The sequence below is a fragment of the Flavobacterium sp. MMLR14_040 genome, from assembly GCF_033657265.1.
GTDB lineage: Bacteria > Bacteroidota > Bacteroidia > Flavobacteriales > Flavobacteriaceae > Flavobacterium.
Genome location: NZ_JAWVWO010000008.1, coordinates 173,015 through 230,685, shown reverse-complemented (window position 1 = coordinate 230,685; position 57,671 = coordinate 173,015). Strand labels below are relative to the sequence as shown.

General features: G+C 33.7%; 50 protein-coding genes and 1 other RNA gene (2 of these 51 running past the window's edge). 19 read left to right on the top strand and 32 right to left on the bottom strand.

Annotation, left to right across the window (positions count from 1 at the left end; all coding sequences use genetic code 11):
- From SD960_RS13070 to SD960_RS13060, 3 genes are all read left to right on the top strand, one after another.
- Positions 1-372 carry the 3' portion of a TIGR00730 family Rossman fold protein gene (locus SD960_RS13070; RefSeq protein ID WP_042564981.1) on the top strand. The gene continues 357 nt to the left of window position 1, outside the view, so the window shows 372 of its 729 coding nt (coding positions 358-729); the start codon falls outside the window, past its left edge; the stop codon is at positions 370-372.
- Positions 373-651: 279 nt separating this feature from the next.
- Positions 652-3,402, top strand: coding sequence for an aminopeptidase (locus SD960_RS13065; RefSeq protein ID WP_318803770.1), 2,751 nt, complete (start codon positions 652-654; stop codon positions 3,400-3,402).
- Between the two features lie 188 nt (positions 3,403-3,590).
- Positions 3,591-6,002, top strand: a complete 2,412-nt coding sequence (locus tag SD960_RS13060; protein ID WP_318803739.1) for a thiamine pyrophosphate-dependent enzyme — start codon at positions 3,591-3,593, stop codon at positions 6,000-6,002.
- A 245-nt stretch (positions 6,003-6,247) separates the two neighbouring features.
- Here the strand turns inward: SD960_RS13060 and SD960_RS13055 are convergent, their stop codons facing one another.
- The 4 genes from SD960_RS13055 to SD960_RS13040 all read right to left on the bottom strand — a co-directional run bounded on the left by SD960_RS13055 (position 6,248) and on the right by SD960_RS13040 (position 9,929).
- On the bottom strand, positions 6,248-6,610 hold the full coding sequence (locus SD960_RS13055; RefSeq protein WP_318803738.1) for a hypothetical protein: 363 nt from the start codon (positions 6,608-6,610) through the stop codon (positions 6,248-6,250).
- 98 nt (positions 6,611-6,708) lie between these two features.
- Positions 6,709-7,443 (bottom strand): 3-deoxy-manno-octulosonate cytidylyltransferase, encoded by a 735-nt coding sequence (kdsB, locus tag SD960_RS13050; RefSeq protein WP_318803735.1) that lies wholly within the window; start codon positions 7,441-7,443, stop codon positions 6,709-6,711.
- A 160-nt stretch (positions 7,444-7,603) separates the two neighbouring features.
- Positions 7,604-8,434, bottom strand: a complete 831-nt coding sequence (gene ygiD, locus SD960_RS13045; protein ID WP_318803734.1) for a 4,5-DOPA dioxygenase extradiol — start codon at positions 8,432-8,434, stop codon at positions 7,604-7,606.
- Between the two features lie 85 nt (positions 8,435-8,519).
- On the bottom strand, positions 8,520-9,929 hold the full coding sequence (locus SD960_RS13040; RefSeq protein WP_318803733.1) for an ATP-dependent DNA helicase: 1,410 nt from the start codon (positions 9,927-9,929) through the stop codon (positions 8,520-8,522).
- Between the two features lie 396 nt (positions 9,930-10,325).
- On the opposite strand from SD960_RS13040, the gene SD960_RS13035 reads away from it, so the two are divergent.
- Positions 10,326-11,147: a DUF3822 family protein gene (locus SD960_RS13035; protein WP_318803732.1), complete on the top strand. Its 822-nt coding sequence runs from the start codon at positions 10,326-10,328 to the stop codon at positions 11,145-11,147.
- Positions 11,144-11,749, top strand: coding sequence for an RsmD family RNA methyltransferase (locus tag SD960_RS13030; protein ID WP_318803729.1), 606 nt, complete (start codon positions 11,144-11,146; stop codon positions 11,747-11,749). The genes SD960_RS13035 and SD960_RS13030 overlap by 4 nt, the downstream gene beginning before the upstream one ends.
- Positions 11,750-11,956: 207 nt before the next feature.
- Here SD960_RS13030 and SD960_RS13025 read toward each other — a convergent pair whose 3' ends face one another.
- Complete coding sequence (locus tag SD960_RS13025) at positions 11,957-14,068, bottom strand: outer membrane beta-barrel family protein (protein WP_318803727.1); 2,112 nt, start codon at positions 14,066-14,068, stop codon at positions 11,957-11,959.
- A gap of 406 nt (positions 14,069-14,474) precedes the next feature.
- Here SD960_RS13025 and SD960_RS13020 point away from each other — a divergent pair, with 406 nt between their 5' ends.
- The 3 genes from SD960_RS13020 to SD960_RS13010 all read left to right on the top strand — a co-directional run bounded on the left by SD960_RS13020 (position 14,475) and on the right by SD960_RS13010 (position 16,827).
- Positions 14,475-15,833 carry a HAMP domain-containing sensor histidine kinase gene (locus SD960_RS13020; protein ID WP_318803724.1) on the top strand — a complete coding sequence of 453 codons (1,359 nt, stop codon included), beginning with the start codon at positions 14,475-14,477 and terminating at the stop codon, positions 15,831-15,833.
- A 10-nt stretch (positions 15,834-15,843) separates the two neighbouring features.
- The gene (locus SD960_RS13015) at positions 15,844-16,533 is read left to right on the top strand and encodes a response regulator transcription factor (protein ID WP_318803722.1); all 690 of its coding nucleotides are present in this window, start codon (positions 15,844-15,846) and stop codon (positions 16,531-16,533) included.
- 99 nt (positions 16,534-16,632) lie between these two features.
- Positions 16,633-16,827 (top strand): hypothetical protein, encoded by a 195-nt coding sequence (locus SD960_RS13010; RefSeq protein WP_008467912.1) that lies wholly within the window; start codon positions 16,633-16,635, stop codon positions 16,825-16,827.
- Here the strand turns inward: SD960_RS13010 and SD960_RS13005 are convergent, their stop codons facing one another.
- The 3 genes from SD960_RS13005 to rnpB all read right to left on the bottom strand — a co-directional run bounded on the left by SD960_RS13005 (position 16,828) and on the right by rnpB (position 19,588).
- A complete protein-coding gene (locus SD960_RS13005) occupies positions 16,828-17,742 on the bottom strand; it encodes a 2-dehydropantoate 2-reductase (protein ID WP_318803720.1) in 915 nt (304 codons plus the stop codon).
- Between the two features lie 251 nt (positions 17,743-17,993).
- Positions 17,994-19,244 (bottom strand): cation:dicarboxylate symporter family transporter, encoded by a 1,251-nt coding sequence (locus tag SD960_RS13000; protein ID WP_318803719.1) that lies wholly within the window; start codon positions 19,242-19,244, stop codon positions 17,994-17,996.
- A 28-nt stretch (positions 19,245-19,272) separates the two neighbouring features.
- An RNA gene (gene rnpB, locus SD960_RS12995) (RNase P RNA component class A) lies at positions 19,273-19,588 on the bottom strand.
- 124 nt (positions 19,589-19,712) lie between these two features.
- Here rnpB and SD960_RS12990 point away from each other — a divergent pair.
- On the top strand, positions 19,713-20,012 hold the full coding sequence (locus SD960_RS12990; RefSeq protein ID WP_318803718.1) for a hypothetical protein: 300 nt from the start codon (positions 19,713-19,715) through the stop codon (positions 20,010-20,012).
- A 217-nt stretch (positions 20,013-20,229) separates the two neighbouring features.
- Here SD960_RS12990 and SD960_RS12985 read toward each other — a convergent pair whose 3' ends face one another.
- The 3 genes from SD960_RS12985 to SD960_RS12975 all read right to left on the bottom strand — a co-directional run bounded on the left by SD960_RS12985 (position 20,230) and on the right by SD960_RS12975 (position 21,615).
- Positions 20,230-20,601, bottom strand: a complete 372-nt coding sequence (locus SD960_RS12985) for a LysM peptidoglycan-binding domain-containing protein (protein WP_318803717.1) — start codon at positions 20,599-20,601, stop codon at positions 20,230-20,232.
- Positions 20,602-20,607: 6 nt separating this feature from the next.
- Positions 20,608-21,084, bottom strand: coding sequence for a BON domain-containing protein (locus SD960_RS12980; protein WP_318803715.1), 477 nt, complete (start codon positions 21,082-21,084; stop codon positions 20,608-20,610).
- A 105-nt stretch (positions 21,085-21,189) separates the two neighbouring features.
- Positions 21,190-21,615 (bottom strand): hypothetical protein, encoded by a 426-nt coding sequence (locus SD960_RS12975; protein ID WP_318803713.1) that lies wholly within the window; start codon positions 21,613-21,615, stop codon positions 21,190-21,192.
- 487 nt (positions 21,616-22,102) lie between these two features.
- On the opposite strand from SD960_RS12975, the gene SD960_RS12970 reads away from it, so the two are divergent.
- Complete coding sequence (locus SD960_RS12970; RefSeq protein ID WP_318803710.1) at positions 22,103-22,330, top strand: hypothetical protein; 228 nt, start codon at positions 22,103-22,105, stop codon at positions 22,328-22,330.
- A 24-nt stretch (positions 22,331-22,354) separates the two neighbouring features.
- Here the strand turns inward: SD960_RS12970 and SD960_RS12965 are convergent, their stop codons facing one another.
- Positions 22,355-22,912, bottom strand: a complete 558-nt coding sequence (locus SD960_RS12965) for a dihydrofolate reductase family protein (RefSeq protein ID WP_318803708.1) — start codon at positions 22,910-22,912, stop codon at positions 22,355-22,357.
- 31 nt (positions 22,913-22,943) lie between these two features.
- The gene (locus tag SD960_RS12960; protein WP_318803706.1) at positions 22,944-23,297 is read right to left on the bottom strand and encodes an NIPSNAP family protein; all 354 of its coding nucleotides are present in this window, start codon (positions 23,295-23,297) and stop codon (positions 22,944-22,946) included.
- A 357-nt stretch (positions 23,298-23,654) separates the two neighbouring features.
- Here SD960_RS12960 and dnaX point away from each other — a divergent pair, with 357 nt between their 5' ends.
- Entirely contained in the window at positions 23,655-24,740 is a 1,086-nt protein-coding gene (gene dnaX, locus SD960_RS12955) for a DNA polymerase III subunit gamma/tau (RefSeq protein ID WP_318803705.1), read from the top strand.
- Positions 24,741-25,018: 278 nt separating this feature from the next.
- Positions 25,019-25,435, top strand: coding sequence for a DNA polymerase III subunit gamma/tau (locus SD960_RS12950; RefSeq protein WP_318803704.1), 417 nt, complete (start codon positions 25,019-25,021; stop codon positions 25,433-25,435).
- Between the two features lie 129 nt (positions 25,436-25,564).
- On the opposite strand, the gene SD960_RS12945 is transcribed toward SD960_RS12950, so the two are convergent.
- The 6 genes from SD960_RS12945 to SD960_RS12920 form a co-directional block, all read right to left on the bottom strand.
- On the bottom strand, positions 25,565-26,143 hold the full coding sequence (locus SD960_RS12945) for an NAD(P)H-dependent oxidoreductase (protein ID WP_318803702.1): 579 nt from the start codon (positions 26,141-26,143) through the stop codon (positions 25,565-25,567).
- A gap of 56 nt (positions 26,144-26,199) precedes the next feature.
- The gene (locus SD960_RS12940) at positions 26,200-26,760 is read right to left on the bottom strand and encodes a Crp/Fnr family transcriptional regulator (protein WP_318803701.1); all 561 of its coding nucleotides are present in this window, start codon (positions 26,758-26,760) and stop codon (positions 26,200-26,202) included.
- 2 nt (positions 26,761-26,762) lie between these two features.
- Positions 26,763-27,344, bottom strand: a complete 582-nt coding sequence (locus tag SD960_RS12935) for a TMEM175 family protein (protein WP_318803700.1) — start codon at positions 27,342-27,344, stop codon at positions 26,763-26,765.
- Positions 27,345-27,454: 110 nt separating this feature from the next.
- The gene (locus SD960_RS12930; RefSeq protein ID WP_042565004.1) at positions 27,455-28,345 is read right to left on the bottom strand and encodes a Ppx/GppA phosphatase family protein; all 891 of its coding nucleotides are present in this window, start codon (positions 28,343-28,345) and stop codon (positions 27,455-27,457) included.
- Positions 28,346-28,373: 28 nt separating this feature from the next.
- Positions 28,374-30,452, bottom strand: coding sequence for a polyphosphate kinase 1 (gene ppk1 / locus SD960_RS12925; RefSeq protein WP_318803699.1), 2,079 nt, complete (start codon positions 30,450-30,452; stop codon positions 28,374-28,376).
- A 5-nt stretch (positions 30,453-30,457) separates the two neighbouring features.
- Positions 30,458-30,943: a SixA phosphatase family protein gene (locus SD960_RS12920; protein WP_318803697.1), complete on the bottom strand. Its 486-nt coding sequence runs from the start codon at positions 30,941-30,943 to the stop codon at positions 30,458-30,460.
- Positions 30,944-31,442: 499 nt separating this feature from the next.
- On the opposite strand from SD960_RS12920, the gene SD960_RS12915 reads away from it, so the two are divergent.
- From SD960_RS12915 to SD960_RS12900, 4 genes are all read left to right on the top strand, one after another.
- A complete protein-coding gene (locus tag SD960_RS12915) occupies positions 31,443-31,700 on the top strand; it encodes a hypothetical protein (RefSeq protein WP_318803695.1) in 258 nt (85 codons plus the stop codon).
- 223 nt (positions 31,701-31,923) lie between these two features.
- The gene (locus SD960_RS12910; RefSeq protein WP_318803693.1) at positions 31,924-37,716 is read left to right on the top strand and encodes a gliding motility-associated C-terminal domain-containing protein; all 5,793 of its coding nucleotides are present in this window, start codon (positions 31,924-31,926) and stop codon (positions 37,714-37,716) included.
- A gap of 146 nt (positions 37,717-37,862) precedes the next feature.
- Positions 37,863-38,780 (top strand): type IX secretion system membrane protein PorP/SprF, encoded by a 918-nt coding sequence (locus SD960_RS12905; protein WP_318803692.1) that lies wholly within the window; start codon positions 37,863-37,865, stop codon positions 38,778-38,780.
- 11 nt (positions 38,781-38,791) lie between these two features.
- Positions 38,792-40,717, top strand: a complete 1,926-nt coding sequence (locus tag SD960_RS12900; RefSeq protein ID WP_318803690.1) for an OmpA family protein — start codon at positions 38,792-38,794, stop codon at positions 40,715-40,717.
- Positions 40,718-40,851: 134 nt separating this feature from the next.
- On the opposite strand, the gene SD960_RS12895 is transcribed toward SD960_RS12900, so the two are convergent.
- From SD960_RS12895 to SD960_RS12840, 12 genes are all read right to left on the bottom strand, one after another.
- Positions 40,852-41,355: a CAP domain-containing protein gene (locus SD960_RS12895; protein ID WP_318803688.1), complete on the bottom strand. Its 504-nt coding sequence runs from the start codon at positions 41,353-41,355 to the stop codon at positions 40,852-40,854.
- Between the two features lie 168 nt (positions 41,356-41,523).
- Entirely contained in the window at positions 41,524-42,168 is a 645-nt protein-coding gene (gene pdxH, locus SD960_RS12890) for a pyridoxamine 5'-phosphate oxidase (RefSeq protein ID WP_042565012.1), read from the bottom strand.
- A 128-nt stretch (positions 42,169-42,296) separates the two neighbouring features.
- The gene (locus SD960_RS12885) at positions 42,297-43,202 is read right to left on the bottom strand and encodes a ribonuclease Z (RefSeq protein ID WP_318803685.1); all 906 of its coding nucleotides are present in this window, start codon (positions 43,200-43,202) and stop codon (positions 42,297-42,299) included.
- 138 nt (positions 43,203-43,340) lie between these two features.
- Complete coding sequence (locus SD960_RS12880) at positions 43,341-43,673, bottom strand: ribonuclease Z (RefSeq protein ID WP_318803684.1); 333 nt, start codon at positions 43,671-43,673, stop codon at positions 43,341-43,343.
- 237 nt (positions 43,674-43,910) lie between these two features.
- Complete coding sequence (locus tag SD960_RS12875; RefSeq protein ID WP_029273654.1) at positions 43,911-44,837, bottom strand: aspartate carbamoyltransferase catalytic subunit; 927 nt, start codon at positions 44,835-44,837, stop codon at positions 43,911-43,913.
- A gap of 51 nt (positions 44,838-44,888) precedes the next feature.
- On the bottom strand, positions 44,889-45,530 hold the full coding sequence (locus SD960_RS12870; protein ID WP_318803665.1) for a DUF6891 domain-containing protein: 642 nt from the start codon (positions 45,528-45,530) through the stop codon (positions 44,889-44,891).
- A gap of 102 nt (positions 45,531-45,632) precedes the next feature.
- The gene (gene pyrR, locus SD960_RS12865; protein WP_042565016.1) at positions 45,633-46,172 is read right to left on the bottom strand and encodes a bifunctional pyr operon transcriptional regulator/uracil phosphoribosyltransferase PyrR; all 540 of its coding nucleotides are present in this window, start codon (positions 46,170-46,172) and stop codon (positions 45,633-45,635) included.
- 188 nt (positions 46,173-46,360) lie between these two features.
- Complete coding sequence (locus tag SD960_RS12860; RefSeq protein WP_318803662.1) at positions 46,361-47,194, bottom strand: hypothetical protein; 834 nt, start codon at positions 47,192-47,194, stop codon at positions 46,361-46,363.
- 2 nt (positions 47,195-47,196) lie between these two features.
- On the bottom strand, positions 47,197-48,018 hold the full coding sequence (locus SD960_RS12855) for a HipA family kinase (RefSeq protein ID WP_318803661.1): 822 nt from the start codon (positions 48,016-48,018) through the stop codon (positions 47,197-47,199).
- Positions 48,019-48,598: 580 nt separating this feature from the next.
- On the bottom strand, positions 48,599-49,873 hold the full coding sequence (locus tag SD960_RS12850; RefSeq protein ID WP_318803660.1) for a peroxiredoxin family protein: 1,275 nt from the start codon (positions 49,871-49,873) through the stop codon (positions 48,599-48,601).
- Between the two features lie 170 nt (positions 49,874-50,043).
- Positions 50,044-53,268 (bottom strand): hypothetical protein, encoded by a 3,225-nt coding sequence (locus SD960_RS12845; protein WP_318803658.1) that lies wholly within the window; start codon positions 53,266-53,268, stop codon positions 50,044-50,046.
- An 832-nt stretch (positions 53,269-54,100) separates the two neighbouring features.
- On the bottom strand, positions 54,101-54,319 hold the full coding sequence (locus SD960_RS12840) for a hypothetical protein (protein ID WP_318803656.1): 219 nt from the start codon (positions 54,317-54,319) through the stop codon (positions 54,101-54,103).
- A gap of 83 nt (positions 54,320-54,402) precedes the next feature.
- Here SD960_RS12840 and SD960_RS12835 point away from each other — a divergent pair, with 83 nt between their 5' ends.
- From SD960_RS12835 to SD960_RS12825, 3 genes are all read left to right on the top strand, one after another.
- Positions 54,403-54,783: a hypothetical protein gene (locus SD960_RS12835; RefSeq protein ID WP_318803653.1), complete on the top strand. Its 381-nt coding sequence runs from the start codon at positions 54,403-54,405 to the stop codon at positions 54,781-54,783.
- Positions 54,784-56,082: 1,299 nt separating this feature from the next.
- A complete protein-coding gene (gene tnpA / locus SD960_RS12830; RefSeq protein ID WP_318803650.1) occupies positions 56,083-56,541 on the top strand; it encodes an IS200/IS605 family transposase in 459 nt (152 codons plus the stop codon).
- Between the two features lie 265 nt (positions 56,542-56,806).
- Entirely contained in the window at positions 56,807-56,977 is a 171-nt protein-coding gene (locus tag SD960_RS12825; RefSeq protein ID WP_318803647.1) for a hypothetical protein, read from the top strand.
- A 63-nt stretch (positions 56,978-57,040) separates the two neighbouring features.
- Here SD960_RS12825 and SD960_RS12820 read toward each other — a convergent pair whose 3' ends face one another.
- A protein-coding gene (locus SD960_RS12820) for an ABC-F family ATP-binding cassette domain-containing protein (RefSeq protein WP_318803644.1) crosses the window boundary here: on the bottom strand, positions 57,041-57,671 show its 3' portion. Its footprint extends 989 nt past the window's final position; 631 of the gene's 1,620 nt are visible here — the last part of the coding sequence; its start codon lies beyond the right edge, outside the window; the stop codon is at positions 57,041-57,043.

The window sequence follows — 57,671 nt, the reverse complement described above, 5'->3', positions numbered from 1 at the left end:
GAACAACACTTTAACCCTTATATCGACCACGACAAAAACCTTAATTTCGATTATTTCTTTGTGAGGAAAGTTATGTTCGTAAAATATTCACAAGGTTTTGTGGTGATGCCGGGAGGTTTTGGAACTCTTGACGAAATGTTTGAGGCGATAACTTTAATTCAGACCAAAAAAATTGGAAAATTCCCAATTATATTAGTTGGTGTTGAATTCTGGTCTGGTTTGATTGATTGGGTAAAAACAGTTTTGGTTGAAAAAATGCAAACGGTTAGTCCTGACGATTTAAACTTATTTAAAATCGTAGACACTGAAGATGAAGTAGTTGATGTTCTGGATAAATTCTACAAGAAATACGATTTAAGTCCGAACTTCTAATTTTTAAGTTATATAGTAATTTAAGTTAATCTAACTTTAATAAACGGAGAAAAAATTGCTTAAATGATCAAATAACGTTAAGTCTTACAAAAAATGAAAGCTGTTTTTTAAAACAGCTTTTTTTATGCTATTTTTACAAAAAACCAAAACGAGTTTATGCACGTAACTTAAGTGATATCCTTTAATACCAAGTCATCATTGAAGCCATTTTATAGAAACATTTTAGTTATTTTAGTTTTATTCAGCTCGACAAAACACTACGCACAGCATCAATCTAAGATGGAAGTGGCTGTAAATCTTGAGCTTAAAACACTGAATGTAAAACAAGATATCACCTATTATAATACTTCAAATGATTCTTTGAGTACGATCGTTTTGAATGACTGGAATAATGCTTTCTCTGATAAAAATACGCCTTTGGCTAAACGTTTTTCGGATGAATTTTACAGAGGTTTTCATTTGGCGAAGGCCGCTGAAAGAGGAAATACTACAATTTTGAATCTTTCTGATTCTGATAACTTGGCTTTTGAATGGGAAAGAACCGATAAAAACCCGGATTTTATTATCGTAAAACTGAAGCAAAAGTTACTTCCCGGCGAAAAAATTGAACTTCATCTTACTTACATATCTAAAATTCCGAGTGATAAATTTACGCACTATGGTTTCGATCAAAATGGTGGAATGAGTTTAAAAAACTGGTTTTTAAGTCCGGCACGTTTTGAAAATCATAGTTTTGTGAAAAACAATAATTTTAATCTTGATGATATTGCAAATGCCAGTACAGATTATGAGATTGAAATAAAAATTCCGAGTCAATATTCGATTACGACTGATTTGAATTCGGTTTCAAAAGACAATGCGAACTCTTCTTATACTAGTTATCTTTTTTCAGGATCGAACAGAACTGATTTTAATTTCTTTATTGAAAGACAAAATACTTTTAGAAGTTACACCAATGGCTCTTTAGAAATTCTTTCAGACTTAAGAAGTAAAAAAATCAGCGACATTCAAAAAGCAATTATCATCAACAGGGTCGTGACTTTTGCGAGTGCGTTTATTGGAGAATATCCACATCAAAAAATTACGGTTTCTCAGGCAGATTATGATCGAAATCCATTTTATGGGCTCAATCAATTACCATCATTTATTAGTCCGTTTCCGGATGATTTTATCTTCGAAATTACTTTCTTAAAAACGTATCTGAATAATTATTTGAAAAACAGTCTGCGACTGGATCCGCGAAAAGACAATTGGGTTTATGACGGAATTCAGATCTATGCCATGATGAAATTTATGGAAGAACAGCATCTGGATCAAAAGATGTTAGGTAAACTTTCGGACATGAAGCTTTTTAAAAGTTATAATATTACCAACTTATCTTTTAATGAGCAATACAGCTATTATTATATGCTGATGGCCAGAAAAAATCTTGATCAGCCTCTTGGTGATCCAAAAAACACGCTGATTAAATTTAATGAGCAAATTGCCAGTAAATACCGCGCAGGTTTAAGTTTAAGCTATCTGGATGATTATTTAAATAATGGTGTTGTTCCTGAAAGTGTTCAGGAATTTTATAATTTGAATAAAACGGAACAGACAAATCGATATGATTTTGAAGAAATACTAACCAAAAAGAGCCCTAAAAATATCGATTGGTTTTTTAAAACTATAATTGATTCCCGTGATATTATCGACTACAAATTCACGAATGTTTCGAGAACAAAAGATAGTGTACAATTTTCTATAAAAAACAAAACCGGTATTTATGCCCCAATTCCGGTATACGGAATTAAGAAAAATGAAGTCGTTTTTAAAGAATGGATTGAACCCAAAAATAATGATACAACTTATACGTTTGGACGAAAAAATGCGGATAAAATTGTAATTAATTATGATAATGAAGTCCCAGAGTACAACCAAAGAAACAATTGGAAATCATTAAAAAATCTGGTGATTACAAACCGTCCGATAAAATTTAACTTTGCCAAAGATTTAGAAGATCCGTATTATAATCAGATTTTATACATTCCAACGCTGACTTATAATTTATATGATGGCTTTATGCCGGGAATACGTTTTCATAATAAAACAATACTCGACAAGCCTTTTAATTTTGATATTAATCCAACGTATTCGATTAATACGGAAACTTTAACGGGTTCATCTGCTTTTTCATACAGTCAATATTATAGAAACAGCACACTTTATAATGTACGTTACTCTATCAGTCAGAATTATTTTCATTATGCTCCTGATGCTACTTATCTTAGATTGAATCCGATGGTTCAGTTTCGAATTCGGGAAGAAAATTTCAGGGACAACCGAAAACAATTGATTTTGTTGCGTCAGGTTATTGTAAATAGAGAAGCAAGTACTTATATAACAGATAACTCGAAACCAAACTACTCTATTTTCAATGCCCGGTATTCGAACACAAAGACCGAATTAATCAATCATTTTAATTTTATGACTGATGTGCAGTTTTCTGGTGATTTTGGAAAATTGGCCGCAGAAGTAGAATACAGAAGATTATTTGACGATAATCGAAAATTGAATTTGAGATTATACGCCGGAAGTTTTTTATACAACACAACCAATTCAGATTATTTTAGTTTCGGTTTGGATCGTCCAACTGATTATTTATTTGATTATAATTTTTACGGAAGATCAGAAAGCACGGGATTTTTCAGTCAGCAATATGTAATGGCAGAAGGTGGTTTTAAGTCAAAAATAGAACCTCGATATGCCGATAAATGGATGACCACTTTAAATGCCAGTTACTCGATCTGGAACTGGATCGAAGTTTACGGAGATCTTGGTTTTATGAAAAACACACATGAAAATGAGCGTTTTATATATGATAGCGGTATCAGATTGAATTTGGTAACCGATTATTTTGAAGTTTATTTTCCGGTGTACTCGAATAACGGCTGGGAGATCTCTCAGAACAAATACAACGAAAAAATTAGATTTGTGGTTACACTCTCTCCAAAAACATTAGTTACACTTTTTACCCGAAAATGGTTTTAATTCAATAAATTTTACACAAAAACATAAATTATTGTTATTAGAAACAGAAAAAACTTAAATATTACACAAAAAATATACGTAGTTTTAGCAATTTAATTATAAATAATTAAATTATATTTATTTTAATGAATTATGATTATTGATACTTTTTAATTAATTTTGCTGCGTAACATGACCCATTTGAGATTATGATTAAAGAACACAACAATACTACACTTACTTTCGAAGATTTCAAAACAGAAGTAATGAAAGATTACAGAATAGCCGTAACAAGCCGTGAATGTAGCCTTTTAGGTCGTAAAGAAGTATTGACGGGAAAAGCCAAGTTTGGAATATTTGGTGATGGAAAAGAAGTGCCGCAGCTTGCTATGGCAAAAGCTTTTAAAAACGGAGATTTCCGTTCTGGATACTATCGCGACCAAACTTTTATGATGGCTATTGGCGAATTGACTCCAAAGCAATTTTTCGCTGGTTTATACGGTCACACCGATTTAGAATATGATCCAATGTCTGCCGGAAGACAAATGGGCGGACACTTTGTAACGCACAGTTTGAACGAAGACGGTTCATGGAAAGACTTAACACAACAAAAAAATTCAAGCGCAGATATATCTCCTACAGCCGGACAAATGCCAAGATTATTGGGATTGGCCCAGGCTTCAAAAATTTACAGAAATGTTGATGGTATTACTATTAAAGACAAATTTTCTGTAAACGGAAACGAAGTTGCCTGGGGAACTATTGGTAACGCAAGTACATCTGAAGGTTTGTTTTTTGAAACCATAAATGCTGCCGGAGTTTTACAAGTTCCGATGGTAATGAGCGTTTGGGATGATGAATACGGAATTTCTGTTCACGCCAAACATCAAACTACAAAAGAAAATATCTCTGAAATTTTAAAAGGATACCAACGCGACGAAGACTCAAAAGGGTATGAAATTTTTAGAGTTAAAGGATGGGATTATGCTGAACTGGTTTCAACTTATGAAAGAGCCGCAGCAGTTGCAAGAGAAGAACATGTTCCGGTTTTAATTCACGTTAACGAATTAACACAACCACAAGGTCACTCTACTTCTGGCTCTCACGAACGTTATAAAAACGGAGAAAGACTGGCTTGGGAGAGAGATTTTGACTGTATTCGCCAAATGCGTTTATGGATGATTGCCATTAATATTGCATCGCCGGAAGAATTAGCGGAAATTGATTTTGAAATCAAAAAAGAAGTTCTAGAGGCTAAAAAAGAAGCGTGGAATTCTTTCATCAACCCAATTATTGAGGATCAGAAAAATCTTTTGGCTTTATTGGAACAAATTGCAGCAGCAAGTATCAACCATAAAGAAAGAATTCAAAAATATATCTCAGAATTAAGCGCCATAAAATCGCCTTTGAAAAAAGAAATGCTTGCGATTGCAAGAAAGATTTTACGCTTTATTGAAGTTCCGAACAGTAAAGTACTGTTATCGAACTGGATTACGAACTATATTGAAATAACACAAGGAAGATTCAGCAGTAATTTATATTCTGAATCAGACAAAAATGTATTTTCTGTAGAAAAAGTGCTTCCTAAATATGCAGATGATGCAAAAGCAGATCTGGACGGAAGAATGATTTTGCGTGATAACTTTGACGCTTTGTTTACCAAATATCCTGAAACTTTGATTTTTGGTGAAGATGTTGGAAACATTGGAGACGTAAATCAGGGTCTTGAAGGTATGCAGGAAAAATACGGAGAACTTCGTGTTGCCGATGTTGGTATTCGTGAAGCTACTATTATTGGTCAGGGTATTGGAATGGCTTTGAGAGGTTTACGTCCAATTGCCGAAATTCAGTATTTAGATTATTTACTGTATGCCATTCAAATCATGAGTGATGATTTGGCTACACTTCAATACAGAACTGTTGGAAAACAAAAAGCACCATTAATTATCAGAACCCGCGGACACCGTCTTGAAGGTATCTGGCATTCTGGTTCTCCAATGGGAATGATCATTAATGCTATTCGCGGAATTCATGTTTTGGTTCCAAGAAATATGACGCAGGCTGCAGGGTTTTATAATGCTCTTTTAGAATGCGATGAGCCTGCTTTGGTTATTGAATGCTTGAATGGTTATCGTTTAAAAGAAAAAACGCCTTTGAATTTTGGTGAATTTAAAACGCCAATTGGTGTTATTGAAACATTAAAAGAAGGTTCAGATATTACTTTGGTTTCTTACGGATCAACTTTAAGATTGGTAGAACAAGCTGCAACTGAATTACTAGATTTAGGAATTGATTGCGAAGTGATTGATATTCAGTCTTTACTTCCGTTTGATATTAATAAGGATATTGTAAAAAGTATTGCCAAAACAAACCGTTTGTTAGTAATCGACGAGGATGTTCCTGGCGGAGCTTCAGCTTATATCCTACAACAAATTCTGGAAGAGCAAGACGCTTATAAATATCTGGACAGCAAACCACAAACACTTGCTGCAAAAGCCCACAGACCTGCATACGGAACTGATGGTGATTATTTCTCTAAACCTTCTGCCGAAGATATTTTTGAGAAAGTATACAGCATGATGAATGAAGCAAATCCTTCTAAATTTCCTGTTTTATACTAGGGATTTTGATTTGGTTTTCGATATAAAAAAAGCTTCTAGACAATTGTTTAGAAGCTTTTTTGGTTTTGTGTGTCTTTGCCAGTTCGTCGCGGCGAAAGCAATCTTACTACTATTTGTGAATTTAATATTGTAATTTTCAGGAGCTAATCCCGCTATCCGTTTCAATCTTTTGTGGCGAACCCCGCCACAAAAGGATTTCCACTTCTATCGGGGCTATGCACTCGTTTTTATAAGATATCTTAAATTTATTTATCTAAAAGACTTACACTATAAATTAATGTCTTCTTTCTAAATACAAGCATATCAGTTGATTTTTTTCTCTTTACTAAACTATCCCCTACAATTAATTCTATATTGCTTTTTGGGAAAAAGTTTACCATATTTTCTCCGTTCGAAAGTTTAACTATAGGATTTCTATGTTCGCTATAATCAACATACGTTTCAATAACAGTAGTTCTAAACTCATTATTTAAAATTTCATCTCTTTCTACATCTTCAAAATATCCAAAAAAATTTAATACTATTATTAAACTAAAGACGAAAATGAGCATTCCGCCAATGACAATCTTATCTTTTTTCCTAAATATTTCATTTACATCTTGAGCCATAATAAAATTTTATTTCCAAAAAGTAGCTTTACTAAAATCCGTCAAAATCCGCGTCTTCGCGTTAGCGAATCAGCGTCATCCGCGTGCCATCCCGCAATCTATTTAGATGCCAAAATACCTCTAGCCTTCTCCAAATCCTCAGCCGTATCAATCCCGATTCCAACATGCGTTGTCTCCACCATTTTGATTCGTTTTCCGAATTCTAAATAACGAAGTTGTTCTAGTTTTTCAGAAGCTTCTAAAGACTTCATCGGTAAACTATAAAAATCTAACAAAGCTTGTTTTCTAAAAGCATAAATCCCAATATGTTGAAAATAACGTACTCCAACGTCTTTGTCTCTCGGATACGGAATTACAGAACGTGAAAAATACAACGCAAACTGTGATTGATCGACCACCACTTTTACATTGTTAGGATTATTGATTTCGTCTTCATTAGTGATTTCTCTCATTAACGAAGCCAAATCAATTTTGCGTTCTTCATCATTTTTAAAAACTGATAAAACCTGTTCCAGAGGTCCGGCTTCTGTAAAAGGTTCGTCACCTTGCACATTTACCACAATATCTACATCAAGATTGGCTACGGCTTCTGCTATTCGGTCGCTTCCAGATTCGTGTTCTTTGATGCTCATAATAGCTTTTCCGCCATTCGAAACGATTTCATTATAGATTAAATCTGAATCGGTTACAACAAATACATCATCGAACAAATTTGTAGCTACAGAAGCTTCGTAAGTTCTTAGAATTACCGTTTTACCTCCTAAATCCTGCATTAATTTTGCAGGAAAACGTGTTGATGCATATCGCGCCGGAATTACAGCTATTATTTTCATTTTTATGTCATTGCGAGGAACGAAGTAATCGCATCCTCATAGTTATTTTTATTTTTTTTTATAAATCTTTGTGAATCTCTGTGAAAACTTGGCGGATCTCTGTGGTAAAATTATAACACAAAGTTACACGAAGATTTTCACAGAGTTTCGCAGAGTTTTTTTACATGATTTTTACTGATGTCATACTCAAGGAACCAGCTAGTAATTTATCATTGAACAAACTTAATTCTTCTGATTTTTCTTTTAAACCTAAAGTATATAACAAAGGTAAATAATGATCAGGTGTTGGAATCGCAACCTGAACAGCTTTGCTCATTTTTTCGAAATCTATTAAAGGCTGAAAGTTCCCATCTAACAAATAATTATTCACAGTTTCACGGGCTTCAATTGCCCAATCGTAACCATAGTTATCTTTATCAAAATTCCTAAAATCTACTAAACGAAGATTATGCACGATATTTCCGCTTCCGATTATTAAAACTCCTTTATGACGTAAAGATTGTAATTTCTGAGCCAACTCAAAATGATATTGCCCCGATTTGGTATAATCAATACTCAACTGAATTACAGGAACATTTGCTTCAGGATATAAATGTTTGATAACACTCCACGCGCCGTGATCTAAGCCCCAATGCTCGTCTAAATCGACATTGGCCGGTTCTAGTATTTTTTTAGTTTCTACGGCTAGTTCAGGGCTTCCTTTTGCTGGATATTGCACATCAAAAAGTGCCTGCGGAAATCCTCCAAAATCATGAATTGTTCTTGGCATTTGCATTGAAGTCACTTTGGTTCCGTTGGTAAACCAATGCGCTGAAACACATAAAATAGCGTTTGGCTGTGGCAATGTTTTTGCGAGATTACGAAAACCCGCCACAAACTGATTTTCTTCAATCGCATTCATCGGACTGCCATGTCCTAAAAACAAAACCGGCATTTTATCTGTATTCGAAAACGTCGATGAAATCGAATGTAAGTCGTTTAGTGTTGTCATTATAGTATATTAGTAAACACGAATTTCACAGATTTTCACTAATCTAGATCGAAAGAATTCGTGCTAATTCGTGAAATTAGTGTTTTTATTCCTCAAAACTCTCATCCTTAAACCCTATCAAATATAATTTGTTTTTGGCACGCGTCATTGCCGTATAAAGCCATCTTATATAATCTCGATCAATTCCGTTTGGCAGATACGGCTGCTCGATAAAAACCGTATCCCACTGCCCTCCTTGCGATTTATGACACGTTATGGCGTACGAAAATTTCACCTGCAAACCATTAAAATATTCGTTTTCTTTTACTTTCTGGAATTTCTTGTATTTCGTACTTTCATCTTCATAATCTTTCATCACTTCTTCATACAAACGATTTGATTCTTCGTAAGTTAAAGACGGAGATTCACTTTTTATGGTATCCAAAAGCAAAACTGTTTCAAAAGGTTTTTGATCCGGATAATCGACCATTCTGATTTTTACTCTGGCAAAATTAAATCCGTATAATTCTTTGATTCCGAAGAGTTCAAGAACTTCAATAATATCACCGTTGGCAATAAATCCAGCTTCGTCGGTTTCTTTTAACCAGAAATAATTATTTTTCACCACCATCAAAAAATCGCCTACCGAAAGTTCACTTTCCTTAAACAAAATTCGGGTTCTGATTTGTTCATTATACTGATTGGCTCGTTTATTTGAGCGAACGATAAAAGCGGTATCTTCAATACTATAATTGCTGTAAGCGGTATTTATCGCATCCTGAATATCATATCCATCGGTTAAACGAACAATGTCTTTGAATTTTTTTACGTTGAATTTAAACTCTGTAATAAAACTTTCTTTCAGCAATTCGCGCAGTTCCGTCGCATTAAATAAAATTCCTGAACTTTCTTCCTGACGCATTACTTCGTCGAGTTCGATGTGTTCAATTTCTTTATCATAATGAACACCCAAAGTCTGAATATCTAATGCCGGACTAATATCTAAATTTACAGGAGGTAACTGAGCTGTATCTCCCAAAAGAATCATTTTGCAATTGGTTCCTGAATAAACATAGTTAATCAAATCATCCAGAAGTGAACCGCTGTCTAAAGTACTGTCTGAAATCATCGAGGCCTCATCGACGATAAAAATCGTGTTTTTATGTTTGTTGACTTGCTTGGTAAAAGCCACGCCTCCACCCGATGATTTTTTAGGAAAATATATTTTTTTATGAATCGTAAAAGCTGGCGTATTCGAATAATTGGCAATTACTTTTGCCGCGCGGCCGGTTGGTGCCAGCAAAACAAACTTTTTATTAATATCACCAAGATTATTTACAATAGTCGAAATTACAGTTGTTTTTCCCGTTCCGGCATATCCTTTTAATACAAAAATGGTATCGTTGTGCGTATCAGTTAAAAAAATAGCTATTTTTTGAAAAAAAATATCCTGCTTGTAAGTTGGTGCAAACGGAAATCTTTTTTGCAAAATGCCGTAAAACAATGATGAATTCATAGGGAAAAATTGAAATACAAAGTACGGGCTTTTAAATGGCAATGTCAATTTCAAAAATCAATATTTTTCCACCATATAAGTTATAAAAGTTCATTTAAATTCTGCGTTTAGTATGTTCTTACCAAAATAATAAGAAGTTCATTTAATTCCAGCATTTCATCATCTTAAATTTCTTTTTAATATGCCCTTTATTGAGATCTTAATACTTAATTGAACGTATATAACTTATATGGTGAAAAAAAATACGTGTTACTGCTAAATTGAACTTATATAACTTATATGGTGAAAAACAATTTTGAAATTGCAATTATTATTGTTGCTTTTTAATTTGTAAGTTTGTCTTCGAATTAAATTCTTTCTTGACTCTATAGCAGGTAACGAATTATAAATCAAGTTATGTCTTTACAAAATACTAATATTACATCAAAAAAATACAAAAAACTTTCGATTCAGGTATCCCTGACCGGATTTTCATTTTGTTGTTTTGACACACTCAATAATACTATTACATCTTTTAATGAAGTTAGTTTCGATTCTTCACATAAAACAACTAAAATAGAAGATTTATATCACGATAACTTTAAAAAATTTGCTGAATTAAAGGATTCTTACGACGAAATTATAGTTATTCACAATAACAATCTTTCAACTTTTGTGCCTTCAGCTCTTTTTGACGAACATTATCTGGGAAGTTATTTACAATATACAACCAAAGTTTTTGAAACTGATTTTTTTACCTACGATCAAATTTCAAAATACGAAATGAATTCTGTTTACATTCCGTATGTAAACATCAATAATTTCCTGATTGATCAGGTTGGTTCGTTTGATTACAAACATGCCAATAGTATTTTGATTGAGAAAATTTTAGAAGCATCAAAAAATAATGATGATAAAAAAATGATTGTCAATTTTAATGTTGGTCATTTTGAAATTATCGTGGTTCAAAATCAAAAGCTATTATTATTTAATTCGTTTGAATATCAAGCCCCAACCGATTTTATTTATTATTTGCTTTTTACTGCCGAACAGTTGGGTTTAAACCCGGAAATTTTTCCGCTTGAATTATTGGGAACAATTGAAAAAAATGACGCTTATTACGCCATCGCATACAAATATATTCGTAACGTTTCATTCTTGGATGTAAGCACTTTACAAGAAAAAAACAACTTTTCAACTGCTCAGAATCAAAAACATTATATCTTATTTCAATCATGAGAATCATTTCAGGAAAATACAAAGGGCGTCGCATTTTCCCACCAAAAAATCTTCCTGTAAGACCTACGACTGACATGAGTAAAGAAGCATTATTTAATGTTTTAAATAATCATTTTAGTTTTGACGGCTTAAAGGTTTTGGATTTATTTTCGGGTACCGGCAATATTAGTTTTGAATTCGCTTCACGCGGAAGCGCACCCATTACCTCTGTTGATGGCGATTTTGGATGCGTAAAATTCATCAAGCAGGTTGCATCAGAATATGATTTTGATATTGCAGCAACCAAAAGTGATGTTTATAAATTTCTGGAAAACTGCAAAACATCGTATGATATTATTTTTGCCGATCCGCCTTATGGCTTAGATCAGGCCGCTTTTGAAAAAATTGTTTTAACCGTTTTCGAAAGGGATTTGCTTCACGATGATGGAATGATGATTATCGAGCATTCAAAATACACCAAAATGGAGCATTTAAGTAATTTTTCTTTTCAGAAAAGTTACGGTGGTTCGTTTTTTAGTTTCTTCGAATTAAATTCTACAGATGATGATGAAGAACTTCCGGATGATTCGCCTCTAAAAATAACCGAAGAAGACGAAGGTTAATTTCGTTTTTTTTACTAGGTGTTTTTTTACCGCAAAGAACGCAAAGACGCAAAATTTAAACACAATATTGTCATTTCGACGGAGGAGAAATCTTCGCTAGTAACTCCGCAACAAGAATCTAATCTTTGTCGAGCTTCTCGCGAAGATTTCTCCTCCGTCGAAATGACAAAAGCTTGGTGATTTTGTGTTCTTTGCGGTAAATTAGTCCTAATTAACTCTGCTTTGATTTTCATCGCCTTTCTCTTTAAATTCAGTTTCTTTTACTTTTCCAAAAGAATATTTTATGGCAAATGAAATCAAATGATTATCAACGACATATCGTGCTTTCGAATTAATATCATTGATCGTGAATTCTTCCGTTTCGATATTATTTTTAAAAATATTATTACAGCTTAAAGTACAATTCCATTTTTTATAGAATGTTTTTGAAACCGCCATATCTGCTATAAATCGGGGATTTGTGATAAAAACACCTGTATATTGTTTTGTTAATCCCCAGAAATTTAAAGCTAAAGAATAATCTTTTGGAAGTTTAAAATCGTTATTTGAGGTATAATAAAAATAAGGTTTTGAAGCCATAAATGCCGCCGAATGATCTTCAATCTTTTCTAAAATAAAAATTAAAGAATTGGTTGTTGTCCAGAATTTGTACGTGAATGGCAACGTAAAATCAGTTGTAAATCCGGAACTTTTATCAAAATTAATATCCTTAAAAGTCATTACATTATTTTGATCATCGAATGAAAAAGTATTATGAACAGGATCTTTAGCGCTGGTATAACTTAATTTAACCGACTTATCGTGATATTGAAAAGTGGTTGAAATTTCGTTAATAATTGTTGGTCCTAAATTAATATTTCTGGCATATAAAAAATAAGGATTTATATAAGTTGATCCCTGACTCAGAGATGAATAATTGGGTCTTGAAATGCTTCTGGCATAGTTTACAGAAATGCTTTTAACACTGTCAATCGGAAAAGTAAACTGTGCTTTGGGAAAAAAATTAGTGTATTTTTTATCTAATAATGGCAATTCATCTGTTCTGAATTTTCCTTTTACATTGGAGTTTTCAATCCTAAAACCAAGAGAGAAGTCGACTTTTTTAATTTTTCCTGACAATTGTGTGTATCCGGATACATTGTCTTCTTTAAAATCATAATAGCTTAATTCATTTTGATTGTTTTCGGTATAAAAAACAGCAACATCAGATTTTGAATCTGCGGATGAATACAATTCTCCAAATTCAAATTTCATTTCATTTTTAATTTTTTTCTCGATATCAATTCTTCCTGAAAAATAATTAATTTGAAATTTTTGATCTCTGATTTGGTCTAATTCAAATTGGGTATCATTAAAATTATTATTTACTTCGGTAAATAATCCCTGATCGAAATTAGAATATTGCAAACCTGTAAAAACCTGTGCGTCAATTGATTTTATTTTCTTATGATAATTTAAAAAGGAATTTACAAAATTCTTTTTGCTATCATTATCTGTAAAAGTAACCACGCTATTTACAGCCTCTTTATTTTTATTATCGGTTATGGTATTAATTGGAAAAGTATCCGATTGCAGCTTACTATTGACACTAAACGATAAATAATCGTCTTCATTTATTTTGTAAAACAAACCGGCGCCAAAAATGTATTGGTTTCTTTTTGTATCAGCCGTTACCTCATATTTCGAAGCAATTTCTACAGTTGGAATTTGATAATCAATACTATGTCCTTCCCACGGATTCAATCGATTGTAATTAAAATTGGCTTTCAGCTCCAGTTTATTCTTTTTGAAATTAGAATTAAATCCGAGGTAATTATTGTAGTTTTTTTTGAACGACGCAACTTCAGAAATCTCTGTTCTAAAACTGTCTTTTTTACTAAATTTCCTTGTAATCAAAATTACCGCACGTCCTTCTGCTTCGTATTTAGAAGATGGATTCTGAATAATTTCGATCGTTTTTATATCGGCTACAGCCAAAGCATTCAAATCATTTATTCCCACTTTTTGATTGTCAATATAAATTAATGGATTTCCTTTTCCAATAACGCTAATACTTTCTTTATCTGAACTAATTTGAACGGTTGGTAATTTCGCCAGTAAATCAACTGCATTAGGAATTGAATTGTAAATAGAATTGGCAACATCTACTTTTATATTTCCGTTTTGATTAGAAAATGTTTTTTTATTTTGAGTGATAATAACTTCATTTAATTTGTTAGAAATACTGTCTTTTGGAGTTTCTGTTTGAGCATTTCCAATAATAGAAAAACAAAATAGAAGTACAATCAGAATAAGTTTTAGAGGCAAATAAATATTCATTTTAGAAATTTTTGGTTTGATTTGATGCAAAAGTGCTTCTAAAAAAAGGTTGCGGACGTTAATTGAAGGTTAATGCGGAGTTAACGCATTTTTCGAACTATAAAAACATTATTTTTGAATTGCAAAATGAGCCACAGATTTTACGGATTAAACGGATTTGCACAGATTCAATTATTATAGAAATCTGTTTAAATCTTTTTTAAATCTGCGTGAAAAAAAAATCAGTGCAAACCCGTTTAATCCGCGTCATCCGCGTGCCATAAAGTAGCCCACTGGTTTTGCGGATTAAACAGATTTACACAGATTCAATTATATAGAAATCTGCTTAAATCTTTTTTAAATCTGCGTGAAAAAAAAATCAGTGCAAACCAGTTTAATCCGCGTCATCCGCGTGCCATAAAAACTAATGAAACAAAGAATCAATTTATTAATCGCTTTCTCTGTAATAGCTTTAATCGTTTTATCGACGGTGCAATGCTATTTGGTAAAAACAACTTATGATTATAAAGTAGCTCAGTTTCATACCGAAATTAAAAACGAAATTGGTCAAATTTCTAATAATTACAGTGATATCGATTCGGTTATTGTTTCAAAAAAAGAAGCGCTTTACAAACAATTATCAGAAAATTATATTCAGGGCAAAAAGAGCAAAAGTGACTTAAAAAATAGTGTCCTCGAAAATGAATTTCGCGATGCATTAACACTAAAAATTCAGCGTAAGTTTGAAAGGGATATGCCTAATATAAAAATAGATTTTGCGATTGTGCTCAATAAATTTATTCTGTATCGAAACACAAAAAAAGCCGATACTATTTTCTCAGAAAAGCCTTTTATCGAGAACAAACTATATGGAAATCTGGCCTCTTTAAATCATGCTTTTTTAGTTCGAAGTTATGTTGGAACAACAAATGGAACTTTTGAAAATCAGGATTATAAATTATTGACCGAAGATTCGATGTATGTTTCTGTTGTCGATTGGGAAATGATTATTTTAAAACGGATGACTTTCATTCTCATTTTATCTTTATTTTCGATTTTAACGCTTATCACGCTTTTTGTAATTGCCTTAAAAGCTTTAATCAAACAGAAAAAAGTAAGCGATGTAAAAACTGATTTCATCAATAATATCACGCACGAACTTAAAACACCTTTGGCAACTTTAGGCATTTCTACTAAAATTTTAGAACAGAAAAACATCCGTGAAAACGATGAAAATTTCAATGCTATTGTCAATACAATTTCACGCCAAAATAATCGCTTGCAAAGTCTGATTGACCAGGTTATGGCAAATTCACTGGCTGAAAATGAAATCGAATTGCAAAAAGAAAAAATAAATACCGAAGCTTTTCTACTTTCTATTATTGAAGATTTTAAAATTGGAAACCCGAAAATTAATCTGGAAACTGATTTTCAAACCGAAAAAACAATTCTGGTTTTGGATAAGTTTCATCTGACAACGGCTTTTTTAAATGTTTTGGAAAATGCTGTAAAATATGGCTCAAACACGATTACGATAAAAACAAGAATAGTTCAAGATCAATTTTCTGTTAGTATTCAGGATGACGGAATTGGGATTGAAAAGAACAAACAATCCCTTCTTTTTGAAAAATTTTATCGCGTAGAGCAAGGAAATCTTCATAATACAAAAGGTCTGGGTTTAGGATTGTATTATGTGGATCAAATTATAAAAGCGCATCAGGGCACTGTTAATGTTGTGAGTGATTTAGGAAAAGGCACTCAGTTTACTATTTTATTAAAAGTTTAATTACCTTATTTTGAAAAAATTACTTTTAGCCGAAGACGATTTTGATTTTGCTGCAATTTTAAAACAATATTTAGAATTGCATCAATTTGAAGTAATCTGGGCAGAAAATGGAGAAATAGCTTTAGACTACTTTAAAAATCAAGCTTTTGACATTTGTATTTTTGATGTCATGATGCCAAAATTGGACGGATTTTCATTGGCCGAAAAAATAATTACAATCAATCCCGAAATTCCCTTTATTTTTCTAACGGCAAGAAAGTTAAAAGAAGACAAAATCATTGGATTAAAACTAGGTGCAGACGACTATATTGTAAAGCCTTTTGAGGTCGACGAACTGATTTTGCGTTTGCAGAATATTTTAAAGAGAATCGAACAAAAAAGAAGCCTGGACGGAAATAATATTATTGAAATTGGTTCTTATATTTTTGATACTGAAAGATTAACCCTTAATAACAAAAATCATGTCCAGCAGCTTACAGAAATGGAAGCTTCTCTTATTGAATATTTATATCTGAATCATAATCAATTATTAAAAAGAGATCAAATTTTAATGTCTGTCTGGAAAAAAGATGATTATTTTTCCGGGCGAAGTATGGATGTTTTTATCAGCAGGCTCAGAAAATATTTCAATTCAGATCCAAAAATCAAGATTGAAAGTGTTCGGAATATTGGATTGGAATTTAAAATCGAAAAATCTTAAAATCTTTTACTGCAAATCATATAAGTTTCCTAAACAATTGTATAACAGCTTTGAGTTAATTATAAAATACATTTGTTATGAAACTTAAAAACACAAATCATGAACCTTAAAAGATTTTTTGGAGGATTGCTTACTATTCTGGGAATAGTTGGTCTTATTTATACTGCAGTTATTTTTGCAGGAACTTCCGGCGAAACAAGAGATATCAAATCACTAATTATTTACGGAATACTTGGAATCGTTTTTTTTATGTCCGGCATCAGTTTAGTTCGTACTACAAAAGACGAATCGTAGTTAAACCAAATCATTTGCAATCTTTTCGTAAAGCGGCGTTTTTACGCCATATTTCAAACCTTCGTTTACAACAAATTGCGTTAGTGAAATAACTTCGGTTTTATTACCGGCAGTTAAATCCCTATGCATCGATGAAGTCGCTTCTTTAGGCGATTTTTCGAGTTTTAAAATTGTCTGATCTACTATATCATTTGACAATTGCAAACCTTTTGCTTTTGCAACAGCTTCAATTTCATTCAATAATTCTACATACACGGCTTTAGACTTTTTATTATTCAAAATCTCACCTATGTTTTGATTTAAATAAGAAGTCGAAGAAGCAAGTGCTGAAATAAAAATGAATTTTTCCCAAACTGTTTCTTCTATATTATCAACTAAATAACTTTCTATTTTAGCCTTTTCAAAAATACTTTGCAATTGATCTAATTTATCTTTTGAAACTGTTTTTGAACCAAAAAATAGTTTTTCATAAAAGCCAATTTTTCTAATAGTTCCTGGCGAAAAAATCATCGAAATAATATATACACAGCCTTGCAAAATATCATTTTCCGGGAATATTTTCTGAATACGTTCCGGTGCGTCTACACCATTGTACAAAGGAAGAATGACAGTTTTTGAAACAATACATTTTTTTATTGAAAGTAAACTTTCTTTAATATCATAGGTTTTTGTAGCACAAATTAAATAATCTAAAACTCCAATTTCATCCGGATTATTCGAAACTAGCTTTGGATGCACAATCGTTTCCGTATTATCTGTTATAATTTTCAACCCGTTTTCGGCAATTGCTTTTTGAGTTTCGCCACGAGCAATAAAAACAATCTCAACTTCATCAGATTTAAAATAAGCTTTCGCCAAAAGTCCGCCAAAATAACCACCTACACCGCCGAGTCCTAAAATTCCTATTCTTATCATAAATTCCAAATTTTAAATTCCAAATTCCAAACTATAAAGTAACCACGTAGTTTGTCCTTTCGACCGGAGGGAGAAATCTCCGCAAGTAACTCCGCAACGAGATCCCAATCTTTGTAGAGCTTCTCACTAAGATTTCTCGTTCCTCGAAATGACAAAAATGCGGTTACTGCTTATCAAAATAAACACAACCATTAAAAAATCGGTCTAAATCCGCGTTTCGCTTTAGCGAATCCGTGTCATCCGCGTGCCATTTATTCCTCCAAAACAGGCTCCAGATTCAACTCTGTAAAATCATGTTCTGTTTTCGAAATTATAATCGTTGCCACCGTATTTCCAATCAAATTTGTTATCGCTCTTGCTTCGCTCATAAATTTATCAACTCCTAATAAAAAAGCCAAACCTTCTACGGGAATTTTATGCAGAGCAGTTAAAGTCGAAGCCAGAACAATAAAACCGCTTCCGGTAACGCCGGCTGCGCCTTTTGAAGTAATCATCAGAATTCCGATTACGGTTAAAATCTCAAAAAAACTCAAATGCACATCATACAATTGTGCAAGAAATATAACCGACATCGACAAATAAATTGAAGTTCCGTCGAGATTAAACGAATATCCTGTCGGAATTACTAAACCTACAACAGATTTACTGCAGCCCATTTGTTCTAATTTTATCATAATACTTGGCAGTGCAGCTTCTGAAGATGATGTTCCCAGGACTAATAAAAGTTCTTCTTTAATGTATTTTAAAATCGAAAGAATATTGATTTTATAATATCTCAGAATACTTCCTAAAACAAAAAACACAAATAAAGCCATTGTCAGGTAAACGCAAAGCATCAATTTACCAAGCGGAATCAAAGTTTCTAATCCAAATTTTCCAATTGTATAGGCCATTCCGCCAAAAGCACCAAGCGGAGCGAGATACATAACATATTTTAATCCTGTAAAAACAACTTTTGAAAAACGCTCTAAAACCAAAATCGTTTGTTCTCTTTTTTGATAAAAATTCAATGCAATACCACAAACGATGGCAGCCAAAAGAACCTGTAAAGTAAAATTCGACAGAAAAAATTGCAGCCATGAAAAATTCTCGGCAGCATGGCTGGTATATTTACTCGGATCTTGTAAAGTTAATCCTGATTTATCAATTTTCCCAGGTTGAAAAAAATAGGCAACGCTTACTCCAATTGCCAGAGCAACTGTCGAAACGACTTCAAAATATGCCAAAGCTTTTACGCCAATTCGGCCCACTTTTTTAAGATTTCCCATTCCGGAAATTCCCAAAACAATGGTTAAAAATATAATTGGACCAATAAATAATTTGATAATGTCAACAAACGTTTTCCCGACAATTTCCATTTTCACCCCATTTTCAGGCGAAAAATGTCCCAGCAAAATACCTGCAATTATGGCGATTAAAACCCAAAAAGTAAGATTGGTAATTACTGCCCTGAAAGTACTTTTCTTTGGTTTACCGACAGCGTTTTGTGTAGTTATATTCATGAAGATAAGTTAGTATTCACAAATATATAAAAAATGCAGACCTATAAGCCGGATTCTGTCCCTGATAAATCAGGGCCTTATCATTTATCTAGATTCCGCATTACTACGGAACTCAAGCTACCTACCCTTCAACAACGGACGAGAAGCCCTTAAATGCTGATATACTTGGTATTTCACCGCATAGAGTTTACCTGGTTTCACTACAGCATTACCTGTACATACTTTCTGTTGCACTTGTCCTTGCGCCATTTCTAACGCCGACGGGTGTTACCCGCTATGCTTCTCTGTGGTGTCCGGACTTTCCTCCCTCCGCAAAAGCGAACGACGATAAGGCGGTCTGCGGCGCAAAAGTAGCGATTTATAAGCGAAGAAACAGGGTTCTAAATTTAAGATTTTTATAAAATTTTGATAACGTTTTAATTTTAAATTAGTTATCTTTAAAATCCTTAATTTTTAAATTCATTTATTATGGCTAAAATGTATCATTACGCAACTGTCTCAAAGGCTTTAGATCAATTGAATGAAAAAGGATTTACATGTGATTTTAATCTGAACTCAAACTCAGACATGATTAAAAAAAATCCCGAAAAATTTGAAATTGTTCATGTGTATCGATACGAAGGGGAGTCTGACCCGGGCGATGAGGCAGTTGTATACGGAATTAAATCAACATCTGGCAAAAAAGGTGTTTATGTAGCGGGTTTCTCCGCCGACTCGGATCTGGAAACTGCAAGGTTTTTATCTGATTTGAGTATTAAGGGCAGGTGATTTTTTAAATTATTAATGAAGTTTGTCTTTTCGACGAAGGAGAAATCGCATTTGCCGAAGCAACACAGTACGTTGTTTTTTGGATGTGATTTCTTCTTCGTCGAAATGATAAAAAAAAGAAAAATCTACCTAAATCAGCGTCATCCGCGTTCCATTTTTAAGCAAAAAAAGTCCATCATAAAAATGACAGACTTTTAAACACAACACACAAGGTAAATTATGCAGTTGGTATTTTTAATTTCCAACCCGGCTGAATAACATCAGGGTTTTTAATAATATCTTTATTGGCTTCGTAAATGGTTTGCCAGGAAACGCCGTGAGCTTTTCCTATTTTTGAAAGAGAATCTCCGTTTACAACAGTATAATCTGTTGTTGTTCCTTCAGCAACTTCAATATTCATAACCACATCGCCCGCTCTAAAATCAGGATCAATTTTTCCGTAAGCATTCCAAAGTTTCTCTTTGTCATCTGCAGATTTTGCTGTACCATCAATGTACAAAACATTATCCTGATCTCTTACCTGCAAATTTGAAACTCCTAAATTAGTCGCCAAATCTGTTAACTCTTTGTATTTATCTTGTAAACTCATGGCTTCTTATTTAATAATTAACTTGTTATCTACTTTTTTAGGTTTCAATTCCTGTACACTTTTGATTAGGTTGGGCAATTGACTTCTCTTAATTTCTCCCGTAAGTGTTACTACGCCACCAACAACAGTAGCACTAACACCATCGTAAGATTCGATAACTTTATGCAATGATTTGTCCAGTTCAGTATCCGGACTAATGATTACAGCCGCAGGAGCAGTTTCTTCAGGAGCTACGATCTGGCAGTTGTTTACTACAGATTTTACCCCTTTAATTTCTTTTATAGAATTTGCAACGTCTTGTTTGAAAGCGTCATCTTTACAAATACCAGAAATTGTAGCCACGCCATCTTGTACAGTAACCTGCACTTCTGGTCTATCGCTCAATTTCGCAGTGATTTCTTTTTGAATGTCTGCATCTTTTGGTCCGCAAGCTACTAACGAAACAGCAAGACCCATTCCTAATAAAACTGATTTAATCTTCATAATCGATATTTTTTTAATTACTAACTAATAAAGTTAAACGAATTAAAACATCAAATATTACATAATAATCTTACAATTTTATATTTTTTCTATGACAATGATTCATCATTTTTTAACTTTCAGCATGTCATTAAAATAGATAATTAATTGATTCGGAATTTTATCTAAATCATTTCTGCCATAATCAGTCAGGTAAACTTCATTTTCCAGCATTCCGCTTGCAATTCCTTTTTTCTTTGCTTTAATATCTCCGGTTCGTACTACAATAATTTCATAATATTGATTGTCATCTTTTAAAGTCAATGTATTGAAATCAGATACTTTCGGATCATTATTTATATTTTGCTGCCCAATGTCTGAGGCCAGATAAGTGGCAAATTTCTTAAAATAGTAGTATGGATTATTGTTATCAAAATTCCGATAAGTCTTTTGGTTTCCTTCTTTTAAAATAAAATTTTTAATCTGTTCAAAATCTTGCACGGAAAATTGATTTGAAATTTTCAGGAAATGAATATGAGTTTTTGAATTCATTTTTTGGGCACTCATGCTTGAAAAACTTATTAGTAAAAGAGAAAGAAAAATGTGTTTAATTGACATGGTTTAATTTTTTGATTGCGTTCACGAGCGGGACGCTCGCGCAAGCTAAAAATAATTGTTTACTCAAAATTAAAACTAAATATATTCAAAAAATAAAATATAATCAATTCGATAAAAAGCAGAAAAATGCCAAGAACAATTGCTGCGGTAATTAATGTTTTTTTCACTTTACTTAATAGTTAATTCATTATTGCAGGTTCTAAATCTATTAAATCCTTCAAATTCTGTTTATGTCAGATTAAAAATAAAGTATTTTCTAAAATGATTAATCTGAAATTTATAAATAACTAGATAATCAATATTTTATAAAAGTAGAAATATTCCTGATGTTATTTTATTTGCCTTTAATTCTGTAAAGCATTCCAATAAAGATATAACACACTTATTTGTAAGTGAATGTACTTTTACAAAAAAATAAATCATGATACATCAATTAAAACCTTCTATATTAGTCGAAACACCATTAGGAAGTGGTCAGGCTATTTTTCTTATTGATTACGGAATGCATCAAAACACTTGTTGGGTTGTTGCTTTACAAGAGAATGGCGTTATAAAACATTTTGACTGCAACGATGTCATTCTTTCTACAAATTACACGTATGGAATGAATATGAGAAAAAATAATTTTAAAGATAAAAAGAACCCTTAATTCTGGCTAAATTATGCCTTTAGTTTAAATTTTATACTCATGCAAAACAATCCCATTACTATAACTCTCCGATTTTACTAATTCAAATTTAGATTTCTTACCAAAAATGGGTAAACCATTTACAATTGCCACAGGATGAACAAATAAATGCAATTCGTCAATTAAATTTTGTTCTATTAAAGACGAAACAAATCTTGCGCCTCCATATGCCATTATATCTTTTCCGGGTTCAGATTTTAATTGTGTGATGGCTTTTTTTAAATTGCCTTTTTCAATTGAAGTATTTTCGCCTTCAAAATTTTTTAGTGTTTTACTAAAAATGACTTTTGGAGTTTTTACGAAAAAATTGGCGTACGCTACTTCTTCGTTTTTGCTTTTACTTTTGGCAACACTTTCCCAATACGGAATTCCTTCTGTTGCCATTACACGTCCCAGAATTATAGTGCCAATACTGTTTGTAAGCTCATGCAAATATTGTATTTGTTTTTCATCGACTTCGGGCAGCATCCAATTTAATTGGCCTTTGCTATCTCCCACAAATCCGTCGAGTGTCATGTTCATTTGTAATTTTAACTTTCTCATAAAAAATCTTTTAAAAAAGAAACTCTTATCATTAATTAGGCGAATAATCAACTTTTGTCAAAATCCGATCTTCAATATTTCCTACCACATCCCCATATTTTTCAGTAAACTCTTTTTTAATTTCGATCCATTCTTTATCGGATTTAAATCCTGCCCAGGCTTGCTTCATGGTATTTTCATCTGGCCATTCTAAAAAATAAACAAACTCTGTTTTCTTATCTGATTTTGATTCCCAAATCGATTTAATATTGAAATTATATTTTTTCATAATACGCATGGCATGATCGCGAAATCGCATATGAAAATCTTTTTTGTTAGTTTCAAAAATTTCATAAATACGCAATTGACAAACAGGATTTGACTTTTCTACGTTTTGAGACTTCATAAAAAAGGTGGTCAGTAATAACATGCTCAATAAAAACAGTTTCATATTGTATTATTTATTGGTTAATATTTTAAGGTGCATTTTTCTAAAACTCAGTTCTATTTAAATATTAAATTTTAAACCTCCTAATTCAAATAATTAGGACTTCAGGATAAAACTAAAATTAGCTATCTTTAAAAATACCATTTTTCAGAGAAAAAAATGCCTAAATTTTCTTAATTTCTTGTGAGTTCAATTTTAAAATTAACTGTTACTTTCTCATATTCAAAACACTTTAAAATCGCTTTCAGAATTGTTGATTTCAGATTTGTGATTTGGCAATTTTCAGACTATATTTGCTATCGAATAAAATAGAATATGGAACAATTTGTAGTATCGGCTCGTAAATATCGCCCGCAAACCTTTAAGGATGTTGTGGGTCAGAAAGCCATTACCAACACCTTGCTGAACGCCATAGAAAGCAATCACCTTGCTTCTGCCCTTTTATTCACCGGACCCCGTGGTGTTGGAAAAACAACCTGCGCGCGTATTTTGGCTAGAAAAATAAATCAGCCGGGATATGATGATCCAAATGAAGATTTTGCTTTTAACGTTTTTGAGTTAGATGCCGCTTCAAATAACTCGGTTGATGATATTCGTAGCCTGATCGATCAGGTTCGAATTCCGCCACAAACCGGGCAATACAAAGTATATATTATTGACGAGGTTCATATGTTGTCTTCGGCCGCTTTTAATGCTTTTTTGAAAACATTAGAAGAACCGCCAAAACATGCTATTTTCATTTTAGCTACAACGGAGAAACACAAAATTATTCCAACGATTTTATCTCGCTGCCAGATATTTGATTTCAAAAGAATTACGGTAAAAGACGCTAAAGAACATTTGGCTGAAGTTGCTGCAAGTCAGGGAATCAATTTTGAAGACGATGCCTTGCACATTATCGCTCAAAAAGCTGATGGTGCCATGCGTGATGCTTTATCGATATTTGACCGTGTTGTTTCGTATTGCGGAACCAACTTAACACGTCAGGCCGTAACCGAAAACCTAAACGTTTTAGATTACGAAACTTATATTAGCATTACCGATTTACTTTTAGAAAATAAAATTCCGGATCTTTTGATGGCGTACAATGAAATTCTTTCAAAAGGTTTCGACGGACATCATTTTATTGCCGGATTGGCTTCGCATTTCAGAGATTTATTAGTTAGCAAAACACCTGCTACTTTAAGTTTGCTTGAAGTGGGTGAACAAGCACAGCAAATGTACGGCGTACAAGCTCAAAAATGTTCGCAAGAGTTTTTATTAAAAGGAATTGATATTGCAAACGACTGCGATTTAAAATACAAATTAAGTCAGAATCAGCGCCTTTTAGTCGAATTATGTTTGATGCAATTGGCCTCTATCAACTTTGATGGAGAAAAAAAAAAGTTGAGCAATTCATAATTCCGCCTACTTATTTTAAAAATGGTGGATACTCTATAACTGAAGTTAAAAGTCAAAAGTCAGAAGTTAGAAGTCAGTCTGAAACTGAAATCCCAAATAATAAAAACCAAATTCCAAGTGCTGTAGAAAATAGCAATGTCAATCAAAATGACAATGCTACTATTGAAGTAAAAACGGAAACTCCAAAAGTTGAAACTCCTGAAACTCCAAGAGCCGAAGTAAATGGCACCTCTAAGGTTTCTGCTTTTTCTCTGGCCAGTATTCGCGCGAAAAAAGCGATGGAAGAAAGCAGTAGGTCGTATGTAAAACCTTCCTCTGTTTTACCAACTGAAGAATTTACGGAAACCGAAATGTTATTGCATTGGAACAAATATGCACAGCGTTTGGGTGAAAAAGGTTTAAAAATCATGGAATCGTTATTATTGATTAACGACCCAACCTTGAACGGAACGGTGATTACGCTTGAATTGCCAAACGAAGGTTCTAAATTAGATTTTGAAAGTCAGATTAACGGGCTTTTAGGGCATTTAAAAGGACATTTACACAATCATGATATTACGATTGAAATTGTTGTAAATGAAGCTGTTCAAACCAAAAGAACTTTTAGCGATCAGGACAGATACAATCGATTATTGGAAATCAATCCAAACATTGAACTTTTACGTTCTACTTTTGGATTGGATTTACATACTTAAGATTTTTTTTTCTGCCACGAATTACACAAATTTTCACGAATTATTTTTAAAATTTTACGCAAGTAATTAGTGAAAATTTGTGTAATTGCTTCGCCTGTTCGCTATTGCTCGGGTCATGGCAAACTATTTCTATTTATTTCGTAATCCTAAATTATAGACTTCTTGCAGCCATTTTTCTCTTTGAAAATCATTGGCAGTTTTTATGATTCCGATGTAGGTTACTTTTACGGGTTTTATTCCGCAGAATTCTAAGGTCGATTTCTTTAATTGATTTACACTCGGTCTTCCAAAAAATAACCTGTAATACCAGCCTGGCTGATCTAAAGTTGTAATAATATGCGCTGTTTTTCCTCTTAAAAGTTTATCCCACCAAACTGAATTTTCGCGATATTGAAACGCCATTCCGGGTAAAAATAATCGATCTATAAATCCTTTTGTAATTGCCGGAAGTCCGCCCCACCAAACAGGATGAATCCAAACCAAATGATCGGCATTTTGAATCTTTTGCCATGCATCTAATAAATCCGGTTCTAATTCGGTTCGTTTTTGATAGCCAAATTTTAAATTGGGATTGAATTGTAATTCGGCAATTGTAATTGTTTCTACATGTGCGCCCGAAGTTATGGCGCCTTTTTGGTAAGAATCGGCTATGCCAAAGTTAAAACTTGCGGGATTTGGATGTCCGTTTATAATCAGTATTTTTTTCATGTTTTACGTTTTTACAAAAATACTATTAGCATGAAAAAAGTTACCGGACAAATGTCCTATAAAATTGCTTTTCGAATACGACTTAAATGTCTTGGCGTAACGCCCAAATAAGAAGCCAGATATTGAAGCGGAATTAACTGAATGTATTTTTGATGGTTTTGATATAATTCTTGATAACGCTGTTTTCCGGATAACTTCTGAAAAGAAATCATTCTTTTTTGAAGCGTTACATATTCTATTTCAGTTAATTTTCTTCCAATTTCCTGCCAATGAATTCCTGATTTATAAAGCTTTTCTAAACTTTCGCGACTGATAATCTGTAATTCTGTATCGGCGAGAGCCTGAATACTTTCTTCGGCTACTTCCTGTGTTATAAAACTGGAAAACGAAGCCATAAATTCATTTTCAAAAGCAAAACAATTGGTAATTTCATCGCCTTGATGATTGAAAAAATACGAACGTAAAATTCCTTTTTTGATAAAAACAATTTCCTTACAAACCTGATTTTCTGTCAATAAAAGTTCGCCTTTTTTAAGTTTCCTAAAAGTAATTAAATCATCTAACTGATCTAATTCATTTTGTGGCAAAACATTAATGGATTGAAAAACAGATTTCATTTTTAATTTTTTGATATAAAAGCTCTCTCAATTCTTTTATCGGGAATAAGCCACGACATTGCCACAATAAAATACGCTGCGCCGGAAATCCATTCGTTGTAAAACGAAGCTATAATTCCAACACTATATAAAACCGCAGAAGCTTTTCCTTTTAAATCTTTCCCCAAGGCTTTTGCTAATGCAGAATTTTTTCCTTCGACATCTAAAACTGTTTTTTGAAGAATTACATATGCAATTGCAGAAAGTAATAAAATGATTCCGTAAAATGCCATTGCTGCTTTCGCAAAATTATGTTCACCCATCCAGCCTGTAGCTACGGGAATTAGCGACAGCCAAAATAATAAATGAAGGTTTGCCCACATTATTTTTGCATTTACTCTGGATAAACCGTGAAGTAAATAATGATGGTTATTCCAGTAAATTCCAACGTAAATAAAACTCAAAATATAACTTAAAAACTTCGGGATAAGTGGTTTTAAATCAGCAAACTCATGTCCGTGAGGTACTTTGATTTCTAAAATCATAATGGTAATAATAATTGCTAAAACACCATCACTAAAGGCTTCGAGTCTGGTTTTATTCATTTTATTAAGTTAAAAAGGTTGCCACGAATTACACGAATTTTCACTAATTTTTACTCTAAATCTTAAAAAAATAATTAGTGAAAATTCGTGTAATTCGTGGCTGAAAAAAATTATATTTTACCGTAGTACATTGCTTTTACGATTCCATCTGAAAGTCCGATTTTAGGAACAAAAATTTGGCGTGCTCCGCTCCATTTCATTGCATTAAGATAAATACGTGTGGCGTGGATAATTACGTCAGCACGGTCAGAGTTTAATCCTAATTCGGCGATTCTTTGTTCGTATGTTAAAGAGTTTAAAAACGCATATTGTGAATTGATATAAATGTATGAAAGCGGTTTTTCCTGCTGTTTTCCAGACATTTTAAACAATTTATTAATATTTCCGCCAGAACCAATCAGCGTTACTTCTTCATAATCTGCAGTATTGGTTTTAATCCATTTTTCAATTTCATCCCAAACTACATCATGTACCATATTGTTTAATAAACGAACTGTTCCTGCTTTAAACGATCTTGAAGTAATCATTTTTCCGTCAGAGAATAACGTAAATTCCGTACTTCCACCGCCCACATCTACAAATAAATAAGTTTCATCTGTTTTAAGTAAATGATGCAAATCTGTAGAAGCAATTATAGCGGCTTCTTTTTTACCGTCAATAATTTCGATTTTAATGTCGGCTTTTTTCTTGATTAATGCCACAACTTCTTTGGCGTTGTAAGCTTCACGCATTGCCGAGGTTGCAAACGCCATATAACGTTCGACTTTATGTACTTTCATCAAAAGATTGAATGCTTTCATGGCATCAACCATTCGATCTATATTTTCTTCTGAAATTTCTCCAACTGTAAAGGCATCTTGTCCCAAACGAATTGGCACACGAACAAGTGAACTTTTATTAAATTGCGGTTCTTTGCCATCCTGTTCTACAACATTCGATATCAGAAGCCTCATGGCATTTGAACCAATATCTATTGCTGCATATTTCTTTATATTAATCATGCTCACTTATGATTTGAATTTGGTTTTATTAATTTATTTTTTGTGCAACCGCTTCTAGTACCGAGATTTTATTCTGATAATATTTATAGGTTTCCAATTGAGCTCTAAATGGTGCATGGTGATTTCTGGCTTTGTATTTATTATCTAATTTATAGGAATGATATCTCACTTTAACATTTCCTTTCCATGCAATATTAAAATTATCAATTAGTTCTTTTTTGATTTCCAAATCATAAATTGGGCAGGTTACCTCAACTCTTCCATCCAGATTTCTGGTCATGAAATCGGCAGAAGAAATATAAACTTCGGTTAAACCGGCGTTTCCAAAAATATAAACTCTTGAATGTTCCAGATAATTGTCGACAATACTTATAGCTTCAATGTTTTCGCTCATTCCCGGAATTCCCGGAATCAGAGAGCAAATTCCTCTTACCTGAAGCTGGATTTTTACGCCTGCATTACTTGCTTCATATAATTTATCGATCATTTTAAAATCCGATAAACTATTCATTTTCAGCTTTATATGTGTTTTTCTACCTGCGAGAGCGTGCAAAATTTCACGATCTATCAATTTTACAAATTTGGTTCTTGTGTAATGCGGAGAAACTATTAAATGCTTATATCTGTGAACTCTGTAATTGATATCGAAAAATTCGAAGATCTTTGAAATGTCTTTCAAAATTCCCTGATGACAGGTTAAAAGCGTTACGTCGGTATAAATTTTGGCTGTCGATTCGTTGAAATTTCCTGTTGAAATAAATCCGTAACGACGACTTTTACCTTCCTCTGCTCTTTCGATAACACATATTTTACTGTGTACTTTCAGGCCTTTTATTCCAAATATCAATTCGATTCCTTCGGTTTGCATTTGTTCTGCATACGAAATATTTGAAGCTTCATCAAAACGCGCCTGAAGCTCGATTTGAACGGTAACTTTTTTTCCGTTTTTTGCTGCATTTATCAACGAACTGATAATTTGCGAATTCTTAGCCAAACGATACAATGTAATTTTAATACTGGTAACTTTTGGATCTAATGCTGCTTCACGTAAAAATTTTGTCAAATAAGAAAACGACTGATATGGCGCATGAAGTAAATAATCTTTTTTATTAATTTTCTCTAAAATACTTCCGTCAAGACTTAATCCCGGAACCGGCAAAGGCTCATTTGGTTTATAAAGTAAATCGTAACGTCCTAAATTTGGAAAATCCATATAATCACGGCGATTGTGATACCTTCCTCCCGGAATTATACTATCTGTTTCGACGATTTTCATTTTATCTAAGAAAAAACGCAACGTATCTTCTTCAATTAGACTATCATAAATAAAACGAACGGGCTCTCCTATTCGTCTGTCTTTTACAGAAGTAGCAATTTTTTCGAGCATACTTTTACTCAAATCGCTGTCGATATCCAACTGCGCATCACGCGTAATTTTGATCATGTGTGCCGAAACAGTTTTATAATCGAAAATATTGAAGATGTTTTTCAGTTTAAGACGAATTACATCATCAATTAAAATTACGTATTGTTTATCATCTTCTGACGGAAGAACAACAAATCTGTTGATTGTTTTGGGAATTTCAATAACAGCATAACGAACTTTATCGTTATTGAGTTCCAAACGCACTGCCAAATATCCTAAAGTATCTTTTAAAATAGGAAATTCTGCAAGGTCATTCAAAATAATGGTCACTAATTCAGGACTCAATTTCTGCATGTAGAAATCCTTTAAAAAACATTCCTGTTTTTCTGTAACCTGACTTTCGTTGATAATAAAAATATTTTCGGCTTCGAGTTCAGATTCGATATTTCCTAAAATACGTAAACTTTCAGATTGCTGCTGAATTACTATTTCTGTAATATCCTTAATTAATTGGTGTGCAGAAACACCTCCCAAATATTTTTCACCTGAAATTCCAGAAAGACTCAATCTCCGGATTGCGGCATAGCGAACTCTAAAAAATTCATCTAAATTGTTTGAAAAAATTCCAACAAAACGCAACCTGTCTAAAAGTGGAACTGTGTTATCTGCTGCTTCCTGAAGCACTCTTGCATTAAACGCTAACCAACTTTTTTCTCTATCGATATATTTCTGCTCGTACACTTTATTTATTTTAAATCTTTGGGGAAAATTGTTTTTTGGGTTGTGCCTTTATGAATTGCATCCCAGGCTTCGGTATCAAATTTAAGTGATACAAATCCGGAAGTAGGTACATTTTCAATAAAAACATCCCCAAATTTATTAACAAAATTTGTAATAGCCTCGTTATGTCCGAAAAGAATAACGCTTTCGAAACTATTATCACATGATTTGATAACTTTTTCGAGCTGTTTATCGTCAAAAGTATAAAGATCGTCTTTATAAACGATACTTTCTATAGGATAAGATATATTTTGAGCAAAGATAAGAGCAGTTTCAGACGCGCGGGCTGCAGTACTACTCCAGATTATATAGGTTCTAGGCAGATATTTTGCAATATTAGTTGATACTTCATGAGCATCTAAAATTCCTCTTTTCATTAAAGGTCTGTCAAAATCCTTTAAAGGAGCTTCCCAGCTTGATTTTGCATGTCGTATCAATATTAAATTTTTCATAAGTCGAAGGATTTAGAAACATCAAAACTGAAGTTGCTTTTTTTATTAAGTTCTAATTTACAAAAGAAATTGTAATAGTGATCTATTTTTTAATTCTGTTAACATTTAAGTAAAATTTTAACAAGAATATGAAATACATAATATTTAATATTTTACAAAATAGCATAATTCATTTTTTATCATTTTATGTACTTCATCCATTAAATCTATCATTTGGTCGATTATCACGATATTGGTAAAAAATTAACTAAACACCTGATTAATAGCTATTTACAATATTATATTTTTCTGAAATTTTAGGCAAAAAAGTAAAAATTCGTGCTTTTTAAATTGTTATAAATGGCATAAAAAAATCGTTTTTTCATCGATATTTAACAAAAAAAGAACCTTTCAACGAGTTTTTAGGTTAGTTACGGATAAAAAAAACCAAAAATAAAATGAGCATATACCTTTGATTATGTTAATTTTTTATAAATAATGCAAAACAAAATCTTAAGTTATGAGAACAAAAACTACTATTAGAACCGCGGTAAAATTTGTAAAAAATTGTAAGTCTATTTTTTCTTTCGAAAAAGTGATTTATCAAAAAAACATTTTTTCACTCTTGTATATTTCATTTTCACCAACAGTTTCTTTTGATGCTATTTTGATTGAAAATAAGGGAAACATCAGAAGCATTCCATCTTATAAAAATGCTCATTTCCTGACTTCAGACAATACCGGTTTTCGACTGGCAATCAAAACTTTGAGGACATAAGTTTTAGTTTAAGAACAAGTAGTTAAAAAACCTTGTTATTAATCAAATCCCAAATATTTGATTAAAACAATAATATAATTTGATATCAAAGTTACTGTATACGCCTTTTAATAACGAAAAATATTTGATATCAAATTATTTATCGCCGGATAATTTTAATCAAAAACCTATTGATTAAAAAGATAAAATCTCATAAAATAATAATGTTTAAAAAATAGAGATTATGAAAAACATTACTTCTTTTTTTAAAAATATTAATGTTAAGAACGTTTTCATAACGTTGCTTTTAATATTTAATATCCACTTTTCGTTTTCACAAGTAGATTTGAGAACATGCGGTTTTGACTGCACCTCCAACAATTACACTTTGACAGATGTATATTTAAGTCTTTCTAATGTAAATGGAGATCCAATAACAAATACTACCTGTACTATCGGGCAAGTGCAACAGGTATATATTTACCTTAATTATTCTTCGAATTCCAATTCAAGTATACATTTTGCGCGGTTAAATTCTGATTTGACTATAAACGGAGTTACAACTTTTTTGAATGTATTGCTTGGCACTATTGTTCCGGGAAGTAACAAAAAGTTATTGTACGGGCCATTTAACTGGACTTGCGGTGAAGAATTAAGCCTGACCAATACCATAATAGCCTGGAAAACGAACAGCAATAATGATCCTGGTCCCAATTATCAATGCAGCAGTTTTACAAACTCGCAATGTGATTTTACAAATTCCTTTATTATTTCAAAACCTTTAGCCGTTCAATTTACCTATAAAGCGTGTAAAGTTGGAGCAAACACAACAGTTACTTTTACCTCTACAACCAATGGAGGTAAAACACCTTATACTTATGCCTGGGATTTCCAAAACAATGGTGGCTTACCAGATTCCACTTTACCAAATCCCACGTATACATATACGACTTCGAATAACCCGGCAAAATTAACTGTTACGGACTCACAAAATATATCAAATTCCTATATACTTCCGATAATTGAACCAACAGAATTGATGTTAAGTGAATCTCATACTAATGTAGGCTGCAGCGGAGGTACATCGACTATAACCTTGACTGCAACAGGTGGAACTCCTGCCTACAGTTACCTATGGAATACAGGCGCAACAACTAAAGATTTGCAAGATGTACCACCCGGTACTTATACTGTTACGGTGACAGATAGCAACAGTTGTACAAAACAGCTTTCTGTAACTATAACAAGCGGAGATCTAATTAAGCCAATAATTGATCCGCTGCCGGTTACTTCTACAATTAATTGTCCGGACTTACCTGTATTTACACAAGCTACGGCCAGTGATAACAGTGGAACAGTAACCTCGTTAACCTTTGAAGATGTAAATACACCCGGAACTTGTACCGGCACATACTCTATTACCAGAACCTGGACAGCAAAAGATGCCTGCAATAATATATCGCTTCCGGTAAGTCAAACTATAAATGTTGTAGATACGACAGCCCCAATCTGGACAACTCTTGCTGCTTCTCTCAATGTAACACTTGAGTGCAGTGACATAGCTGGATTGGCTACAGCGCAAAACCAAGCGCCAATAGCAACTGATATTTGTTCTACAGTAACTTATACTAAAACTAGCGGAAATTTTATTGCAGGCTCTTGTGCTAATTACGGATCTTATACCAATACATGGATTGCCAAAGATGCCTGTTTGAATAGCTCGAGTACTTTCACTCAAACAATTACAATTCAGGACACTTCTGCTCCAATTTGGACAACAGCTTCAACTGCGCTAAATGTAACTTTGCAATGTAGTGATACTGCAGGGTTAACAACTGCGCAAAACCAAGCTCCGGTTGCCACCGATAATTGTGGAGGAACTGTAACATATACAAAAACCAGCGGAAACTTTGTTGCCGGTTCTTGTGTCAATTCAGGAACTTACACCAATACATGGATTGCAAATGATGTTTGTTTGAATGCTTCTGCTACTTTCACTCAAACAATTACAATTCAGGACACTTCTGCTCCAACTTGGGCAGCAGCTTCAACTGCGCTAAATGTAACTTTGCAATGTAGTGATACTGCAGGGTTAACAACTGCGCAAAACCAAGCTCCGGTTGCGACTGATAATTGTGGAGGAACTGTAACGTATACAAAAACCAGCGGGAATTTTGTTGCCGGTTCTTGTGTCAATTCAGGAACTTACACCAATACATGGATTGCCAATGATATTTGTTTGAATGCTTCTGCCATTTTCACACAAGTGATAACAATTATTGATAATACGGCTCCAATTTGGGCAACAGCTTCAACTGCGCTAAATGTAATTTTGCAATGCAGTAATACTGCAGGATTAACAGCTGCTCAAAACCAAGCTCCGGTTGCTACCGATAATTGCGGAGGAACTGTAACATATACAAAAACCAGCGGAAACTTTGTTGCCGGTTCTTGTGTCAATTCAGGAACTTACACGAATACGTGGATTGTCAATGATGTTTGTTTGAATGCTTCTGCCACTTTCACGCAAGTGATAACAATTGAAGATACTACAAAACCAACCTGGACAACACAAACGGCTTCTTTAGATGCAACTTTAGAATGCAGCGATTTAACTGCTTTGGCTTCCGCGCAAGCGTTATTTCCAACAGCTTCTGATTTATGCGATGCCGATGTTTTGAATGTTGTAAAAACCAGCGGACAATTTGTAGCTTCGGGTTCTTGCTCAAATGCTGGAACGTATACCAATACATGGACGGTTACGGATGATTGCGGAAATATCTCGGATACTTTTACTCAGGTAATTACAATTCAGGATACTACAAAACCAACCTGGACAAGTCAGGTAAACTCTTTGGATGCAACCTTAGAATGCAGCGATTTAACCGCTTTGGCTTCCGCGCAAGCGTTATTCCCAACAGCTTCGGATTTATGCGATGCTGATGTTTTGAATGTTGTAAAAACAAGCGGACAGTTTATAGCTTCAGGTTCTTGTTCGAATGCAGGAACTTACACCAATACATGGACGGTTTCTGACGATTGCGGAAATGTTTCTGATATTTTTTTCCAAGTGATTACAATTCAAGACACTACAAAACCAACATGGACTACGCAACCTGCTTCTTTAGATGCAACTTTGGAATGCAGTGATTTAACAGCTTTGGCTTCCGCGCAAGCGTTATTCCCAACAGCTTCTGACTTATGTGATACTGATGTTTTGAATATTGTAAAAACCAGCGGACAGTTTATAGTTTCAGGTTCTTGTTCGAATGCGGGAACGTATACCAATACATGGACGGTTTCTGACGATTGCGGAAATGTTTCTGATATTTTTTTCCAAGTGATTACAATTCAGGACACTACAAAACCAACATGGACTACGCAACCTACTTCTTTAGATGCAACTTTAGAATGCAGCGACTTAACTGCTTTGGCTTCCGCGCAAGCGTTATTCCCAACAGCTTCTGATTTGTGTGATGCCGATGTTTTGAATGTTGTAAAAACCAGCGGACAGTTTGTAGCTTCAAGTTCTTGTTCGAATGCGGGAACGTATACCAATACTTGGACGGTTACGGATGATTGCGGAAATATCTCGGATACTTTTACCCAGATAATTACAATTCAAGATACTACAAAACCAACATGGACAAGTCAAGTAAACTCTTTGGATGCAACTTTAGAATGCAGTGATTTAACCGCTTTGGTTTCCGCGCAAGCGTTATTTCCAACAGCTTCAGATTTATGCGATGCCGATGTTTTGAATATCGTAAAAACCAGTGGACAGTTTGTAGCTTCAGGTTCTTGTTCGAATGCGGGAACGTACACCAATACATGGACGGTTTCTGACGATTGCGGAAATGTTTCTGATACTTTTACTCAGGTAATTACGATTCAGGATACTACAAAACCAACATGGACAACAACCGCTAATGAATTAGACTTAACGTTAGAATGCAGTGATTTAACAGCTTTGGCTTCCGCGCAAGCGTTATTTCCAACAGCTTCAGATTTATGTGATGCAGATGTTTTGAATGTTGTAAAAACCAGCGGACAGTTTGTAGCTTCCGATTCTTGTTCGAATGCGGGAACGTATACTAATACTTGGACGGTTTCTGACGATTGTGGAAATATCTCTGATACTTTTACTCAGGTAATTACGATTCAGGATACTACAAAACCAACCTGGACAACAACCGCTAATGAATTAGACTTAACTCTAGAATGCAGCGACTTAACTGCTTTGGCTTCTGCGCAAGCGTTATTTCCAACAGCTTCTGATTTGTGTGATGTCGATGTTTTGAATGTTGTAAAAACCAGTGGACAGTTTGTAGCTTCAGGTTCTTGTTCGAATGCGGGAACGTACACCAATACATGGACGGTTTCTGACGATTGCGGAAATGTTTCTGATACTTTTACTCAGGTAATTACGATTCAGGATACTACAAAACCAACATGGACAAGTCAAGTAAACTCTTTGGATACAACTCTAGAATGCAGCGATTTAACCGCTTTGGCTTCTGCGCAAGCGCTATTCCCAACAGCTTCAGATTTATGTGATGCTGATGTTTTGAATGTTGTGAAAACAAGCGGACAGTTTGTAGCTTCAGGTTCTTGTTCGAATGCGGGAACTTACACCAATACATGGACGGTTTCTGATGATTGCGGAAATGTTTCTGATATTTTTACTCAGGTAATTACGATTCAGGATACTACAAAACCAATATTTAGCGGAGATCTTCCAACTGATATTACAGTTTCTTGCGATGCCGTTCCTGAACCAGCTGATATGAATGTTGCAGATAATTGCAATTTAGGTTTACCAGTTGTATTTTCTGAAATTAAAAGTGATATTCAAAATGAATGTGCTTCTAATTATACTTTGACACGTCAATGGACAACAAGTGATTGTGCGGGAAACACGACTTCGTTTACTCAAATTATTACAGTAAGAGATACGACTCCGCCAACAGGAAGTGCTCCGGCAGATGTTGCAGGTTTACAAAGCATTACAGATATTCCGGTAGCAAATTCACAAAACATAAGTGATGCTGCTGATAATTGCAGCGAAAACGTAACTATTACGATTAATGATACTAATAATGGAGCTTCTGGCTGCGAAGGAAATGCTTATATCCTGACCAGAACTTATACTTTGATGGATTGTGCAGGTAACAAAACCGATTTAGTACAAACGTTTACTGTAGAAAATAAAATTTCAGTTTCAGGAATTGCTTCTGCTGTTAGTTGTTTTGGCGGGGACAATGGCTCAATTTTGGTTACTAATACAACAGGCTCAACTGTTGTTATTACAAACAAGGAAAATGAAATTGTTGGAAATTCTAATTTACCAGCCGGAACATATACCCTGACAGCTTCATTTCCGGTTAATGAAAACCAAACTTGTTCTGCAACAGCAACCGTTATTATTACACAGCCCAATTCTCCAAATGAAGTAACAACAATATCCAGTCAGGCTTGCGCCGATGATTCCAGTCTTATTAATTTATTATCATTATTACCTGTAAACACAACTGCAACCGGAAACTGGATTGATAAAAATAACAGTAATGCATTGCAAGGCAACATCTTCAATCCGTTTGGTCTGGCATTGGGCAACTATTTGTTAGAATATCAAATTACCGATGAAATTTGCCCACGAAGCATTCTTCTCAATATGGAGATTAATAATGATTGCCAGGTTTTGGCTTGTGGAAATGTCATAATACACAACGCATTTTCTCCTAACGGTGACGGAATAAATGACGCTTTTAAAATTGACAATATTGATGACCTGACATGTTATCCTGAAAATACAGTTGAAATTTATAATCGCTGGGGAATATTAGTATTCGACACTGTTAACTACAATAACACTACGAATGCATTCGACGGAACTTCCAGAGGCAGAACAACTTTTAAACAATCAGAAGGACTGCCAACCGGAACTTATTTTTATATCATTAATTATAAATCTCTAGACGGGAATAATATAATTCAATCAAATAAAAAAGATGGATTTTTATATTTATCGAAGTAAAACATAATCGACTGTATAACAAACTTTTATAGGGATTCCAAGCATATTTAATAAAAAAAATCCGTATTTTTGAGTATGTAATCTGCAGTATCCTTAGGTTTTTACTTCCAAAAAAAAGTCAATAGTAATATTAATAAACATCTACTATGAGAGCAAAATTACCATCCTTAGTCATAATGTTTGTATCCTTTGTAAGTTTTGCACAGCAAGATGCGCAGTTTACGCAATACATGTATAATACCATAAATATTAACCCTGCGTATGCAGGTTCCCGAGGCGCATTAAGCATTTTCGGGTTGTATCGTACGCAATGGGTTGGACTAGACGGGGCACCGGAAACCAGTAGTTTTTCTGCCAATACACCAATAAATAACTCTAATTTAGGAATTGGACTTTCTTTGGTTAATGATAAAATTGGACCTACAAATGAAAATACTTTCTCTGTAGATCTCTCTTACACGGTCCAGACATCTGCTGATTTTAAACTTTCTTTTGGTATCAAGGGATCAGCTAATTTATTCAATCTGGATATAACCAAATTAAATCCCGAAGATCAGGGAGATCCACAATTTCAGGATCTTGACAATAAATTTTCTCCCAATGTTGGAGCCGGAGTTTATTGGCATTCTGACAAAGCTTATATTGGATTGTCTGTTCCTAACTTCATCGAAACCAATCGTTATGATGATAATGATATAGCCATTTACAAAGATAAAATCAATTACTATTTAATGGGAGGTTATGTATTTGATCTTGATAAGTATCAGTACATTAAATTTAAACCGGCAGTTTTGGCCAAAATGGTAGAAGGTGCACCCCTCCAAGTTGATGTATCTGCCAATTTTATGTTTGTAGATAAATTTGTCCTTGGCGTTGCCTATAGATGGAGCGCTTCTGTAAGTGCTATGGCTGGATTTCAGATCACAGACGGTCTTTATATAGGGTATGGTTATGATCGTGAAACTACGAACCTGAACAATTATAACTCAGGATCGCATGAGATATTTATTAGATATGAGTTTATCAAAAAGAACAACAAGATAACCAGCCCACGTTTCTTCTAAAAATATTTATTATGAAAAATTTTATACTCTTTTACATAACCATTTTTAGTTTTGTTGCATTAGAGGGCAATGCCCAGCAGGCAAAAATAAAGGCAGCCAATAAAGATTACGACACCTTTGCTTATATTGATGTGATAAAAACTTATGAGAAAGTAGCACTGAAAGGATACAAATCTGAGGACATGTTTAGAAAACTGGGAGATTCCTATTATTTTAATTCAGAATTTGAAGGCGCGGCAAAATGGTATGGCGAATTATTTGCCATGAATACAAATATCGAATCTGAATATTATTACAGATATGCCCAATCTTTAAGAGCAACAGGGCAAGTTGATAAAGCGGATAAAATGATGGCTGAATTTAATGCTAAATTTGAAAATGATACCCGCGGAAAACTCTACAAAGAGAATCCAAATTATCTGGATCTGATAAAAGCCAATTCGGGTCGTTATAATATTGAAGATGCCGGTATCAATTCCAAATATTCAGATTATGGCACCTTTGTTTACAATAAGAAATTATATTTTACCTCGGCAAGAGATACGGGAAATTTTTCTAAACGAAAACATACCTGGACTGGTGAACATTTTACTAATTTATATATAGCTGATGTTGATTCTGCTAAAGTAAAAAAATTCAAAACTTCATTAAATTCTAAATTTCATGATGCGACTCCTATTTTTACAAAAGATGGCAAAACAGTTTATTTTACAAGAAATAATTACTTAAACGGAAAAAAAGGAAAGAACGAAAATAAAACAACATTAGTAAAACTTTATAAAGCTACTCTTGAAAACGACAAGTGGACCAATATTACTGCCTTACCTTTTACCAGTGACAATTATAGTACGGCACATCCTGCACTTAGTCCAGATGAAAAAACACTATATTTTTCCTCTGATATGCCCGGAACTTTAGGACAGTCCGATATTTTCAGGGTAGCCATAAATGATAATGGCGGCGGTTATGGTACTCCCCAAAATTTGGGCCCAACCATTAATACTGAAGGAAAGGAAACATTTCCGTTTGTAACCAATGAAAAGGAAATTTACTTCTCCTCTGATGGCCGACCGGGACTTGGTGGATTGGATGTTTATGTGGGTGAAATCGAAGATGACGGGACCATAAGTGAAATACAAAATATTGGTGCAGATGTCAATTCTCCAAAAGATGATTTTGCTTATATGATTGATCCGGTTTCCCGAAAAGGTTATTTTAGTTCCAACAAAGCGGGCGGACAAGGTTCTGATGATATCTATAAATTTCTCGAAACCCGAAAACTTCAATGTATTCAGGAATTAAACGGAATTATTACAGATGCAGAATCAGGAATAATATTACCGCGTACAAAAGTTACTTTATACGAAAATCAAGTAGTAAAAAACACTATCCTTTCTGATGCCGCAGGCTTTTATATTTTTCCTGTAGAATGTGGAAAAACTTATAATGTAAGAGCCGAAAAAGTTGATTACGCTACAAAAGAAGTTAGTATTACTATTGAAAAATTAAGCGGAAAAACAAGTTTGCCAATTGCCTTAGATAAATCAAAATGTAAGGTCACAATTGGGGATGATTTAGGCAAATGTTTTGGAATAAAAATGATTTATTTTGATTTGGACAAATCCAATATTCGCACAGAAGCCGCTATTGATTTAGAGAAAATACTCGATGTATTGGATAGCCATCCAACAATGAAACTGGATATTCGCTCGCATACAGATAGCCGACAAACATATAAATACAATGAAGCTTTGTCTAACCGAAGAGCAAAATCGACAATTGACTGGTTAGTTAAAAATGGAATTGATCCTGGCAGACTTACCGGAAAAGGATTTGGAGAAAAGCAACTTGTTAACGAATGTTCTGACAATGTAAAATGTACCGAAGAACAGCATCAGGCCAATAGACGAAGTGAATTTATTATTACTGCATTATAACAAAAAACAATTGTAAAAATAATTATAAAAATTAAAAAGCTGTCTTTGGCCAAGACAGCTTTTTCTACAAAAAAAATCGTTGTAACTCAACAAAGAGCTACAACGACTAACTAAAAAACCAGTCCAATAAATCTTTATATTTTTGCGAATATATTTGTATAATATTTTTTACCCGAAGCGTCTGTGGTTACCGCCAAACCAAAATGAGTATAATCTCCTTCGATGTTTTCTTTGTGCCCTGCGCTTTCTAACCAGCCTTTTAAAACAGCAGCCGATGTTTGGTAGCCATAAGCAACATTTTCACCTACTTTTTTTGCGCCTAATAATTCCATGATATTCTCAGAACGTGCCACAAAATCATTATGATTCATGACATTATTTGCGATCATATATTTATTATGTTCTTCACATTTATAAGAAAGATGATTGATTCTTTCCAATGGATTTAAACCAATGCTTACTCTGTAATCGTTTATTAATTTCATGGTTTCTAACTCCGAATCATTATAACTATAGCTAGTTACCAGAGTTTCTGTTGTCGTGCTACTATCTTGAGTTGCCTCGGCGGTGTCTGCAGTACATGAGTTCATTGTAATAAAAATTACAACGAACGTCATGATGCACATAATCTTTTTCATAATCAAAATGGTAGTTTAATTCTAAAGTAAATGTTGGGGCAAATGCTTTATATTTATTATGTGATAAATTCCTAATTCTGATTCAAACCTATTTAATTTATCGGTAAACTACAAAAATAATCGATGAAATACATGTTTTAAATTAAAAATACTATATTTTTCTTACAACTAAGAGGATAAGCGTTCGATTTTCCATGAAAAATCAGACTGGCTTTGATAACGAATTCTGTCATGCAGTCTGTTTGGTCTTCCCTGCCAAAATTCAACTTCTAAAGGAGTAACTAAAAAGCCTCCCCAATTATCCGGTCGCGGAATTGGTTTTCCGGCAAATTCCGTTTCTAGTTTCTTTAGATTTTCTTCTAAAAAAGTTCTGGACGGAATTACTTCACTCTGGTTGGAAACTATTGCGCCCAATTTACTTCCGTCAGGACGAGAATCAAAATAACCATCGGATATATTTTCAGATGTTCTCTGCGCAATTCCTTTAATAATTACCTGACGCTCCATTTCCTGCCAAAAAAACGACAAACAAACGTGCGGGTTCGCTGCAATTGCTTTTCCTTTTTCTGAATTATAATTGGTGTAAAAAATAAAACCTTCTTCTGAGAATTTCTTTAACAGAACCACTCTCGATTTCGGAAATCCATCTAAACCAATTGTAGAAACGGTCATGGCATTTACTTCTCCATTTGAACCAAAATCTTCTACTTCATGAAACCATCTGTTGAAAAGATTAATTGGGTCTTCGGGTATATTCGTTTCTAATAATTCACTCTTTTCGTATGATTTTCTATAATTGCTTAAATCGTTCATGATTTATTATTTTAGATTGTTGACTTTAGATTTTAGATTTCTTTAGATTGTCTAAAATACTAAAGGTTATATTTTTATTTTAGATTTTTTAAAAACTTAGTCCCTTAGCATCTCAGAACCTTAGTGCCTTAGAATTCAAAACTTCTTCCGTCATCGCCTAAAAGTACATTTGGGAAAATAGTTTGCGCTTCTTCTTTAAAACGTTCAATTCCGTCATATCTTGTAGAATAATGTCCTAAAATAAGTTGTTTTGCATTTGCTTTAAGCGCAATTGTTGCAGCTTCTTTTGCGGTTGAATGCAATGTTTTTAGTGCCAAAGGAGTTTCTGATTCTAAAAAAGTAGATTCGTGATACAAAACATCTACATTTTGTATAATCGGAATAACATCTTCATTGTAAACCGTATCTGAGCAAAATGCATAACTCATTGGCGCAATTGGATCAAACGATAATTTTTCGTTTTCTATAACAGTTCCGTCATCAAGGGTAACATTTCCTCCGTTTTTTATTTTTTGATAATAAGCAGTGTGAATATCGTATTGCTGAACGGCATCGACATTCAGTTTTCTTTCAGCAGGTTTTTCCTGAAATAAAAATCCGTTGGTATAAACGCGATGTTTAAGCGGAATCGTTTTTACAATCACTCTGTTATCTTCAAAAATCACTTCACTTTTATCTGATTCCAGTTCATGAAAAAACAAATCATAAGTCGTCCAGGAATTTGATAATCGCAGCTGCAAAGTAATAATTTCCTTAACACCTTTGGGTCCGTAAATATGAAGATCTGTAGTTCGCCCTAAAAGTGCAAAAGTTGAAATGGTTCCTATTAATCCAAAAAAATGATCACCATGCAAATGCGAAATAAAAATGTGATTAATTTTTGAGAATTTAATCTTGTTTTTACGCAATTGTACCTGAGTTCCTTCGCCACAATCAATCAAAAACAATCTGTTTTTAATTTCTAAAACCTGCGAAGTCGGATTGGTAATTGTTCTGGGAGTTGCGGCATAACAGCCAAGTATGGTTAATTTCATTTTAGATTTTAGATTGATGATTTTAGATTACAGACTGTAGATTTTTAGATTGGAAAAAATTTTAGCATTAAAATCTACGATCTAAATCAGAAATCTATATTCCAATATTAAAAAAATCTAAAATCTGAACTCTAAAATCTAAAATCCTAAGTCTCTCTCAATTTCTTCCATTTCAATAATGTCGTGCGCTTCTAAAAGTGAAGGAACCACGGCCAATTTATCAGAAATAGCATTAAAATCAAGATCGGAAACTACAATAACAAAGGATTTTTTTGCTTTTTTTTGTTGCTTTGAAAGTGGTAAAAAAAGTTTCACATCACTTTCAGTCAATTTATCATCGGCTGATAAATCAATTATAACATTTTGTTTTTCAAAGGTTTTAAATTGCTGCGTTACTTTTTCCAGAAAGGCTTTAAAATCTCCCTGAGTATCTTTTATCGTAACGGTATGTCCTTTTTGATCTACTTTCATTTTATAATTTTGAGGCTAGTATAAAAATTGATTTCTTAAGCTAAGGTACGAAGTTTTTTTAGTTTTTGTTTTTTGTTCTCTTTGTTTCAGGTTTCAAGTTTCAAGTTTAGGCTGAGCGTCCCAAGACTTCGGGAAAAGCCCTTTTTTACTTACAAGCCTTCAACTTCGCTCAGGATGACACATGTAGTACAAGATCTCGTTAAAAACTTGAAACCTGAAACTTGAAACAAATAAATCTTACTGAATTTTCGACGCCAAAAGGTAAATTACTGCCATTCTAATGGCTACGCCGTTTTCTACCTGATTTAGAATTACAGAATGATCAGAATCAGCCACTTCAGAAGTAATCTCTACTCCCCTGTTGATTGGTCCCGGGTGCATGATTACGATTTCTTTTCCAAGAGAATCCAAAAGTGGTTTGTCTACTCCGTATTGCTGAGCATATTCACGTGTTGAAGGAAAGAAATTCACATCCATACGTTCGTTTTGTACACGAAGCATATTGGCAACGTCGCACCATTCTAATGCTTTTCTCAAATTTGGTTCAACCGTAACTCCAAGTGATTCAATATATCTCGGAATCAGTGTTTTTGGTCCGCAAACTTTAACTTCGGCGCCTTGCATTTGCAAAGCGTATATGTTTGAAAGCGCTACACGCGAGTGCAGAATATCGCCTACAATAACTACTTTTTTTCCGGCAACATCGCCTAATTTTTCTCTTATTGAATAACTGTCTAACAAAGCCTGAGTTGGATGTTCGTGCGCTCCGTCTCCGGCATTTACGATACTGGCTTTGACATTTTTAGATAAAAAATAAGCCGCTCCGGGATTGGAGTGGCGCATTACAACCATGTCTACTTTCATGGAAAGAATATTGTTAACAGTATCAATTAAAGTTTCTCCTTTTTTAACCGACGATTGTGCGGCAGAAAAACTAATAACATCTGCAGATAATCGTTTCTGCGCTAACTCAAACGAAAGTTTGGTTCTGGTACTGTTTTCAAAAAATATATTGGCAATGGTAATATCTCGTAATGAAGGAACTTTTTTAATAGGTCTGTTAATGACTTCTTTAAAATGATCTGCCGTTTCAAAAATTAGGTTAATATCATTCTCGTTGATGTATTTAATTCCTAATAAATGATTTACGCTTAATTCTTTCATTTTTATTTCTTTAATATTATTTGTCAAATGCTTCCTTAAAGAGAAGCTGTTTTATTGAATCATTCTGTCTACAACTTCACTGTAATCCTGCAGATCTCTCGCATCTTCATCAAAAATCTTCTGCCATCTGAAACCCGGAATCTCGATTTTAGTTCTTGCAGAGCCATCCCATTTTATTCTAAAATCGTTATTGATTAAAACTTCGGCAACTCTTTTTCCAACTTCTATTGTAACGGCATCATCAGTATTATCCACTTTTTGAAAAGCGATATATAAACCTGGATTTTCAATAGCAATTGCTCTCGCTAAATCTTGTTCGTGGTAAAAACAATAACCATCAGACTCTACTTCATTTTCCTGCAAATCTCTTTCAACCTCAACTATTTCATATTCTCCGTCGGTTGTCGTATATCCTGCATTGTGAAGCGCAATGATATTTTCATCACATAATTCATCAAACGCGTTTATAAGTCTTTCAGTATCTGTTGGACTTTTCCATTGTTTACTTTCCGAAAGTAACTTTTGGTATTCCTCTCTTATTTTATCAAAAGCCCATTCTTCTGAGATTTCGTCTGCAAATTCGTTGTCTTCAATTTCTTCTATGATGTTTTCTTTAATCTCATCAACAGAAAGAAATCCCATTCTTACCTGATTAAAAATTGATTCATAAATAAACGTTTCGTTCTCTGTCATTTTATTGTTTAATCGTTGATTTGTTTAATCTTTTAATCGTTTTATTTGCTAAACCGGTTAATCGTTCTTCCGATTAAACAAATAAACAAATAAACGGTTAAACTAATTCGTTATTAAGTAAACGGCATCTTCGCCTTCATTTTCTTTCCAGCTTACTTTTACTTTTTCATTATTTATGGCATCTACCTGACGGCCGCGATAATCGGGCTGAATAGGTAAATTACGGCTAAAACGTCTGTCGATTAACACTAATAATTCAATTTCTGAAGGTCGCCCAAAAGACTGAATTGCGGTCAAGGCCGAGCGAATGCTTCTTCCGGTAAACAAAACGTCATCGATAAAAATGACTTTTTTGTTTTCGACTATAAAATTGATTTGTGTTTTATTGGCTTCAAGCGGTTTATCAGTACGACGAAAATCATCTCTAAAAAAAGTGATGTCTAAATATCCCAAAGGAACTTCAGGAGTTTGGTATTCGTTTTCTAAAATTTGTTTTAAACGTTCAGCTAAAAAAACGCCTCTTGGCTGAATGCCGACTAAAATAGTGTCGGAGAAATCAAGATGTTTTTCGATTAACTGACAAGCCAAACGATGGAGTATGATAGTAACTTCTTTTGAATTAAGTAATACTTTTTGGCTCATAATTAAGTGTAATGTTTGGTTGGGCAAATATACGAAATCAGAATTTATTTGTTGGGGTGTAGAGTGGGGAAATATTTTTTTGAGTTAGAGACTTAAATTTAATCTTTGCAATTTTATAAAAAACAAAGTAAAACTCAGAATACTCTATAAAAAAAAGAACCATCTTTATGATAGTTCTTCAATATTTATTATTCAAAAAAAGGCTTTACGTTATGTTCTTCGATATATTCTTGTACAACTCCAACTTCATCAATATCAACGAATTCAAGAAAATCTGAATCTCTAATATGTTCCCATAATTGATGATTTTTATCAATATTTTTTTGTGGCTCTCTCCCTAAAATATAATACTTCCCTTTACTATTTCCTGCTAATTCAATTGCTTTTGTTAAAGATACAAATCGAGTAATATCATTTTCCAAATTATAATGCTTCTTTTCAAAATCAATAGTTTGTCCAGCTAAAGGAATTTCATTTATACCTATAAAATCAATTTCAATTGGAGCAAACAAATTTTCAAATTCATTAGAAGTTAATGTCAATTCTAAATTTACTCTGTTTTCAATTTTAGGAAATAGATTTTCCTTAACTTTTGAATACACATTGAATTCTATAATTTCATCTATTTCTTCTGTATATCTAAAAATATATTTTTCAAAAACTCTTTTAAAATTATCAGTATTTAAATCAATATCAATAGTCTTTGGAGCAGAAAACTGAATTATATTATTTGAATATTTTGAAAGATAACTTATATATCCCTCATTAATCCAATCATTTTTAAGTTCTTTTTCTTCAAAAAGCTGATGTGGTTTGAAACAAATCTCTTTTTCTACTGATTTAAGATAATTTTTTACAATATTAAATCTTTCATTATTTAAAATGCCTTTAAAAGCACTAAGTTTTTCAGATGAAAATTTAAAATAATGTTCCAAACCATTAGACATAAGCATTCCCACACTAACTCTTTCATTAAGAGTAGTATTTAATGTTACATATAATATTGAATAAATTGTTTTCATTTTTAATTTTTGATAAAAGATTGGACAAATCCTCTAAAGTTAGCCTCGCATTGTGCTTTCCATTCATCTGAAAATAGACTCTGAATAATTCTATCTCTAATTTGTTCCTTATTTATATTCCAGGATTCTGGAACTAAATCTAATATTTCATCTAATTTATCTTGACATTTTTCGGTGCAAAGGTAGAACTTTTGAATCAAGTTATTCACAATTTCTGTCAATTTCTTATTTTTACCAAATAGTATTTTTGCTAAATCCGTCTTAATTATTGAGTCATCTTCAGTTAATTCCGCAATTCCATAATCAAGAAAACTGGTATTAAAAATATTTACATGATCAATGGCGTAGAAAAAATTCAACTTTTCAGAAGACACATATAAGAGCAAATTAAAGTTATTGTAATTCCTATCTTCATTCGCCATCCATATATCGAATAGAGCAATCTTTAAAAAATCTGTTTTATCAGATAATTTACTTCTAAATGATTTATCTTCAAACATCGAAATAATAGAATGATCAATTTCTTTTGAATTTTCCAGATACAAAGAGCCAAAACATTCTTTCTCAAACCACATTGATTGAAGTTGTGGAAATTTATCAATTGGCACATGCTCTGATTTTACTTTAATAAAACTTGTTTCAGGAGTTTTAATATCCCACAATTTTGCAAATTCAGAAGCAATTAGTTCATTAAACAAATATTTAGGAAATCTATCATATTTGCAAACCCAATCCCTAAGGTCTTCACAGGTGACTAACAAGGGACTACTTCCTTGTGTATCAAAAACTTTATGAACTTCTTCAATTGTTTGAAGTACTTGCATTTAATATTTAATATAATGATATTTAAACAAATATATAAAATAAATATTTTAAAAATATTTTATTTTAACAAGTAAAGTTTTAATTAAATGATTTTTTTTTTTAATACCATTAAAAGATTTATTTATTTAAGTATTAACAAAAAAACTGCCCGAAAAAATATTCCGGACAATCTTTTTATTGAATTAATGTCAAAACCTTATTTCTAAATTAAAATTTATTTGCTTTTATTATATAGGTAAAGCGCCCAATAATAATAAATTACAATCTGTAAAAATCGTTTAATCTGTAGCAAAATTTCCACGCAGATTTAGCAGATCAAAATGGATTTTTTTGAAGATTTTGTCAAACAAATAAATCTGCTTAAATCTTTTTAAAATCTACATGAAAGAACAATTCGTGCAATTTCTGGCAGACCAGACAAAGATTAAACTCTCTTTACGGAGTTTCTTGCGAAGATTTCTCTCTTCGTTCGAAATGACAACTTTTTGGTTATTTTAACCTCATACTGATTAAATTACGCACCAACCTTTACACAAACCATTCGTGAAAATTCGTGCAATTCGTGGCAAACAAAAAAAATTAATTCAAAATACGGGCATCTGCCAGTCGCGCATAACGTCCGGTGATGGTTCCGTTTTCATCGATTACAAAAATAGTCGGGGTGCCAATTACACCAAAACTGATAAAATTATAACCGCCTTGTCCTCTAAAATCGCAGAATTTTTTAGTCCACGGAAATCTGGCTGCATTTTTTTCAAATTCGGAAGGATCAACGTCTGAGGCTGCTGTTACCACTTCGTAGCCCTTTTTTTGCAGTTCCTGATAGTTGCCTATTAAAAGATTGATTTCGTTATCGCAGTTGTTGCATCCTGTTTCGTAAAAGATTAGGAGTGTTTTTTGCTTTTTATCAAAGCTGTAATTCCCGTCTTTCCATACTAAATCCGGTGCTTTCATGCCGGTTTGAGGACCTCCCATGGCGGCTAGTAAATTATGTCCCGGATTTTCAATTTTTCCCGATGCTGCCATATAGGTTCCTAAAGGACCTATCAAATCATCCTTGCCTTTTGCTGACAACCATACCACAAGCTTATCTGCAAACGCAGTATAGACTTCTTTTGACGAAATGCGGTCTAGGATTACTTTTGCATCTTCCAGCAAAAGGGCATCATTTTTCACCATACTCTCGTGCATACTGAGCCAGCTCGAAATCACGGAACTCCATAAATTACTGTTGTAAAGCTCCTGCATATTGATTTTGCTGCGCATAAACTCCCTGAATTCAAGGCTTTTCTCTGCTTCAGTCTGATCTAGGCGGCTTGCTGTGCCCATCAAAAAATCATTCATTTCCCTAAAACGGGCTGCGTAGAGCCTGCTTTGTGCCGTTTCTAACTGAACGGCAGCATAACGCTGTTTCAATTTTATTAATTCTTTTTGAAAAGCCGGATAGATACTATCGTTTTTACCGTATAGCTGCAAACCTCCGTTGATAATACCCACTTTATTTAATACTTGCTGCTGTTTTTGGTATAGTCTGGCCAAAAATTCATTTTCCGGCGAGCCGGTAAATTTTATATTCTCCATTGTTGGCTGTGCTTCGGTGCAGCTTATGGTAAAATTTTCATTGTTAAGCACAATGTCAAGTCCTCCGCCTTCTCTAAGCCGAAAAGACGACATACCCACATATCCTTTTTGCGAAGGCGGCAATTGCAGTACCGTTTTTCCTTTACTGTCGAGTTTGCCTTTAGCGGTGATCGTGTCATTTTTATCGCCTTTGACGATTACATACGTATATTCTTTTCCTGCAAAATGCGGGAATGACAGCTGTATTGTTTGCGCTGCTATACTGTTTGTCAAAAATATGCTGGTTAAAATGATAAAAATCTTTTTCATCTTATAACATGATTGTTGTTGTTAATTTAGTTACATGATTGAAATAATGCAATCTCAAACAGGTTATTAAAAAAACTATTCCTGCCTGCAAAAAAAAGCAGGCAGGAAATAGTATTCATTATTTTAATATTCCTTTATTGTTCTATGCAACGTATTGACATAGCATGTGTTCCATCCGTGGTTGACAACCATATAGAACTACCCGGTCTAGCATTTAATACTCCTCCTTGTGTCTGACTTGGAAAGTAACCATATGAAGACCAATAGTTTATTGCATAATTATGTGAACTTAGACTACCATTCGACCCCGAACGCATACCAGCTGCCGGCAGGTACAATAAATTCCCTATTGCCATACCAGAGTCATATGTGGTATTACTATTGGTCCATGATCCTTTCATAGTAGTCGTATTATATCCATACAAGCCTTTCATTTCTGTACTTGTAGGCATACGATAACCTGCAGGACATGGATCATTTGCTGTTTTAACGAGTTCAGATAAGGCATCTATTGGTGGAAATGTAGCATTCCAGCCAGCAATAGCACCTGTCGGAGTATAAGCTGTAGCTACCGGGTTAGGGCGCCCCCATTGGTAATAGTTTCCATTTATACCTTTTGAAGCTGTAAATGGGTTAAGAGTTTCATCAGCACCAAGATTGTGGCACATAAAGTTTTTCCAAACACCCGCTGCTACATAAGCACCACAGCAGGCGCAATCCTGAATTTTTACATTCAGCAATACTGCAACATCTTTACTGCCATCATTATAAATTGCGTAAATTGTTACATTTACTGCCTGAGCAGCGGTTTTGCCATACGCAATACTTCCGGCATCACCCAGGGTGCTTTTATAAGTAACGTTAAGGGTTACCACCTGGCTGTTGCCAATGGTTCCCGGAACAGCCACTTGATCAGCAGTACTGCTTTCCACAGCGCCCAGAGGGTCTACAATTACAAAACGAAGATTGCTCTTTGTACCTGATGTACTTGCAGTAAACACATAAGGCTGCACGTTTTGCGTTTTAAAATTTACCGAAGAAGCACTACGCACATCTTTTGTACCGCATCCTGAACCATAATTTGACATGTTGATATCAAAACATGTTTTTCCTGTAAACATACCAGAACCCGGTGTTAGTGTACTTGGATCTTGGGTTACATTGACTGTAAATACCGGAGAAGTTCCTGTAGGGTTACCCTGGCATCCATTGGTTACTATACAATACAAGTATTTTGTACCTGAACTTGTTGGAGTATAACTTACAGTGGCACTTGTACCACCGCTAATAGCAGTTCCTCCAGTTGTAGAATTTGTTGTATTGCTGTACCATTGGTAAGTCTGCTGGTTACCGTTGGCTACCGAAACTTTTGCCTGTACCGCTGTACCAATAGAAGTAGACAGCGTGATAGCAGAAGCTGCTGATACCACAGGTGTTGGGCATGCAGCGCTTAATTGTACCGCTTTTGTAATTTCTGCAGAAGCACCACAGGCATTTGTTGCCTTTACTTTAACGTTTACCGTAGTACCACTTGAAGGGTATGTAACAGTAATACTTGCACCTGTACCTATATAAGTTGCCCCTCCGTCTACTGACCATGCATAAGTTGCAGGTCCGTTTTCGATTGCGGTCTGATATGTAATTTTATCACCAAAATTGGCTGTAGTACTCTGAGTTACCCAGCTTAATACCGGTAAACTCGAAACTTCAGCGGCAATTGTTTTGCTTGCTGCTTCACTCACACAACCCGAGGCACTGGTTACCGTTGCCGTATAGGTTACTCCCGGTTCTGTTACCGAAATGGTTTGTGAAGTGTTGCTTAATAAAGTTCCGTTTTTGTACCATTGGTAGGTATAAGTACCGGTTTCTTTTGGTACTATCGTTAAATCTGCTGTACCATCGCAAATCACGCCATTTCCTGTAATAGTGGGATTTCCCGGTGCAGTACCGCCAGTAATAGGCACGTCAATAGTATTTTTTTCTACCGGACAAGCCGCACCACTGTTGTCTGTAGCCACCATACGAATCAATAAACTGGTTTGACCTGAAGGAATTGAATAAGGGCTTGTAATGATGGTTTCATCATTGTACCATGTATAGGAAACTCCCGCCTGTGGGTTGTTTACTTTTAATGCCAAGCTTCCGCCTGAACAAAAAGTAGTTACCTGTTTAATAGGTTTGTTGTTGATCAATACATCAGCATCATTCACCGTAATTGGAATTCCTGCCGGAGTTATTACCACAGCTGTTACCGTATTAGAGGGTTTGCTGTAACAACCTCCTGTACCTGCTGCTGCAAACCAGTTTCCTGCGTCTGCCGCTGCAAGGGTAATTTTAGCTCCTGTTTTAGAGCTTAAAATACCATCCTTAAACCATGAAACTGATCCTGAAGCGCCAATTGCTGTTAAAGTAATAGTTCCGCCAGTTCCGCAGATAATTCCGTTATTTGAAGCAATAATAGTAGTGATCGGTGCCGGAGCTGCTGCTCCATCTGTAATCGTACGTGCATTGCTTGAACTTTCGTTACAGCCTGCTGCCCCAAGAGAAATATTATACGTTCCTTTTAAGGTTGCTACGTAAAAATTAACGCCTCTTGCAACCTCGATACCGTTACGGGTCCAGATTACTTTATCTAAATTTGCTGAATTTGCAGGTATAGATAAATAAACAGCACCATTTGAACATAACGCTAAAGAACTACCGCTTGGGCTAATAGCCGGTGCAGTACCCAAAGTGGTATTACAAGTAATAGCATTCTGCATAAACAGAAAATCCTTAAACTGTCCTGTACAAGAACTTGTTACCCTAACCAATACAGCATGAGGAGTTATGCTCTCGTTTACCTTAAAGTCTACTTTGAATGTTCCTGCTGCAGAATTGATATCTGTTAATGTTGCGTACTCGCTTCCTGCCATAATAGCAATTGAGAAAGGCCCATTAGGACAATCCGGATCTGTAACCGTAAAAGTCTGATCACAGCCTGTTCCGTCTGCCGCCACATTGGTACAGGGTGCAGGGCTAATTGTGGTCATACTTGTTCCCTCACACAAACTTATCCAGCGTGCGCTGTTCCAATACTCCACACAATTTGTTGTGGTGTTATAAATAGAAAGACCGTTTGCTAATCCTTTTTTAACAGGATCCGAAATAGCGGCAAGAGCCATGGTATTTCTTTGGGCTGTAGTCAGTTGTGGCAAACGCAATCCGCCTGTACCGTTACTGATCACTTCGAGCGCCGAAAATGTTTCAGCGGTTTTTGGCTTACCATTTGTATTTCCTATAGTGACCTGTGCACTTACATTGGTCACAAAAAAAACGGCCCATAAAAAGACCCAAAGACTAAATAGTTTTTTTTTCATTTCTTCTCAAATTATATTAATACTTATTAATTGTAAAGAGATCTCTCTCTTTGATGTAATTTCTATTACATTTTGTAAACCTGATACTATATCACTCCTGAGAATTGGACAGCATCGCAGTATTTGTTATTTTTTTGTATTATTTTTTATTCCGTTTTCTGCTTTGCTGCAAACGTATTTATGCACGCTTACAGCTTAATTATAACTTGGTTTTAATGCTATTTTGGTCTTTTGTTGTATAGTTTTGCTGCACTTATATCATTTATACCTTTGTAATAATGTCTGTTTTGGTGCTGTGTTTCGAGCCAAACATATATATAAGTATACTCAGACACTCCGTATTTTACAACAGGGCATCTAAATGGTTAAATCACAGAATGGGTAAATCTTAGTTTACTTTCACCTATGTTTTTATAGCAAAATGATAAATTGTTTTTGAAAATTTTTGTGCGAGTGACATGTATTCCGGAGTGGTATTAATTTTCCGGTTCTTTGATTTATGTTCTTATAGTAAAATGATAAAATGTCTTTGAAAATATCTTTGTGTGATTGGCATATATTCCGGAGTGGTATTAATTTTCCGGGTTAATCTTTATATTGAGCTTTTAATCTTTTTTACTTTCGCCAATATTTTCATACTCTATTCTTATAAGCTTACTGGTATTGTCAGTATACTTATCGATAATAAACCTTGCTATATAGTCATAAAAAATCTATGCCTGTCGTGTATAACATTCAGCATTTCCTGATTACAACCTAAATTTTGTTTATTTTTTAATAATTCATCTTCATTTTAATCATACGCAATCATTTTGTTAAGAAACAGCAGTATTTATTTTGTGGTATTTATTTCAATAAACCCCGATATGGTATCGTCAACTGCTCTTTTCATCGTGATATAATCTTTTTTAATTGCATCTGCCTTAATTGTATTTACAGACCCATTTATACACTGTCGTATATAATATTTAGACACACGGTATTTTAAAAATAAAGCATCCAAAATATTAGAATCGTATGTTTTACTATTTTTTGCTGTACTTTTGCCCATTGTCTAGTTTGTTTTAAAAGCGGAAACAAAAGTAGATGATAATTTTCAACATTACAAATTTTTTGGTGATAATTTCCTACAAAATGAATATTATTTTAAAAAATATAAAGCACATATCTGTAAATGAAGGTATTACAATAAATAAGCTTGAGCAAATAATAGGCGCCAGCAAGGGTGTTTTGTCTCGCGCAATAGCCAAAAATACGGATATACAGACGAAATGGCTTGTTAATATAGTTAAAAATTATCCCCAATATAGCTGCGAGTGGTTGATAAAAAACGAAGGAGAGATGATTAAACCTACTGGCGAAATTTTTCTTACAAAAGAAAACATAGAAGAAACGGCCATAAATTATAAAGATCTTGCTGAATCCAGAAAAGAAACTATTGATAGCATGAAAAAAGAAATCATGTATCTAGAAGAAAAAATTGAAAATTTAAAAAAACAAAATGAATTATTATAGCTACAAAAAACCAATTGCTATAAAAAATTTGCTATAAATATTAGGGCTATAAATATTTTGCTCCGCTGGAGCTTTTCTTGATTGCGCATAATTAATTAACGGTAAAGATTAGGCTATAAATATTATGCTCAGCATACAATTCCCAGCGGGACGCTATATTTATAGAAATAAATAAGTCTAGTACGCAAAACCCCATCGGGGTGATATCTCCAATATGACGATCAAAACCAGATGTCGCTCCGCTGGAGCTTTTATCAATTGCGGGTAATTAATTTGCTATAAACATTAGGGCTATAAATATTTTGCTCCGCTGGAGCTTTTTCTCAATTGTGCATAACATTGCGCAATAAATATTATACAGCATACAAGTCCCAGCGGGACGCTATATTTATAGAAATAAATAAGTCTAACATGCAAAACCCCAGCGGGGTGATATCTCCAATGCAACGATCAAAAACGTCATGTCGCTCTGCTGGAGCTTTTCTCAATTGCGTGTAATTAATTTGCCATAAACATTAGGGCTATAAATATTAGGATCCGCTGGAGCCTTTCTTGATTGCGCATAATTAATTATAGGTAATATTGGCTATAAATATTATACGCAGCATACAAGTCCCAACGGGACGCTATATTTATAGAAATAAATAAGTCTAACATGCAAAACCCCAGCGGGGTGATATCTTCAATACTACGATCAAAACCAGATGTCGCTCCGCTGGAGCTTTTATCAATTGCGTGTAATAATTTGCTATAAATATTTTGCTCCGCTGGAGCTTTTCTCGATTGCGCATAATTAATTTGTTATAAACATTAGGGCTATAAATATTAGGATCCGCTGGAGCTTTTCTTGATTGCGCATAATTAATTATAGGTAATATTGGCTATAAATATTATGCTCAGCATACAAGTCCCAGCGGGAAGCTATATTTATAGAAATAAATAAGTCTAACATGCAAAACCCCAGCGGGGTGATATCTCCAATACTGCGATACTACGATCAAAACCAGATGTCGCTCCGCTGGAGCTTTTCTCAATTGCGTGTAATAATTTGCTATAAATATTTTGCTCCGCTGGAGCTTTTATCAATGGCGAATAATTAATTAACGGTACACATTATCTATATTATTATGCTCCGCTGGAGTTTCTCCTGATGACGCAATTGTTATTCACTAAACCCTATTAAGTAATTGGCTAAATCTAATACAATTAAATCCCCTAGAGAAAGCATGTTTATAGCAATTTTGTAGATTTATTTTATTGAACACTAGCCGGAGGACTTATAATTTAAACATACAATTTATGGCAAATACCTATTCGCAATTATATATTCATATTGTTTTTGCTGTTAAGGAAAGGCAAAACCTGATTTCAGCAAATTGGAAGGACGAAATTTATAAATATATTACCGGAATTATTACAAATAAGGGACAAAAGCTTATTGCTATTAACGGAATGCCTGATCATATTCATATATTAATTGGCTTAAAACCAGACCAGTCTATTTCAGATTTAGTTAGAGATATAAAATCGAATTCATCAAAGTTTATAAAGGACAAAAAATGGATTAATGGAAAGTTCGAATGGCAAACTGGATTTGGAGCTTTTTCATACAGTCATTCCCAATTAACAAATGTTATACATTATATTCAACGTCAGGAAGAGCATCATAAAACAAAAACATTCAAAGAAGAATACATTGAATTTTTGAAATTATTCAACATTGATTTTAAAGATGAATATCTATTTAGTGAGATTTAATATCAATTATAATAAGATAATAAATTTCACTCGGCTTGAGCTTTTTCTTAATTGCATCTAATTATTAGATATAAATATTATTCTCCACTGGAGCTTTCAAGTGCAAAAATCTATTAAAATTCTGTTTTATAATTTCAAATAAATCTCAAAATCATAGAACTTTCCAACCAAATTATATAACACATTTTTTTGCTCTTTGAAGTAATTTTATTTTACGATAATTAGAATACAAAATTCTTTTTAAAACAATTAAAAAAGCAAAATCATGCAAAAGAACATTACACGTTTGTTAATGGTATTCGTAATACTGTTTTCATTTACAAGCTGCGAACTAGTTGGAGATATTTTTCAAGCCGGAATGGGAGTCGGAATTTTTATCGTGATTTTTGTAATCGCTATAATTATCTGGATCTTTACTAGGTTTTTTAGAAAATAAAACATAAAAAATCCCGATCGCAAAACGATCGGGATTTCTTTTTTTATCTAAAAACGCTGTCTTTTATTTAGCGTACATTTTAGTTCTCAATTCCTGAATTTTTTCATCATCAAGATATTCGTCAAATGTCATGTAACGGTCAATTGCTCCGTTTGGCGTTAGCTCCACTACTCTATTACCAACCGTTTGTGCAAATTCGTGGTCATGTGTTGTAAAAATTACAGAACCTTTAAAGTTTTTCAATGAGTTGTTAAAAGCGGTGATAGACTCCAAATCTAAGTGATTTGTTGGCTCGTCTAACATTAAAATATTTGCACGCTCCATCATCATTCTTGACAACATACAACGTACTTTTTCTCCTCCTGATAAAACGCGGCTTGTTTTTAGAGCTTCTTCTCCAGAGAAAATCATTTTCCCTAAGAAACCTCTAATAAAAACCTCATCACGCTCTTCTTCTGTTTTTGCGTATTGACGTAACCAGTCTACCAATGTCAAATCGTTTTCAAAGAAAGAATGATTTTCCGCAGGTAAATAAGCCTGATTTGTTGTAATTCCCCAATCAAAAGTTCCGGCATCTGCTTTTTGATTGTTGTTTAAAATTTCGTAGAAAGCTGTTGTAGCACGTGAATCTTTAGAAAAAAGAACGATTTTGTCGCCTTTTGCCATATTCAAATCTACATCTTTAAATAAAAGA

Bases quoted from the DNA above. Each gene is read 5' to 3' on its own strand.
- SD960_RS13040 (WP_318803733.1), bottom strand. From the start codon at position 9,929: ATGAATTCATCATTGTTTTACGGCATTTTGCAAAAAAGATTTCCGTTT.
- SD960_RS12840 (WP_318803656.1), bottom strand. From the start codon at position 54,319: ATGGGCAAAAGTACAGCAAAAAATAGTAAAACATACGATTCTAATATT.
- SD960_RS13055 (WP_318803738.1), bottom strand. From the start codon at position 6,610: ATGGCTCAAGATGTAAATGAAATATTTAGGAAAAAAGATAAGATTGTC.
- SD960_RS12875 (WP_029273654.1), bottom strand. From the start codon at position 44,837: ATGAAAGAATTAAGCGTAAATCATTTATTAGGAATTAAATACATCAAC.
- SD960_RS12900 (WP_318803690.1), top strand. From the start codon at position 38,792: ATGAAAAATTTTATACTCTTTTACATAACCATTTTTAGTTTTGTTGCA.
- SD960_RS12965 (WP_318803708.1), bottom strand. From the start codon at position 22,912: ATGAGAAAGTTAAAATTACAAATGAACATGACACTCGACGGATTTGTG.
- SD960_RS12935 (WP_318803700.1), bottom strand. From the start codon at position 27,344: ATGAATAAAACCAGACTCGAAGCCTTTAGTGATGGTGTTTTAGCAATT.
- SD960_RS12990 (WP_318803718.1), top strand. From the start codon at position 19,713: ATGGCTAAAATGTATCATTACGCAACTGTCTCAAAGGCTTTAGATCAA.
- SD960_RS12910 (WP_318803693.1), top strand. From the start codon at position 31,924: ATGAAAAACATTACTTCTTTTTTTAAAAATATTAATGTTAAGAACGTT.
- kdsB (WP_318803735.1), bottom strand. From the start codon at position 7,443: ATGAAAATAATAGCTGTAATTCCGGCGCGATATGCATCAACACGTTTT.
- SD960_RS12970 (WP_318803710.1), top strand. From the start codon at position 22,103: ATGATACATCAATTAAAACCTTCTATATTAGTCGAAACACCATTAGGA.
- dnaX (WP_318803705.1), top strand. From the start codon at position 23,655: ATGGAACAATTTGTAGTATCGGCTCGTAAATATCGCCCGCAAACCTTT.
- SD960_RS12980 (WP_318803715.1), bottom strand. From the start codon at position 21,084: ATGAAGATTAAATCAGTTTTATTAGGAATGGGTCTTGCTGTTTCGTTA.
- SD960_RS13060 (WP_318803739.1), top strand. From the start codon at position 3,591: ATGATTAAAGAACACAACAATACTACACTTACTTTCGAAGATTTCAAA.
- SD960_RS12930 (WP_042565004.1), bottom strand. From the start codon at position 28,345: ATGATTAATATAAAGAAATATGCAGCAATAGATATTGGTTCAAATGCC.
- SD960_RS12975 (WP_318803713.1), bottom strand. From the start codon at position 21,615: ATGAATTCAAAAACTCATATTCATTTCCTGAAAATTTCAAATCAATTT.
- ygiD (WP_318803734.1), bottom strand. From the start codon at position 8,434: ATGACAACACTAAACGACTTACATTCGATTTCATCGACGTTTTCGAAT.
- SD960_RS12860 (WP_318803662.1), bottom strand. From the start codon at position 47,194: ATGAAAACAATTTATTCAATATTATATGTAACATTAAATACTACTCTT.
- pyrR (WP_042565016.1), bottom strand. From the start codon at position 46,172: ATGAGCCAAAAAGTATTACTTAATTCAAAAGAAGTTACTATCATACTC.
- SD960_RS12960 (WP_318803706.1), bottom strand. From the start codon at position 23,297: ATGAAGTCTCAAAACGTAGAAAAGTCAAATCCTGTTTGTCAATTGCGT.
- SD960_RS12915 (WP_318803695.1), top strand. From the start codon at position 31,443: ATGAGAACAAAAACTACTATTAGAACCGCGGTAAAATTTGTAAAAAAT.
- SD960_RS12945 (WP_318803702.1), bottom strand. From the start codon at position 26,143: ATGAAAAAAATACTGATTATAAACGGACATCCAAATCCCGCAAGTTTT.
- SD960_RS12950 (WP_318803704.1), top strand. From the start codon at position 25,019: ATGGAAGAAAGCAGTAGGTCGTATGTAAAACCTTCCTCTGTTTTACCA.
- SD960_RS12825 (WP_318803647.1), top strand. From the start codon at position 56,807: ATGCAAAAGAACATTACACGTTTGTTAATGGTATTCGTAATACTGTTT.
- SD960_RS13000 (WP_318803719.1), bottom strand. From the start codon at position 19,244: ATGAATATAACTACACAAAACGCTGTCGGTAAACCAAAGAAAAGTACT.
- SD960_RS13020 (WP_318803724.1), top strand. From the start codon at position 14,475: ATGAAACAAAGAATCAATTTATTAATCGCTTTCTCTGTAATAGCTTTA.
- SD960_RS12940 (WP_318803701.1), bottom strand. From the start codon at position 26,760: ATGAAATCTGTTTTTCAATCCATTAATGTTTTGCCACAAAATGAATTA.
- SD960_RS13030 (WP_318803729.1), top strand. From the start codon at position 11,144: ATGAGAATCATTTCAGGAAAATACAAAGGGCGTCGCATTTTCCCACCA.
- SD960_RS12880 (WP_318803684.1), bottom strand. From the start codon at position 43,673: ATGAAAGTAGATCAAAAAGGACATACCGTTACGATAAAAGATACTCAG.
- SD960_RS12920 (WP_318803697.1), bottom strand. From the start codon at position 30,943: ATGAAAAATTTAATATTGATACGACATGCAAAATCAAGCTGGGAAGCT.
- SD960_RS12855 (WP_318803661.1), bottom strand. From the start codon at position 48,018: ATGCAAGTACTTCAAACAATTGAAGAAGTTCATAAAGTTTTTGATACA.
- SD960_RS12885 (WP_318803685.1), bottom strand. From the start codon at position 43,202: ATGAAATTAACCATACTTGGCTGTTATGCCGCAACTCCCAGAACAATT.
- tnpA (WP_318803650.1), top strand. From the start codon at position 56,083: ATGGCAAATACCTATTCGCAATTATATATTCATATTGTTTTTGCTGTT.
- SD960_RS13065 (WP_318803770.1), top strand. From the start codon at position 652: ATGGAAGTGGCTGTAAATCTTGAGCTTAAAACACTGAATGTAAAACAA.
- SD960_RS12985 (WP_318803717.1), bottom strand. From the start codon at position 20,601: ATGAGTTTACAAGATAAATACAAAGAGTTAACAGATTTGGCGACTAAT.
- SD960_RS13010 (WP_008467912.1), top strand. From the start codon at position 16,633: ATGAACCTTAAAAGATTTTTTGGAGGATTGCTTACTATTCTGGGAATA.
- SD960_RS13025 (WP_318803727.1), bottom strand. From the start codon at position 14,068: ATGAATATTTATTTGCCTCTAAAACTTATTCTGATTGTACTTCTATTT.
- SD960_RS12870 (WP_318803665.1), bottom strand. From the start codon at position 45,530: ATGACAGAGAACGAAACGTTTATTTATGAATCAATTTTTAATCAGGTA.
- SD960_RS13035 (WP_318803732.1), top strand. From the start codon at position 10,326: ATGTCTTTACAAAATACTAATATTACATCAAAAAAATACAAAAAACTT.
- SD960_RS12905 (WP_318803692.1), top strand. From the start codon at position 37,863: ATGAGAGCAAAATTACCATCCTTAGTCATAATGTTTGTATCCTTTGTA.
- SD960_RS12835 (WP_318803653.1), top strand. From the start codon at position 54,403: ATGAATATTATTTTAAAAAATATAAAGCACATATCTGTAAATGAAGGT.
- SD960_RS12845 (WP_318803658.1), bottom strand. From the start codon at position 53,268: ATGAAAAAAAAACTATTTAGTCTTTGGGTCTTTTTATGGGCCGTTTTT.
- SD960_RS13005 (WP_318803720.1), bottom strand. From the start codon at position 17,742: ATGATAAGAATAGGAATTTTAGGACTCGGCGGTGTAGGTGGTTATTTT.
- pdxH (WP_042565012.1), bottom strand. From the start codon at position 42,168: ATGAACGATTTAAGCAATTATAGAAAATCATACGAAAAGAGTGAATTA.
- SD960_RS12895 (WP_318803688.1), bottom strand. From the start codon at position 41,355: ATGAAAAAGATTATGTGCATCATGACGTTCGTTGTAATTTTTATTACA.